This is a genomic window from Micromonospora chersina (genome assembly GCF_900091475.1).
Lineage (GTDB): Bacteria > Actinomycetota > Actinomycetes > Mycobacteriales > Micromonosporaceae > Micromonospora > Micromonospora chersina.
The window spans coordinates 5,916,564-5,971,377 of record NZ_FMIB01000002.1; the positions used below are offsets into that span (position 1 = coordinate 5,916,564).

56 protein-coding genes, 1 other RNA gene and 1 pseudogene (2 of these 58 only partly in view) are annotated in these 54,814 nt (G+C 74.2%); 37 read left to right on the top strand and 21 right to left on the bottom strand.

The features are described from left to right. Window positions 1-1,095 carry the 5' portion of a glycoside hydrolase family 15 protein gene (locus GA0070603_RS27620; RefSeq protein ID WP_091319756.1) on the bottom strand. The gene continues 756 nt to the left of window position 1, outside the view, so the window shows 1,095 of its 1,851 coding nt (coding positions 1-1,095); its start codon is at window positions 1,093-1,095; its stop codon lies beyond the left edge, outside the window. A gap of 65 nt (window positions 1,096-1,160) precedes the next feature. Further along, window positions 1,161-2,117: an NAD(P)/FAD-dependent oxidoreductase gene (locus GA0070603_RS27625; RefSeq protein ID WP_091319760.1), complete on the bottom strand. Its 957-nt coding sequence runs from the start codon at window positions 2,115-2,117 to the stop codon at window positions 1,161-1,163. 80 nt (window positions 2,118-2,197) lie between these two features. On the opposite strand from GA0070603_RS27625, the gene GA0070603_RS27630 reads away from it, so the two are divergent. The 6 genes from GA0070603_RS27630 (at window position 2,198) to GA0070603_RS27655 (ending at window position 8,136) form a co-directional block, all read left to right on the top strand. Next, window positions 2,198-2,791 (top strand): helix-turn-helix domain-containing protein, encoded by a 594-nt coding sequence (locus GA0070603_RS27630; RefSeq protein ID WP_091319763.1) that lies wholly within the window; start codon window positions 2,198-2,200, stop codon window positions 2,789-2,791. Between the two features lie 141 nt (window positions 2,792-2,932). Next, a complete protein-coding gene (locus tag GA0070603_RS27635; protein ID WP_091319766.1) occupies window positions 2,933-4,051 on the top strand; it encodes an acyltransferase family protein in 1,119 nt (372 codons plus the stop codon). A 48-nt stretch (window positions 4,052-4,099) separates the two neighbouring features. Further along, window positions 4,100-4,837: a Stf0 family sulfotransferase gene (locus tag GA0070603_RS27640; protein ID WP_167544593.1), complete on the top strand. Its 738-nt coding sequence runs from the start codon at window positions 4,100-4,102 to the stop codon at window positions 4,835-4,837. Window positions 4,838-5,080: 243 nt separating this feature from the next. Further along, complete coding sequence (locus GA0070603_RS27645) at window positions 5,081-6,565, top strand: NCS2 family permease (RefSeq protein ID WP_091319771.1); 1,485 nt, start codon at window positions 5,081-5,083, stop codon at window positions 6,563-6,565. 227 nt (window positions 6,566-6,792) lie between these two features. Beyond that, on the top strand, window positions 6,793-7,275 hold the full coding sequence (locus tag GA0070603_RS27650) for a GNAT family N-acetyltransferase (RefSeq protein ID WP_091319775.1): 483 nt from the start codon (window positions 6,793-6,795) through the stop codon (window positions 7,273-7,275). 63 nt (window positions 7,276-7,338) lie between these two features. Further along, window positions 7,339-8,136, top strand: coding sequence for an alpha/beta fold hydrolase (locus GA0070603_RS27655; RefSeq protein WP_091319779.1), 798 nt, complete (start codon window positions 7,339-7,341; stop codon window positions 8,134-8,136). Here GA0070603_RS27655 and GA0070603_RS27660 read toward each other — a convergent pair. From GA0070603_RS27660 to GA0070603_RS27670, 3 genes are read right to left on the bottom strand one after another with little or no spacing between them, the layout of a single operon-like run. Next, window positions 8,074-9,489 carry a WD40 repeat domain-containing protein gene (locus GA0070603_RS27660; RefSeq protein ID WP_091319783.1) on the bottom strand — a complete coding sequence of 472 codons (1,416 nt, stop codon included), beginning with the start codon at window positions 9,487-9,489 and terminating at the stop codon, window positions 8,074-8,076. The genes GA0070603_RS27655 and GA0070603_RS27660 overlap by 63 nt on opposite strands. Next, on the bottom strand, window positions 9,486-9,989 hold the full coding sequence (locus GA0070603_RS27665; protein WP_091319787.1) for a SigE family RNA polymerase sigma factor: 504 nt from the start codon (window positions 9,987-9,989) through the stop codon (window positions 9,486-9,488). Before GA0070603_RS27665 ends, GA0070603_RS27660 begins: the two co-directional genes overlap by 4 nt. A 54-nt stretch (window positions 9,990-10,043) precedes the next feature. Beyond that, window positions 10,044-10,418, bottom strand: a complete 375-nt coding sequence (locus GA0070603_RS27670) for a hypothetical protein (RefSeq protein WP_244282624.1) — start codon at window positions 10,416-10,418, stop codon at window positions 10,044-10,046. Here GA0070603_RS27670 and GA0070603_RS27675 point away from each other — a divergent pair. Continuing rightward, window positions 10,417-11,215, top strand: a pseudogene (locus GA0070603_RS27675) (helix-turn-helix domain-containing protein). The gene GA0070603_RS27670 and the pseudogene GA0070603_RS27675 sit on opposite strands and share 2 nt — an antisense overlap. After that, window positions 11,206-11,394 (top strand): DUF397 domain-containing protein, encoded by a 189-nt coding sequence (locus tag GA0070603_RS27680; protein WP_091319789.1) that lies wholly within the window; start codon window positions 11,206-11,208, stop codon window positions 11,392-11,394. The pseudogene GA0070603_RS27675 and the gene GA0070603_RS27680 overlap by 10 nt, the downstream one beginning before the upstream one ends. A gap of 13 nt (window positions 11,395-11,407) precedes the next feature. Here the strand turns inward: GA0070603_RS27680 and GA0070603_RS27685 are convergent, their stop codons facing one another. Continuing rightward, the gene (locus GA0070603_RS27685; protein ID WP_208862954.1) at window positions 11,408-12,343 is read right to left on the bottom strand and encodes a phosphotransferase family protein; all 936 of its coding nucleotides are present in this window, start codon (window positions 12,341-12,343) and stop codon (window positions 11,408-11,410) included. Window positions 12,344-12,384: 41 nt separating this feature from the next. Next, on the bottom strand, window positions 12,385-12,963 hold the full coding sequence (locus GA0070603_RS27690) for a dihydrofolate reductase family protein (RefSeq protein ID WP_091319792.1): 579 nt from the start codon (window positions 12,961-12,963) through the stop codon (window positions 12,385-12,387). 91 nt (window positions 12,964-13,054) lie between these two features. Between GA0070603_RS27690 and GA0070603_RS27695 the strand changes: the two genes are divergently transcribed. Next, on the top strand, window positions 13,055-13,639 hold the full coding sequence (locus GA0070603_RS27695; protein ID WP_091319796.1) for a TetR/AcrR family transcriptional regulator: 585 nt from the start codon (window positions 13,055-13,057) through the stop codon (window positions 13,637-13,639). Window positions 13,640-13,684: 45 nt separating this feature from the next. Here GA0070603_RS27695 and GA0070603_RS27700 read toward each other — a convergent pair whose 3' ends face one another. Continuing rightward, the gene (locus GA0070603_RS27700; RefSeq protein ID WP_139131942.1) at window positions 13,685-15,001 is read right to left on the bottom strand and encodes a hypothetical protein; all 1,317 of its coding nucleotides are present in this window, start codon (window positions 14,999-15,001) and stop codon (window positions 13,685-13,687) included. Between the two features lie 158 nt (window positions 15,002-15,159). Between GA0070603_RS27700 and GA0070603_RS27705 the strand changes: the two genes are divergently transcribed. Beyond that, the gene (locus tag GA0070603_RS27705; protein ID WP_091319804.1) at window positions 15,160-16,308 is read left to right on the top strand and encodes a polysaccharide pyruvyl transferase family protein; all 1,149 of its coding nucleotides are present in this window, start codon (window positions 15,160-15,162) and stop codon (window positions 16,306-16,308) included. 6 nt (window positions 16,309-16,314) lie between these two features. On the opposite strand, the gene GA0070603_RS27710 is transcribed toward GA0070603_RS27705, so the two are convergent. Continuing rightward, window positions 16,315-16,521 carry a DUF8847 domain-containing protein gene (locus GA0070603_RS27710; protein WP_091319807.1) on the bottom strand — a complete coding sequence of 69 codons (207 nt, stop codon included), beginning with the start codon at window positions 16,519-16,521 and terminating at the stop codon, window positions 16,315-16,317. Window positions 16,522-16,604: 83 nt separating this feature from the next. Between GA0070603_RS27710 and GA0070603_RS27715 the strand changes: the two genes are divergently transcribed. Continuing rightward, entirely contained in the window at window positions 16,605-17,126 is a 522-nt protein-coding gene (locus GA0070603_RS27715) for a DinB family protein (RefSeq protein WP_091319809.1), read from the top strand. Between the two features lie 6 nt (window positions 17,127-17,132). Here GA0070603_RS27715 and GA0070603_RS27720 read toward each other — a convergent pair whose 3' ends face one another. Continuing rightward, on the bottom strand, window positions 17,133-18,005 hold the full coding sequence (locus tag GA0070603_RS27720) for a carbohydrate kinase family protein (RefSeq protein WP_091319813.1): 873 nt from the start codon (window positions 18,003-18,005) through the stop codon (window positions 17,133-17,135). Window positions 18,006-18,068: 63 nt separating this feature from the next. Between GA0070603_RS27720 and GA0070603_RS27725 the strand changes: the two genes are divergently transcribed. Both GA0070603_RS27725 and GA0070603_RS27730 read left to right on the top strand, forming a co-directional pair. Then, window positions 18,069-21,458, top strand: a complete 3,390-nt coding sequence (locus tag GA0070603_RS27725; protein WP_091319816.1) for a DEAD/DEAH box helicase — start codon at window positions 18,069-18,071, stop codon at window positions 21,456-21,458. After that, window positions 21,455-22,396: an SWIM zinc finger family protein gene (locus GA0070603_RS27730; RefSeq protein WP_091319820.1), complete on the top strand. Its 942-nt coding sequence runs from the start codon at window positions 21,455-21,457 to the stop codon at window positions 22,394-22,396. Before GA0070603_RS27725 ends, GA0070603_RS27730 begins: the two co-directional genes overlap by 4 nt. An 18-nt stretch (window positions 22,397-22,414) precedes the next feature. Here the strand turns inward: GA0070603_RS27730 and GA0070603_RS27735 are convergent, their stop codons facing one another. Beyond that, window positions 22,415-22,672 carry a DUF3040 domain-containing protein gene (locus GA0070603_RS27735; protein WP_089013185.1) on the bottom strand — a complete coding sequence of 86 codons (258 nt, stop codon included), beginning with the start codon at window positions 22,670-22,672 and terminating at the stop codon, window positions 22,415-22,417. A 453-nt stretch (window positions 22,673-23,125) separates the two neighbouring features. Between GA0070603_RS27735 and GA0070603_RS27740 the strand changes: the two genes are divergently transcribed. The 5 genes from GA0070603_RS27740 to GA0070603_RS27760 are packed head-to-tail and all read left to right on the top strand — an operon-like array spanning window position 23,126 to window position 29,330. After that, complete coding sequence (locus tag GA0070603_RS27740; protein WP_091319823.1) at window positions 23,126-25,156, top strand: DUF1800 domain-containing protein; 2,031 nt, start codon at window positions 23,126-23,128, stop codon at window positions 25,154-25,156. A 14-nt stretch (window positions 25,157-25,170) separates the two neighbouring features. Continuing rightward, entirely contained in the window at window positions 25,171-26,544 is a 1,374-nt protein-coding gene (locus GA0070603_RS27745) for a DUF1501 domain-containing protein (protein WP_244282759.1), read from the top strand. Then, window positions 26,541-27,956 (top strand): ferredoxin reductase family protein, encoded by a 1,416-nt coding sequence (locus tag GA0070603_RS27750; RefSeq protein ID WP_091319828.1) that lies wholly within the window; start codon window positions 26,541-26,543, stop codon window positions 27,954-27,956. The genes GA0070603_RS27745 and GA0070603_RS27750 overlap by 4 nt, the downstream gene beginning before the upstream one ends. 13 nt (window positions 27,957-27,969) lie before the next feature. Next, window positions 27,970-28,557: an FMN-binding protein gene (locus tag GA0070603_RS27755; protein ID WP_091319831.1), complete on the top strand. Its 588-nt coding sequence runs from the start codon at window positions 27,970-27,972 to the stop codon at window positions 28,555-28,557. Window positions 28,558-28,604: 47 nt separating this feature from the next. Further along, window positions 28,605-29,330, top strand: coding sequence for an FAD:protein FMN transferase (locus GA0070603_RS27760; RefSeq protein ID WP_091322360.1), 726 nt, complete (start codon window positions 28,605-28,607; stop codon window positions 29,328-29,330). Window positions 29,331-29,593: 263 nt separating this feature from the next. Here GA0070603_RS27760 and GA0070603_RS27765 read toward each other — a convergent pair whose 3' ends face one another. Further along, complete coding sequence (locus GA0070603_RS27765; RefSeq protein WP_091319834.1) at window positions 29,594-30,265, bottom strand: bifunctional DNA primase/polymerase; 672 nt, start codon at window positions 30,263-30,265, stop codon at window positions 29,594-29,596. 243 nt (window positions 30,266-30,508) lie between these two features. On the opposite strand from GA0070603_RS27765, the gene GA0070603_RS27770 reads away from it, so the two are divergent. The 7 genes from GA0070603_RS27770 to mctP all read left to right on the top strand — a co-directional run bounded on the left by GA0070603_RS27770 (window position 30,509) and on the right by mctP (window position 37,289). Continuing rightward, window positions 30,509-31,735 carry a helix-turn-helix domain-containing protein gene (locus GA0070603_RS27770; RefSeq protein WP_091319837.1) on the top strand — a complete coding sequence of 409 codons (1,227 nt, stop codon included), beginning with the start codon at window positions 30,509-30,511 and terminating at the stop codon, window positions 31,733-31,735. 16 nt (window positions 31,736-31,751) lie between these two features. Further along, window positions 31,752-32,333, top strand: a complete 582-nt coding sequence (locus GA0070603_RS27775) for a flavoprotein (protein WP_091319840.1) — start codon at window positions 31,752-31,754, stop codon at window positions 32,331-32,333. Between the two features lie 155 nt (window positions 32,334-32,488). Next, complete coding sequence (locus GA0070603_RS27780) at window positions 32,489-33,319, top strand: Nif3-like dinuclear metal center hexameric protein (RefSeq protein WP_208863088.1); 831 nt, start codon at window positions 32,489-32,491, stop codon at window positions 33,317-33,319. Further along, entirely contained in the window at window positions 33,316-34,053 is a 738-nt protein-coding gene (locus GA0070603_RS27785; protein WP_091319847.1) for a zinc ribbon domain-containing protein, read from the top strand. The genes GA0070603_RS27780 and GA0070603_RS27785 overlap by 4 nt, the downstream gene beginning before the upstream one ends. A 5-nt stretch (window positions 34,054-34,058) precedes the next feature. Beyond that, complete coding sequence (locus GA0070603_RS27790) at window positions 34,059-35,249, top strand: bifunctional RNase H/acid phosphatase (RefSeq protein WP_091319850.1); 1,191 nt, start codon at window positions 34,059-34,061, stop codon at window positions 35,247-35,249. Between the two features lie 142 nt (window positions 35,250-35,391). Continuing rightward, on the top strand, window positions 35,392-35,634 hold the full coding sequence (locus tag GA0070603_RS27795) for a DUF3311 domain-containing protein (protein ID WP_091319852.1): 243 nt from the start codon (window positions 35,392-35,394) through the stop codon (window positions 35,632-35,634). Then, on the top strand, window positions 35,634-37,289 hold the full coding sequence (gene mctP, locus GA0070603_RS27800) for a monocarboxylate uptake permease MctP (protein ID WP_091319856.1): 1,656 nt from the start codon (window positions 35,634-35,636) through the stop codon (window positions 37,287-37,289). Before GA0070603_RS27795 ends, mctP begins: the two co-directional genes overlap by 1 nt. A gap of 52 nt (window positions 37,290-37,341) precedes the next feature. Here mctP and GA0070603_RS27805 read toward each other — a convergent pair whose 3' ends face one another. Beyond that, a complete protein-coding gene (locus tag GA0070603_RS27805; protein WP_091319857.1) occupies window positions 37,342-37,821 on the bottom strand; it encodes a MarR family winged helix-turn-helix transcriptional regulator in 480 nt (159 codons plus the stop codon). 58 nt (window positions 37,822-37,879) lie between these two features. On the opposite strand from GA0070603_RS27805, the gene GA0070603_RS27810 reads away from it, so the two are divergent. Continuing rightward, on the top strand, window positions 37,880-39,112 hold the full coding sequence (locus GA0070603_RS27810; protein WP_091319858.1) for an MFS transporter: 1,233 nt from the start codon (window positions 37,880-37,882) through the stop codon (window positions 39,110-39,112). A 42-nt stretch (window positions 39,113-39,154) separates the two neighbouring features. Here the strand turns inward: GA0070603_RS27810 and GA0070603_RS27815 are convergent, their stop codons facing one another. Next, complete coding sequence (locus GA0070603_RS27815) at window positions 39,155-39,916, bottom strand: sulfite exporter TauE/SafE family protein (protein WP_091319859.1); 762 nt, start codon at window positions 39,914-39,916, stop codon at window positions 39,155-39,157. 204 nt (window positions 39,917-40,120) lie between these two features. Between GA0070603_RS27815 and rnpB the strand changes: the two genes are divergently transcribed. Beyond that, window positions 40,121-40,531, top strand: an RNA gene (gene rnpB / locus GA0070603_RS27820) — RNase P RNA component class A. 246 nt (window positions 40,532-40,777) lie between these two features. On the opposite strand, the gene GA0070603_RS27825 is transcribed toward rnpB, so the two are convergent. Next, window positions 40,778-41,029 (bottom strand): hypothetical protein, encoded by a 252-nt coding sequence (locus GA0070603_RS27825; protein WP_091319860.1) that lies wholly within the window; start codon window positions 41,027-41,029, stop codon window positions 40,778-40,780. A gap of 35 nt (window positions 41,030-41,064) precedes the next feature. On the opposite strand from GA0070603_RS27825, the gene GA0070603_RS27830 reads away from it, so the two are divergent. Together GA0070603_RS27830 and GA0070603_RS27835 are read left to right on the top strand one after the other, a co-directional pair. Beyond that, window positions 41,065-41,640, top strand: coding sequence for a hypothetical protein (locus GA0070603_RS27830; RefSeq protein ID WP_139131943.1), 576 nt, complete (start codon window positions 41,065-41,067; stop codon window positions 41,638-41,640). A gap of 211 nt (window positions 41,641-41,851) precedes the next feature. Further along, window positions 41,852-43,066, top strand: a complete 1,215-nt coding sequence (locus GA0070603_RS27835) for a PP2C family protein-serine/threonine phosphatase (RefSeq protein ID WP_244282625.1) — start codon at window positions 41,852-41,854, stop codon at window positions 43,064-43,066. An 8-nt stretch (window positions 43,067-43,074) separates the two neighbouring features. Here GA0070603_RS27835 and GA0070603_RS27840 read toward each other — a convergent pair whose 3' ends face one another. Further along, window positions 43,075-43,641 (bottom strand): TetR/AcrR family transcriptional regulator, encoded by a 567-nt coding sequence (locus GA0070603_RS27840; RefSeq protein WP_091319862.1) that lies wholly within the window; start codon window positions 43,639-43,641, stop codon window positions 43,075-43,077. Between the two features lie 60 nt (window positions 43,642-43,701). On the opposite strand from GA0070603_RS27840, the gene GA0070603_RS27845 reads away from it, so the two are divergent. After that, window positions 43,702-44,187 (top strand): FBP domain-containing protein, encoded by a 486-nt coding sequence (locus GA0070603_RS27845; protein WP_091319863.1) that lies wholly within the window; start codon window positions 43,702-43,704, stop codon window positions 44,185-44,187. Window positions 44,188-44,202: 15 nt separating this feature from the next. Here GA0070603_RS27845 and GA0070603_RS27850 read toward each other — a convergent pair whose 3' ends face one another. Further along, window positions 44,203-45,270: a DNA glycosylase AlkZ-like family protein gene (locus GA0070603_RS27850; protein ID WP_091322364.1), complete on the bottom strand. Its 1,068-nt coding sequence runs from the start codon at window positions 45,268-45,270 to the stop codon at window positions 44,203-44,205. A gap of 67 nt (window positions 45,271-45,337) precedes the next feature. Here GA0070603_RS27850 and GA0070603_RS27855 point away from each other — a divergent pair, with 67 nt between their 5' ends. Together GA0070603_RS27855 and GA0070603_RS27860 are read left to right on the top strand one after the other, a co-directional pair. Further along, entirely contained in the window at window positions 45,338-45,670 is a 333-nt protein-coding gene (locus GA0070603_RS27855) for a PadR family transcriptional regulator (RefSeq protein WP_091319868.1), read from the top strand. After that, window positions 45,664-46,638 (top strand): hypothetical protein, encoded by a 975-nt coding sequence (locus GA0070603_RS27860; RefSeq protein WP_244282626.1) that lies wholly within the window; start codon window positions 45,664-45,666, stop codon window positions 46,636-46,638. The genes GA0070603_RS27855 and GA0070603_RS27860 overlap by 7 nt, the downstream gene beginning before the upstream one ends. A 40-nt stretch (window positions 46,639-46,678) precedes the next feature. On the opposite strand, the gene GA0070603_RS27865 is transcribed toward GA0070603_RS27860, so the two are convergent. Together GA0070603_RS27865 and GA0070603_RS27870 are read right to left on the bottom strand one after the other, a co-directional pair. Further along, window positions 46,679-47,953 carry a M48 family metallopeptidase gene (locus GA0070603_RS27865; RefSeq protein ID WP_091319871.1) on the bottom strand — a complete coding sequence of 425 codons (1,275 nt, stop codon included), beginning with the start codon at window positions 47,951-47,953 and terminating at the stop codon, window positions 46,679-46,681. A gap of 61 nt (window positions 47,954-48,014) precedes the next feature. Further along, window positions 48,015-48,446: a hypothetical protein gene (locus tag GA0070603_RS27870; RefSeq protein WP_139131944.1), complete on the bottom strand. Its 432-nt coding sequence runs from the start codon at window positions 48,444-48,446 to the stop codon at window positions 48,015-48,017. Between the two features lie 154 nt (window positions 48,447-48,600). Here GA0070603_RS27870 and GA0070603_RS27875 point away from each other — a divergent pair, with 154 nt between their 5' ends. The 5 genes from GA0070603_RS27875 (at window position 48,601) to GA0070603_RS27895 (ending at window position 52,611) form a co-directional block, all read left to right on the top strand. Beyond that, window positions 48,601-48,804: a hypothetical protein gene (locus GA0070603_RS27875; RefSeq protein WP_187399692.1), complete on the top strand. Its 204-nt coding sequence runs from the start codon at window positions 48,601-48,603 to the stop codon at window positions 48,802-48,804. A gap of 161 nt (window positions 48,805-48,965) precedes the next feature. Next, window positions 48,966-49,829, top strand: coding sequence for a histone (locus tag GA0070603_RS27880; protein ID WP_341864945.1), 864 nt, complete (start codon window positions 48,966-48,968; stop codon window positions 49,827-49,829). 111 nt (window positions 49,830-49,940) lie between these two features. Beyond that, window positions 49,941-51,377, top strand: a complete 1,437-nt coding sequence (locus tag GA0070603_RS27885; protein ID WP_091319881.1) for an RNB domain-containing ribonuclease — start codon at window positions 49,941-49,943, stop codon at window positions 51,375-51,377. 62 nt (window positions 51,378-51,439) lie between these two features. Then, a complete protein-coding gene (gene npdG, locus GA0070603_RS27890) occupies window positions 51,440-52,138 on the top strand; it encodes an NADPH-dependent F420 reductase (RefSeq protein ID WP_091319884.1) in 699 nt (232 codons plus the stop codon). A gap of 29 nt (window positions 52,139-52,167) precedes the next feature. Continuing rightward, window positions 52,168-52,611: a VOC family protein gene (locus GA0070603_RS27895; RefSeq protein ID WP_091319885.1), complete on the top strand. Its 444-nt coding sequence runs from the start codon at window positions 52,168-52,170 to the stop codon at window positions 52,609-52,611. A gap of 45 nt (window positions 52,612-52,656) precedes the next feature. Here GA0070603_RS27895 and panB read toward each other — a convergent pair whose 3' ends face one another. Continuing rightward, entirely contained in the window at window positions 52,657-53,502 is an 846-nt protein-coding gene (gene panB, locus GA0070603_RS27900; protein WP_091319887.1) for a 3-methyl-2-oxobutanoate hydroxymethyltransferase, read from the bottom strand. Between the two features lie 125 nt (window positions 53,503-53,627). Then, window positions 53,628-54,814: the 3' portion of an NAD+ synthase gene (locus tag GA0070603_RS27905; RefSeq protein WP_091319889.1), read on the bottom strand. It continues 574 nt past the right edge of the window; only the last 1,187 of its 1,761 coding nucleotides appear in the window; its start codon lies beyond the right edge, outside the window; the stop codon is at window positions 53,628-53,630.

Sequence of the window (54,814 nt, forward strand, 5' to 3'; positions counted from 1 at the left end):
GCCGTGGATGTCGAGCTGGAGCTGGTCCGCCGCGCCGTTGCCGATCCGGACGGGCCGGGAGCCGCGGTAGCCCTCCAGGTGGTCGAGGATCTCCTCGTGCAGGTCCGACGAGCCGTCGACCCGGTACATGATCTTCAGCGGGGCCTGGTGGTCGCCGGCCTCACGGATCCGCTCGTCGAGCCAGTCCATGTACCGGCCGACCTCCTCGGTGAAGCCGAGACCGAGCAGGGCGTGCACCGAGAACGACGTGTCCCGGACCCAGGTGTAGCGGTAGTCCCAGTTGCGCGTGCCGCCGACCAGTTCGGGCAGCGCGGCCGTCGGCGCGGCGATCATGGCGCCGGTGGGCGCGTACGTCATCAGCTTCAGCGTGATGGCCGACCGTTCGACCATCTCCCGCCACCGGCCGGTGTAGCGGGAGCGTTCGACCCACCGCCGCCAGTAGTCGCGGGTCCACTCGAACATCCCCTGCACCTCTTCGAGGGGGACGGCCCGGGGTTCCATGTCCGAGTTCGTCTCCAGCACCACCCCGCCGGTGTCGCCCTCGTTGAGGGTGCCGAACCCGATGAGGTCGCCGTCCTCCAGGTGCATGTCCTCCTCGGCGATCAGGCGGCGGACCGGCTGGACCGGGTTGAAGGTGAGCGACGCGGACGAGCCGCGGAAGACGTACCCGTTGCGGTGCCGTTCCAGGCGGGGCCGCTCCCGCGCGTAGTCGAACCGGGGCCGGCACTCCAGCCGGAACCGCATGCTGCCCCGGACCATGGTGACGATCCGCACCAGGCGGTGCACCTCGGTCGCCTTCTCGCCGGTGACCGGCATGAAGTCCTGGACCTCGGCGACCCCGTCGGCGCTGATGAACCGCGTGATGAGGATCGGGGTGCCCGGCAGGTAGAGCTGCTTGGTCACGTAGGTGGTCTCGTCGGGGCAGATGCGGAAGAAGCCGCCGCGCTCCCGGTCCAGCAGGCTGGCGAAGATGCTGGGGGAGTCGAAACGGGGCGCGCAGAACCAGTCGATCGTCCCGTCGCAGGTCACCAGGGCGGCGGTCTGGAGATCACCGATCAGCCCGTGGTCCTCGATCGCCGGATACCCGTCGTCCACGTCGCCCCCCGTCTCGACTGCATCCCTCCGCAGTAACCTAAACGGGAATAATGTCCGTGTAAGTCTTATTCGTGAATGCCACCCGGTCGCGCCGCCTCGACCGCCCGGCGGGTCTCCTCGGCCACCAGGTCGCCGTTGATCGCGGCGGCCGCCAGGGCGCCCGCCGCCGCGGCCGCGCCGACCTGGGCGGCCGGGTCGGTGACGTTGCCCGCCACCCACACCCCGGGCACCGCGGTACGCCCCGTCGGGTCGGCCGGGACGTGTTCGCCGGCCCCGGACGGGTGCGCCACCGCCGGCAACCCGAGCGCCGCCAGGAACCCGGCCCGCGCCACCATCCGGGGAGCGGCGACGAGCACCTCGCGGGCGACCGGCCGGCCGTCGCTGAGGCGTACCCCGACCAGCCGGTCCGCGACGACCTCCAGCGACGCGACCTCGCCCTCGACGACGCGGACGCCGCGGGCCGCCAGTTGCTCCGCCTGCTCGTCGGTGAGCGGCGGCGCGGTGTGGCGCAGGAAGAGGACGTCGTCGCTCCACTGCCGGAACAGCAGCGCCTGGTGCACCGACAGCGGCCCCGTGGCCAGCACCCCGACGGGCCGGTCGCGCACCTCCCACCCGTGGCAGTACGGGCAGTGCACCACGTCCCGGCCCCACCGCTCGCGCAGGCCGGGCAGTTCCGGCAGCTCGTCGACGAGGCCGGTGGCCACCAGCAGCCGGGCGGCCCGGACCGGTCGGCCGTCGGCCGGCACCACCACGAAGTCCTCGCCGTCGCGGGTCACCGTCTCGACCTGGCCGTCCCGCAGGTGCCCGCCGTACCGGCGGACCTCGTCCCGGCCGCGTGCCAGCAGCTCCGCCGGGGGCATGCCGTCGCGGGCCAGCAGCCCGTGCACCCCCTCGGCCGGGGCGTTGCGCGGGCTGCCCCCGTCGATCACGAGGACCGACCGGCGCGCCCGGGCCAGCATCAGCGCCCCGCTCAACCCGGCGGCGCCGCCGCCGATCACCACCACCTCGTAACGTTCGGTCATTCTGACCACCTCCCGCGGCAACCATGCGACAGTGGTGGCCGCACCCGCAAACTTTGTTGCTGATCTGGCAAACTGGTGGAATGGACGACGACCTCGACCGCGCGCTCGACGCGGTGGGCCCCCGGCTGCGCGCGCTGCGCCGCGAACGGGAGACCACCCTGGCGGACCTGGCGGCCGCCACCGGCATCTCGGTGAGCACCCTGTCCCGCCTGGAGTCCGGCAGCCGCCGCCCCACCCTCGAACTGCTGCTGCCGCTGGCCCGGGCGCACGGCGTGACGCTCGACGAGCTGGTCGGCGCCCCGCCCACCGGCGACCCGCGCATCCACCTGCGGCCGGTCACCCGGCACGGCATGACCATGCTGCCGCTCACCCGCCGGCCCGGCGGCATCCAGGCGTACAAGCTGGTCATCCCGGCCGGCGGGCGGCCCGCCGAGCCCACCCCGCAGACCCACGAGGGGTACGAGTGGGTCTACGTGCTGAACGGCCGGCTGCGGCTGGTCCTCGGCGAGCACGACCTGGTGCTCACCCCCGGCGAGGCGGCCGAGTTCGACACCCGGGTGCCGCACTGGTTCGGCCCCGCCGACGCCGAGGCGGTCGAGTTCCTCAGCCTCTTCGGCGCCCAGGGCGAACGCGCCCACCTCCGCGCCCGCCCCCGGGACCCCGCCCGGAGCTGACCGCCCCGCCGCCTGGGCCGGAGCCGGTCACGCACCGTGACGGTCCGGGGTCGAGATCGTTGATCAGTCGGCGGCCGGCGGTCACCGGACTGACCCGGGCGCCCACCGTCCCGCCCTCAGTCCGGCACCGGGAGCACCCACATGACCCTGACCGCCCGGCCCAGCGCCCCGCCCCGCACCGCACGGCGGCAGAACTGCTTCGACGCACTCCGGCTGGCGGCCGCCGGCTGCGTCCTGGTCCAGCACGCCAGCACCCACCTGGGCGCCGGCTTCCTGTGGTACCGCCACGGGGGCGCCCTGTGGTTCTTCGACGGCGTCGTCGCGTTCTTCATCCTCAGCGGCGGCATGGTGTACGCCTCGGCGGAACGCTGCCGCCGGGAGGGCCGGCCGGCCCGGGAGTACCTGCGCAACCGGTTCCTCCGGATCGTCCCGGCGCTCTACCTGTACTTCGCCGTGATGTCCGCCGCGCTCGTCGCGCTGGGGATCGTGTCCCTCGGCGCGCTCCGCGGCACGCCGTTCCTGGCCTGGGCGGCCAGCAACCTGGCGCTGGTCCCCGTCTACCACCCGGCGCTGTTCCACGGATTCGGCGTGGGCGTGGTGAACGGCAGCCTCTGGACCATCCCGGTCGAGGTCAGCTTCTACCTGCTCCTGCCTCTCCTCGTGTGGCTCGCGCACCGGGCCGGTTTCCGCGCCATGGTCGCGGTCGCGTTCACCGCCGGGCTCACCGGCACCGTCCTGCACGCGGCGCTCGGCGGGCCGACCACCGAGGTGCTCGGCGGGAAGCTGCTCGGCGTGACGTTCTGGCCCTGGCTGGCCTTCTTCGTCATCGGCATCGCCATCGGCCGGGCCTGGCCGAGGCTCCCGCAGCACGGGGCGCTGGCCGCCGGCGCCGCGCTGCTGTACGCGGCCGGCACCGCGCTCCGCCTCCGGGCCGACGCGGACTGGTCCGTGGTGGCGGCCGTCGCCACGGCGTTGCCCCTGGCGTACCTGCTGTTCTGGGTCGGCCACCACGGCCCGGCGGTGCTGCGCCGGTCGACCGAGCGGCTCGGTGACCTCAGCTTCGGCGTCTACATCTGGCACATGCCGGTGATCAACGTGCTGCTGTGGTCGGGCCTGGCGGGACGGCTGCGCGACACCGTGCTGGTCACCGTGGTCATCGTGGTCACCGGCCTGCTCGCGTACGCCTCGTGGCACCTCGTGGAGAAGCCCGCGCTGCGGCTCAAGCGCTACACCTCCCGGCCCGGCGCGCTCGCCGGCTGAACCCGATACCCGGTTGCCGGGGCCGGGCCGCTCCGGTTGGCTCGGGGAGTGACCGGCGTCGACGCGTACTTCATCTGTGCGGTGCCGCGGACGGGCAGTTCGCTGCTCTGCGGGCTGCTGGCCTCCACCGGGGTGGCCGGCCGGCCGGAGGCGTACTTCCGGGTGCCGGACGAGCCGCTCTGGGCCGCCCGCTGGGGCCTGCCGGCCGGGGAGTGGCACTACCGCGACTACGTCCGGGCGGCCCTGGCGGCCGGCCGGACCGGCAACGGCGTGTTCGGGGCGAAGCTGATGTGGGGGACGCTGGACCGGGTGGTCGAAGGGCTGGCCGCCGGGAATCCGGAGCTGGCCGGCGCGGATGATGCGCTGCTGCGCCGGGCCTTCGGCCGGACCGCCTTCGTGCACCTGCGCCGTGACGACGTGCTCGCGCAGGCGGTCTCCTGGCTGCGCGCCGAGCAGACCGGCCGGTGGACCGACACCGCCCCGGACGCCGTCGACGCCGCCGGCCCGGCCACCGGCAAGCCCCGCTACGACCCGGACGGCATCGACGAGTTGCTGCGCACGATCGCCGAGCATCAGGCGGCCTGGGACACCTGGTTCGCCCGGTACGGGATCACCCCGCACCGGGTGCGCTACGAGGACCTGGCGGCCGACCCGCCCGGGGTGACCCGGGGCCTCCTCGACGCGCTCGGACTGCCGTCGGCAGGGGTGCCGGTCCGGCCCCGGCACGCCCGTCAGGCCGACGCGCTCAACGCCGAATGGATCGCCCGGCACCGCGCCGGGACGTGACCTTGGCCACCCGCGCGCCGGCTCCCCGCGTAGGGGCAGGTCATCCGCCGTTACCCGGCGGTTAAGGTGGGCGTCGCGAAGTCGCTTCCCGGAACCCGGGGCGCGGCTTCGTAGTGCTTCACGGGACCCGTGGAGCCCAGCCGTCCCGCCGTTCTCCGGGCCAACCGAAACGGGACTGCTGCACCCCCACCGCCCGACCGGCGCGACCGGCTGGGCCAACCCGGAACGGAGTAAGGCCACGCCATGAGCGTGTCTACGCAGGATCCTGCTGTCCCGGTGGAGCCGGCGGAACCCGCCGCGCAGAGCCGCCTCGACCGCTTCTTCGAGATCACCCGCCGGGGCTCGACGGTCAGGCGCGAGGTGCTCGCCGGGATCACCACCTTCGCGACGATGGCCTACATCGTCGTGCTCAACCCGCTGATCATCGGCACCGCGCCGGACAAGGACGGCAACCTCCTCGGGATCGCGCCGGTCGCCGGGGTCACGGCCCTGGTCGCCGCGGTCATGACGATCATGATGGGCATCGTCGGCCGGGTGCCGTTCGCCGTGGCCACCGGCCTCGGGCTGAACGCCTTCGTGGCGTACGCGGTCGCGTCCCAGATGAGCTGGGCCGAGGCCATGGGCCTGGTCGTCATCGAGGGTCTGATCATCACGGTGCTGGTGCTCACCGGCTTCCGGAAGGCCGTCTTCCGGGCCATCCCGGCCGAGCTGAAGGCGGCCATCGCGGCCGGCATCGGCCTGTTCATCGCGCTGATCGGCTTCGTCGACGGCGGTCTGGTCCGGGCCGGCACCGGCGTGCCGCTCCAGCTCGGCTCGGGCAGCAACGGCACCCTGCACGGCTGGCCCACTGTCGTCTTCCTGGTCGGCCTGCTGGTCACCGGCATCCTGGTCGCCCGCAAGGTGAAGGCCGGCGTCCTGATCGGCATCGTGGCCACCACTGTCGTCGCGGTGGCCGTCAACGCGTTCGCCAAGCCCGGCGGGGCGTTCACCGCCGACGGCAAGCCCAACCCGGACGGGTGGCGGCTCAACGTGCCGACCCTGCCGGACCCGCTCTTCCAGACCCCCGACCTGCACCTGGTCGGCAACGTGTCGTTCGGCGCGTTCGCCCACGTCGGCCTGGTCACCGCGCTGCTGCTGGTCTTCACCCTGGTGCTGGCCGACTTCTTCGACGTCATGGGCACCACTGTCGGCCTCGCCAAGCAGGCCAACCTGACCACCGAGGACGGCACCGACATGCCGCGCCTGGGCAAGGTGCTCTTCGTCGACGGCGTCGCCGCGGTCGCGGGCGGCGCGGGCAGCGCCTCCTCCGCCACCACGTACGTCGAGTCCTCCTCCGGCATCGCGGACGGCGGGCGGACCGGCCTGACCAGCGTGGTCACCGGCGTGCTCTTCCTGGGCGCGCTGCTGCTCACCCCGCTGGTGTCGCTGGTGCCGAGCGAGGCCGCCGGCCCGGCGCTCGTGGTGGTCGGCGCGCTCATGATCCGCCAGGTCAAGGACATCGACTTCACCGACGTGGGCGTCGCGGTCCCGGCCTTCCTGACGATGACCCTCATGCCGTTCACCTACTCGATCACCAACGGCATCGGCGCCGGTTTCGTCAGCTGGGTGGCGATCCGGGTGGCCCAGGGCAAGGCCCGGCAGATCCACCCGCTGATGTGGGCGGTGGCCGTCGCGTTCGTGATCTACTTCGGCATCAACCTGGTCAAGGCCGTTACCGGCGTCAGCTGACCGACCCCCGCCCGCGCCCCCGTTACCCGTTGGCCCGAGGTAACGGGGGCGCGGCGTATCCGGATCATGGGTTAGAGTGCCATCGCGCGGACACGCGACCGTCGTGGGCGCAGGGGGATGAGGCCATGGATCGCCATGAGCTTCCCCTGCCATGCCTTTTTCCGGGTCGCGCCTTCTGACTGAGACTCACCGCGACCCGGGTCACTCCACGACCTTGGAGAATCGCGTTGTCCAACCCTGACCTGACCACCGACCGTCTCGTACTCCGCCCCTGGCCGGCCGACGAGGTCGCCGCCGTCGTCGCCGGCGAGCGGCGCCCGCACTGGGCGCCGGACTTCCCGGCCGACGGCGAGCGGGTGATCGCCGGGATCATCGCCGGCAACCCGGACCGGCCGCACGGCCACCGGCTCGTCATCGAGCGGGAGACCGGCCTCACCGTGGGCGGCATCGGGCTGAAGTTGCCGCCCACCGACGGCGCGGTCGAGTTCGGCTACGGCCTCGTCCCGTCCCGGCGCTGCCGCGGCTACACCACCGAGGCGGTCCGGGCCCTGGTGGCCCACGCCCGCACCCTGCCCGGGGTGACGCTCGTGTACGCCACGGTCGACCCGGCAAACGTGCCGTCCGTGCGGGTGCTGGAGAAGGCCGGCCTGCGCCGGGACGGCGTGGTCGAGACCGACGAAGGCCGACTGCACCGGTACGTCGCCGGGTAACGCCGGACGGACCGGCCCGGCGGTGGGGCGACCCGCCGCCGGGCCGACCGTCGTTGAAGGGGTGTGACCTACGCGGACGTCAACGGGGTGCGGCTCTGGTACGAGGTCCACGGCGCCGGCCGCCCGCTCGTCCTGCTGCACGGCGGCTACGGCTCGACGGAAACGTTCGCGCCCGTCCTGCCCCACCTCGTCACGCGCCGGCAGGTCGTCGCCGTCGACCTCCAGGGCCACGGCCGCACCGCCGACGTGGACCGGCCGCTGCGTCACGAGTCGATGGCCGAGGACGTCGCCGCGCTCCTGCGGCACCTCGACCTGCCGGCCGCCGACGTGCTCGGCTACTCACTCGGCGGCGGGGTGGCGCTGCGCGCCGCGATCCAACACCCCGACCTGGTCCGCCGCCTCGTGCTGGTCTCCACCCCGTACCGCCGGCAGGGCTGGTACCCGGAGGTGTTGGCCGCGATGGCCGCCCAGGACGAACGGGTCGCCGAGCGGATGCGCGGCACCCCGCCGCACGAGCGCTACGAACGGGTCGCGCCCCGCCCGCAGGACTGGCCGGCGCTCTGGGCGAAGACCGGCGAGCTGCTGCGCCGCGAGTACGACTGGTCCGCCGCTGTGGCCGCCCTGCCCATGCCGGTGCTGCTGGTGTTCGCCGACGCCGACTCGATCCCCGTCCACCACGTGGCCGAGTTCTTCGGACTGCTGGGCGGCGGTCACCGGGACGCCGGCGGGGACGGCACCGGCCGGCCCGCGTCCCGGCTGGCTGTGCTGCCCGGGCTGACCCACTACGACATCGTCGGCTCACCCGCCCTGCCGGCCGCGGTGCTGCCCTTCCTCACCCACGAGGTGCGCGCTCCGGAGTGACCGGTGCGCCCGTCGTCGCCGGAGCACGCGCGCGGCCACCAGGCCGCCGAGCACCAGCGCCGCCGCCAAGGCCGCCCACCAGACGCGGCCGCCCGGTCCGGACGGCGGATCCGCCGCGCGGACCCGGCCGGCGCGCACCACCGCGTCCGCCACGTCGATGGCGAGCACCTGGTCCGGGGCGGTCAGCAGCGTGTCCGGCGCGGCGGCCCCCGGGGCCAGGCCCAGCACCCGGACGGCCCGCACGTTCCCGTACGCGGTGCGCTGGTCCATCTCCAGGGAACCGGCGAAGGAGGCCGGGGAGTTCGGCTCGGGCCGGTAGCCGACCACCAGCGCGGAGCCGTCCGGCCACCAGCCCAGCAGCCGGATGGTGGTGACGCCGTCGACCGCGGGCAGCGCCAGCACGCCGAGGTCCCGGCCCGTGGCCGGGTCGACCCGGCGCAGCCGCCACCGGGTGGTGTCCGGGTCGCGGCTCACCAGGGCCAGCGTCCCGTCCGGCAGCCAGGCCCCCTTGCCGGCCAGCCCGCTCTCCGGCGGCAGCGAAAACGAGGTGATCTGCCGCCCGTCGGTGCCGGTCACGAGCACCTTGTCGCCTACCTGGAAGGCCAGCCGGGACCCGTCGGCGCTGAACGCGACAGGGGTCCCGAAGATCGGCAGTTGGTTGGTTTCGAGCAGGCGTACCGCCTGGCCGGTGTCGAGCCGCACCAGGCTGAGCGTGTTGACGTAGGCGCTGCCCTCCGGGTTGGCCGGCGTGGCGTCCCGGACCACCAGCGCGGTCCCGTCCGGCGCCCAGCCGACCGGCTCGGTCAGGGTGCTGCCCGACACCGTGCTCGCCAGGTGCCCGACCGTCCCGTCGACCAGGTCCACCAGATCGACCCGGGGGTGCTCGCCGGAACCGGCCGGAACGGAGACCCGCCGCCCGTCGGGGGAGAGCAGCACCTTCTCCCCGACCGGCGCCTCGAAGCCGACCCTCCAGGTCCGGTAGCGGTCGGCGTCCGCCCCGACGATGCCGATGGTGCCGTCCTCGTCGAGCAGGCCGGTGAGCCCTCGCGCCTGCCCGCTGAAGATCAGCGCGGCCGGGCCGAGCCGGGGCCGGTCGGTCGCGCGCAGCGAGCCGAACGCCGGCAGGCCGATCCGGTCGGGCAGCGCTGGGCCACCCGCGCCGGCCGGCGCGATCGAGGGCCGGTCGTCGCCGCGTACCGCCACCGGCACCAGCGCCACCAGCACCAGCACGGCCGCGACCGCCGCCGCCCGCCGCCGCGTGCGCCGTGCGGTCCGCACCGCCCGCTCGTGCACCGGGTACGCGGGCACCTCGGCCGCCGCCTCCCGCAGGGCCTCCCGCAGCCGTACGCTCATCGCCCGCTCCTCTCCGGCGTCCGCTCCCACAGGTCGGGGACGAGGTCCCGGAGCCGGCGCACGGCGTCGTGCCCGTGCCGCTTCACCGTGCCCACCGAGCAGCCGAGCACCTCGGCCACCTGCGCCTCGGTCAGGTCCTCGTAGTAGCGGAGCACCACCACGGCCCGCTGCCGGGCGGTGAGCCGGCGCAGCGCGGCCACGACGCTGAGCCGCAGCGCGGTGTTCTCGGTGTGGTCGCCGCCGCCCCGCTCGACCGGCGTCGCGTCCAGCCGTTCCGCCACCCGCCGCCGGCGCCACCACGAGACCTGCTGGTGGTACATGACCCGGCGCACATACGCCTCCGGGTCCCCGTCGCGGATCCGCCGCCAGTGCCGGTACGTCCGCGCCAGCGCGCTCTGCAACAGGTCCTCGGCGTGCTGGTGGTCCCCGGTCAGCAGGTACGCGGTCCGCGACAGCGCGGGCGACCGCTGCACCACGAACTCGTGGAACGTCTCCGACATGCCCACCCCCTCGCCCTCTGAGAACGCGGTCCGGCCGCCGGATGGTTGAGGCGGTCATTCGACCACGCCCCGGCGGTACGGCCCCCATGCCACGAACCGCTCGAACAGGTCGCGCGGCGTGGGCCCGTCGTGCGGGTTGAGCCGGAACAGGTCGTGGGTGGCCTCGTGGTAGAGCCCGGACAGGTAGACGGCCAGGTCGATCGGGTGGTCGGCGTACTCGGCCTTGAGCAGCAGCCGGGCCTGGGCGCACGGCCACGGCGTGCCGCAGGCCCGGCACAGCCACATCGGCCGGATCGGCAGGTGCGGCGGCCGGTCCGGCGGGTAGGAAGGCTTTCCGTCGCTCTGGATGGCTGCTGAGCAGAGCCGGAGCGGGGCGCGGGAAACCGTGGGAAGCGGTGTGCGGATCTGGGCGGAGGCAGGGGAGAGCATGGGCGGGTCGTGGTGGGATTTCATCGCCGGTGAGCTGCGACAGGCGCGCCTCCGAGCCGGCCTCAGCCAGGAGGACCTGGCTCGCAGAATCAACTACTCGGCGTCCCATGTCTCCGGTGTGGAGACTGGCCAGCGTGCGCCGAAGGCGGACTACCTGGTCGCAATGGACCAGGCGCTGGACACGGGCGGGGTGTTCGGCCGACTGCTACGCCACGCCTCGCTGGTCCAGGGAGCCCCGCCATGGATGCGAGCATGGATCGACGACGAACGTGCGGCCACCCTGATGCGTTGGTACGAGCCGGCCTATGTCCCCGGCATCCTCCAGACCGAGGCGTATGCGCGCATGACGCTGGCCGAAAGCCTGCTCAGTGCCGACAGGATCGAGCAGCGGGTAGCTTCCCGGCTCGGGCGGCAGTCCATCCTCACGCGCGAGGAGGACCCAGCTCGTCGCGGTGCTCGACGTGATGGTGCTGCGTCGTCCCTTGCAGGGTCATGCCGCGTTGATGGGTGAGCAGCTCGCCCATCTGGTCAAGATGGCCGCGCTGCCGCACGTGCAGATCCTGGTGGTGCCCGAGGAGGCCGGGCTCTACCCTGCACTGCAAGGCGGTTTCATCCTGGCCAGCTTGAGCGACGCCTCGGTGGTCGCATATATCGACCAGCAGGTCCGCGCGCAGGTGATGCAGGAGGCCGAGGACATCGCCGCTCTGCAACGGCATTGGGAGGCGGTCCGTGGGGAAGCCCTGTCCCGCCGACAGTCTCTCGACCTGATCAACGAGGCGGCGCGATCATGGATCTGACCGGTGCTCGGTGGCGCAAGTCGACCCGCTCGGGCTCGAACGGCGGCGCCTGTGTCGAGGTGGCCGGCAACCTGCCGGGCGTGGTCGGCGTTCGGGACAGCAAGGACCCGGCCGGCCCCACCCTCACGTTCACTCCCGAAGCCTGGCGCGCCTTCGTCACCTTCGCGAAGCGGGCCTGACCCCGCCGGCCCGTCAGCCCAGGCGGCGGGCGAGCCAGGGCAGCAGCGCGTCGCCCTGCAGGCGCTGGAACGCGCGGACCGTCGGGATGCCGGGCGGGGGCGGCTGGCGGGCGCCGTCCAGGAAGAACCCGGTGAACCCGGCCAGCACCCCGGTCAGGTCGGCCGGGTCCACAGCGGCGGCGAGCGGCAGGGCGGCCAGCAGCGCCTCCGGGTCGTGGCCGCCGTGCACCTGCACGTTGACCAGGGCCAGCAGGCTGTCCAGCCAGGCCGGCCCGCGGCAGGCCCACGGCCAGTCGACGACGGTGACCGCGCCGTCCGGGCCGATGAGCAGGTTGTCGGCCCGGATGTCGACGTGGCAGAGGGTGTCGCCGGCCAGCGCGGCCAGCCCCCGGTCGGCGGCCGCGCACAGCTCGGTGAGCCGGGACCGCGCCCAACCGTCCAGGTCGGCCGGTGGGTCGGCGGCGATCCGCCGCCAGCCGCCGAAGTCGTGCCCGAGATGCTCGGTCGCGGTGGTGGCCACCGCGGCGGGCGCGGGGGTGAGGATCGCGGCCATTGCCTCCAGTGTGGACAGCACGGCGGCCAGCTCGCCGGCCTCCCAGGGGGTGACCGGGTGCCGGCCCTCGACGTCGGTGAAGACCAGCGCGATCCAGTCCCCGTCGTCGTGGCTGCCGATCAGCCGGGGCGCCGGCGTGGCGGGCGGCAGGGCCGCGGCGACGCGTGCCTCGGCGCGGTGCAGCGTGGGGCTGCGGTCGTTCTGCGCCGGGCTGACCGCCTTGACGAATGCCCGCCCGCCACCGGCGGTGCGGACCCGGTCGGCGGTGCCGGGGGAGAAGCCGCCGTGCTGTGACTCGGCCGCCACCACCCGGTCGCCGAGGATCTCCTCGACCGCGGCGCGGACGGGGGCGGGCAGGTCGGCCCAGCGGATCCGGCTCTTCGTCAGGCTGGTCACCGTCCCACCGTGCGCGACCCCGCCCGGCCGCGGCAAGCCGATTACCGCGCCCCGGCGGTGTAGCGGAGCACCACCAGACCGCTGTCGAACGGCAGGGTGTCGACAAGGGTGAACCGGGTGGGCGTGAAGCCCCGGTCGGCAAGCGGGATGCCGCTGCCGGCCACGATGGGGTGCAGCTTGACCACCAGCTCGTCGACCTCGTCGAGGAGCTGGCCGGCGAGTTGCCCGCCGCCGCAGAGCCAGATGTCGCCGCCCGGCTGCTGCTTCAGGTCGCGGACGAAGGCCACCGGGTCGGCGTCGACGATCTCCACCTGCGGGTCGTCGGACGGGGGCAGGGAGCGGGAGAAGACGTACTGCGTGAGGTGCGCGTAGGGGCTGGTCACGCCGATCTTCAGCGCCGGGTCGTAGGTGGCGCGGCCCATGAGCAGGGCGTCGAAGCGGCCGGCCGGCGGCGAGGCGATGCCGAACTGGGCGTGGGTGAACGTGGGGAAGGTCTGGGGCCACTCGGCGGACAGGTGGGCCGCCACGTCCGGCTCCAGCGGGAGGAAGTCGTAGGACCCGTCGGGGGCGGCGATGAAGCCGTCGAGGGTGCTGGCGACATAGTAGACGAGCTTGCGCAAACCGACTCCGATGTTCGGGATCAACCACGACGGCTGTCGTGGTGCGAGGAGAATGTACAACACCTGTCGTAGTTCTTGCTAGGGTGTTCGCGTGGCCAGAAATCCGGAACGCCGTACCCTGCTCGCCGACGCCGGGCTGCGGGTGCTCGCCGCCGCCGGCGCGCGCGGCCTGACCCACCGGGCGGTGGACGCCGAGGCCGGCGTGCCCACCGGCACCGCCTCCAACTACTTCCCGTCCCGGGCGGCGCTCCTCGCCGGGCTGGCCGAACGGATCTTCGACCGGATGGCGCCCGACCCGGCCGTGCTGGCCGAACTCGGCGGGCGGGAACCCTCCCTCACGCTGGTCACCGACTACCTGCGCTACATCGTCGAGCGCACCACCCGCGAGCCCGACCTCACCCGCGCCCTGTTCGAGCTGCGGCTGGAGGCCTCCCGGCGCCCCGAACTGCGGGCCGCGCTCGGCGACGTGCTGCGCCGGGGGTACGCCGACGACGTCGCCTTCCACGTCGCCGCCGGGCTGCCCGGCGGCGCCTTCGAGATCGCCCTGCTGCACTACGCGGTCGACGGCCTCCTGCTCGACCTGCTCACCACCTCGATCGACGCCGGGTTCGACGCCGACCAGGTGGTGTCCGCCCTGGTCGCCCGTCTGGTCGGCGAGGCCGGGCGCATGACCTGACCCGCGTCCGGCGGACCGGGCCGGTCCAGGAGCGACGCGTCGGAGCTACCCGGCGTCGTGGACGGATTCGACGGCCTGCGACCCGGACGGTCCACGCAGGTGCCGGTCCAGCACGGGGTCCCGGCGGAGCGCCGCACCGAGGGCCCGCACTCCCATGTAGAGCGGCATGGAAGCAGCCGCCGCAATGTCCTCGGGCAGGCAGTCCAGCGAGTCCGGGTCACGGCGGAGCTGTTCCAGGTCCAGCCGGCAGTCGACGGTCAGGCGCTGCACGTACGGCGTCTCCACCAGCCGCACGTCCGTGTCGTGGAGATCGTCCGAGGAGACGGTGAGCATGGTCAGGCCCAGGTACTCCGGCTTGGCGCCCCGGTTGAGCCACCGGAAGTAACCCAGCATCCACGTCCGCCCGAGCTGGTGCGGGGCGAGGTGGCTCTCCTCCATCAGCTCCCGGCGCATGGCGGCGGTCAGGAAGTCGACGAAGGATTCCCCCGGCGGTCGGTCGCGCAGATCGGTCAGATCCACGGAGCCCGAGCCTGCCGGAGCGGCGAGTCCTCCGCCGCTCACCGCGGCCTTCGGCTGCTGCCAGCACAGCACGAGCTTCCGGTCAGTGGTCATCGCGAGCGTGGAGACGCCGATCGCGTTCGCCAGCCTGCTGTCGGAGAGCGTCAACAGGCGCCCGTCCTCGGCGTAGGGCAGGCGGCTGCCGTCCAGGTGGACCGCACCGGTCCGGCGATCCACCACCCGCCACCCGAAGAGGTAGTTGGAGCAGATCAGGGAGTAGTAGTCGGTGTCGCTCAACCGGATCTCCCCGGCACGGAGCAGTTCCGGCGTCAACTCGTCGTCCTGCCGCACCAACCGCCCGTTGAACATCGTGCCGCGGCGGACCCGAGCGGCCAGGATCGCTGCGGCGTGGGCCGTTACGCGCTTCGGCAGCACGTGGCGGTCGGCCGACCACAGATAGCCCGCGTCCGCGTCGCGCAGGGCCTCGTCCACGTCGGGCCGGCACCACGCCACCTCGCTCGGGTCGGTGGGAAGCCGGACCAGGCCGGCCGGGGCGACCACCGGCGGTGTGGTCGCTGCCCGGTTCCGCACGAGCGCCACGCGACCCCGGCGCAGGGCCACCCACTCCGGTGCCAGCAGGATCACGGACAGCAGCACCCCGACCACCCCGGCCAGGAACGCCGGCACCGATCCGAGCGGAGTCGACGCCAGCCCCAGCAGGCCCAGGAGGAAACTGACCACGGCCGCGTACCAGGTCCACCGGTGCCGGGCCAGCGCGAGCCGCAGCTGCCATCGACTGCGGACCCCCACCACCAGCAACCAGAGGCGCGCCTGGCGCAGCCTCGGGGCTGAGAGCCTCGCCATCTCGCACTCCTGTTCCCGCCGCGAACCCTCCGCCGCGCGGGCACACACGCTAGCGGAGAGCTTCCCGCCCGGCTGTCCGTTTTCGGCAGGGGCCGTCTCAGGCATGTACCCCGGCCCGTGGGGAACGCCGACCGGGACGCACCTGGGGAGGAGCGACGATGACGGATGGCGCCGGACTGACCATCGGTGTGCTCGGCTCGTACGGCGGTCGGAACCTCGGCGACGAGGCGATCCTCACCGGCCTCCTGGCCGACCTGCGCCACCAGGAGCCGAACGCCCGGATCATCGTCTTCTCCCGGAACCCGGCGCACACCGCGCTGGCCCACCCGGACGTGGAGGCGGTGCCCTGGGAGGGGGTCAGCCGGGTCGACTCGTCGGCGGTCCTGGCCCAGCTCGACCTGCTCGTCCTGGGCGGCGGCGGGATCCTCTACGACAAGGAGGCCCGGCGCTACCTGCGGGTCGTCCGGGTCGCGCAGGAGCGCGGGCTGCCGCTGCTCACGTACGCGGTCGGGGTCGGCCCGCTCAGCGAAGGGGTGGACACCGGGATGGTGCGGGAGACCCTGGGCCAGGCCACCGAGGTGACCGTGCGCGACCAGGAGTCGCGGATGGTGCTGGAGGAGGCCGGGCTGATGAACCCGATCACCGTCACCGCGGACCCGGCGTTCCTGCTCACCCCCGAGGACTTCCCGGAGAGCTGGCTGCGCGAGGAGGGCGTGCCGGCCGGCAAGCAGCTGGTCGGGCTGAGCGTCCGCGAACCGGGCCGGGCCGCCGAGCGCCTCGACGTCGACGGCTACCACCGGCTGCTCGCCCAGATCAGCGACTTCCTCGTGCACCGGATCGACGCGTACGTGCTCTTCGTGCCCATGGAGCGCGACGACATCCGGCACTCCCACGGCGTGATGTCGCACATGATCGCCGCCGAACGCGGGCGGATCCTGCACAACGACTACTCGCCCCGGCAGGTGCTCGGCCTCATGAAGCACTTCGACCTCGCGGTCGGCATGCGCCTGCACTTCCTCATCTTCGCGGCCATGATGGGCACCCCGTTCCTGCCCCTGCCGTACGCCGGAAAGGTCTTCGACCTGGCCCAGCGGCTCGGGGTGCCGGCGCTGCGCGGCGTGGAGCGTGAGGTCGAGGGCCCGCTGCTGGCCGAGGTGGACCGGTTGTGGGACGAGCGCGACCAGCGCGCCGACGAGACCGCCCGCCGCGTGGCCGCCGTGTGCGAGCAGGCCCGCGGCACCTCCCAGGTCACCCGCGGGGTGCTGGAGAGCATCCGGTCGCGGACGCTGACCGCTGCCACCGCCTGAGCGGCGTCAGGCCGCCGGACCCCGGAACGTGTACACCCACTCGCGCGCGTGCTCGTCGTCGGACTGCAGCTCGTAGATCTGCGCGTGCGCCAGCCCCTCCGGCCCGATGTGGTGGTGGGTGAGCGGCGGGCGGCCGTTGCTGTCCAGCTCGACGGTGACGGTCTCGCCGTCGGCCGTGCCGCCGATCAGAGGGATCTGCATCGTGGATGCCATGCGCCCATCCTGCCGCGCCGATCGTCGGCCCGCAGCGGGATGAGGGGCAGCGGGCCGGCGGGCCGGGCGACTAGGGTCCGGGGATGGCGGAACCGGCGATCGACCCCACGCTCGGCCCGGTCCTCGCCCGCACGGGCGACGAACGGGCCATCCTCGAATCGTTCCTCGACTTCCACCGGGCCACCGTGCTGCGCAAGGCGAGCCGCCTCTCCGACGCCGAGGCGACCCGCCGCCTGGTGCCCTCCCGCACCACCCTCGCCGGGCTGCTCAAACACCTGGCCCTGGTCGAGCGGAACTGGCTGCCCTGCCTGTTCGCCCCCGGGCCGGGCGACGTCTACCTCACCAGCGAGGCCGACGCCGAGGCCAGCTTCACCCTCGACCCGGGCGAGACCCTCGACGGGCTGGCCGCGGCCTACCGGGCCGCGTGCGACCGCTCCCGGGCCGTCGCGGCCCGGTTCGACCTCGACCACGTGGTGCCGCACCCGCAGCTCGGCGAGGTGTCGCTGCGCTGGGTGCTGGTGCACCTCGTCGAGGAGACCGCCCGGCACGCCGGGCACGCCGACATCCTGCGCGAGCTGACCGACGGCGAGACCGGGGCGATCTGACCGGCCTCAGTCCCGGGGCAGCAGGCCGGCCGGATACTCCATGCCGTCGTGCGTGCAGGCGGCCGCGGCCACCCGGGCGGCGTACCGGGCCGCGTCGAGCGGGGTGGCGCCGCGCAGCCGGCCGGCGATCAGGCCGGCGGCGAACGCGTCGCCCGCGCCGTTGGTGTCGACCACGGCCGACGGCGGGGTGGTCGCCGGCACGTGCACGGGCGGGGTGTCCGGGCCGTGCAGGGTGGCGCCGGCCGCCCCGCCGGTCACCAGCACCGTCCGCGGTGCCAGCCCGGCCGCCAGCTTCCCGGCCCGGTCGCCCAGCCGGACGTCGCTCACGAAGACCAGGTCGGCCGCGTCGGCGAAGGGCCGGTGGTAGTCGTTGTCGCCGTCCCAGTCGTGCAGGTCCGTGGAGAGGGACACCCCGTCGCCGAGCGCGGCCCGCAGCGCCGGCAGCGCGTCGCGGGCCCAATCCATGATCGAGACGTGTACGTGCCGTGCCTCGCGTACCAGCCCGGCCAGCTCGGCCTCGGCGAACGGCGCCGGGCCGGACCAGGGACGCGGGTCGTAGAGCGACATGCGCCGGCCGGCCGGGTCGACCATGTTCACCGAGCGGCGGGTGCCGGCCGGCGCGTCGGCCAGCACGGCGCGTACCGAGGTGCGGGCCAGCGCCGCCCGGACCACGTCGCCGGCCGGGTCGGCGCCGAGCACGTCGACAAGCACCACCCGCAGGCCGAGCGCGTGCGCGGCGAGGGCCACCCCGGCCCCGGTGTTGCCGATCCGCAACTCGATCGGGGGCACGGCCAGCGAGTCGGCGGCCGGCAGGGGCAGGGCGGGCACCTGGGCGCGGATGTCCACGCCCAACCCGCCGATCACGAGCAGATCGACCATGGCGCCGACACTAGACCGCGCCGGCCGCCTATCCTGGCCCCGGGCGTCGTCGAGGGGGAGTGCGTGCTGGTCATCCACGGGTTGTGGCTGCCCGGCCGTGGCCTCGCCCTCTGGGCCGAGGACAGCAGGCTCCCGGCCCGCGCGCCCCGCCGGCCCGGCCGCGCCCCCCGCGAGCGCCCGCACCCCTTCGCCGCCGACCACGCCGCCCTGGCCGCCGCGCTCGGCGGCCCGCCGGGCACGCCCGCCTCCGTGCTGCTCGACCTGCCCACCCGGGCCGGCTCACCGATCGACTCACCCGAGCTGGTCCGCACCGCCGTCGGGGACCCGGTCCGCGGCCCGGTCACCCGCGCCGGCTGGCGGGTCCCCGCCCTGGTGTACGCCCCGGACGCCGCGTTCGCCCTGCTCCGGCCGCTGGAGCCGGCGGAGTCGGTGGCCGGGGCGAGCCTGCGTCACCTGGCCGAGCTGGCCGACTTCGCCGCCGACCTGGTCACCCGCGGCCGCGTCCTGCCCGGTGTCTCCGATCCCGAGACGGCCCTGCTCTCCGCCGGATCCGGACCGGCCGCGGAAGCTGGCCCGGGCGAAGCCGTCCGGCTCAGCGCGGATCCGGACATCCCTCCGGACGAGGGCCGACGGCGTCTGCGGGCGGTCGACGACTCGGACGTGGTGACCGCGGCGGCCGTGTGGCGTCCCCTGCTCACCGGCACGGACGCGGCGTGGACCCGCTCGCTGGCGCTCGCCCTGCCCCCGGCGGCCCGCGCCGCCCGCGAGTGGCACCCCGTCAGCCCGGATTCGGGTGCATCTGTTGTCGCCCGGGCGACAACAGATGCACCCACAGCGGCGGACCGCCTGCCCTCATTGGCGCCGGGCGCCTCATCCGCGTCCGCGCCGGACGGGCCGCCCGTGCCCAGGCCAGGAGGCGCGGCAGTCGTGGGGTCGGGGCCTGTCGAGTCGGGGCTCCAGTGGGCGACGGGGTCGGCGTTCCGGCCCGGTGCCGTCGCGGACGGCGTCGGAGCGGGGGAGCTGGTGGCAGAGGCGTTGGACGCGCTTGTCGACGCCGCCGCGCGGGCCGCTCTCGGCGACAGCCGGCTGCCCCGGGGCATGCGCCCGGGTGGCCCGGTGCCCGGCTGGCTGGCCGCGCTCACCGGCCCGGAGCGGGTCTTCGCCGCCGAGCCGGCCGCCCTGGACCTGCTCCGGGCCGAGCTGGACGCCTGGCAGCGTGACGCCGCGGGCGGCCCGGTGCGGGCCGCGTTCCGGCTTGTCGAGCCGGCCGCCGATCCGGTGGCCGAGCTGGTCGAGGGTGGCGCCTGGCGGGTCGAGTTCGGCCTGCACCCGACCGACGAGCCGGGGCTGGTGGTCGACGCGGCGCACATCTGGCAGCGGCCCGCGCCGGCGCTCGCCGCGCGTGGTGTCGACCCGCAGGAGACCCTGCTGGCCGAGCTGGGCCGGGCCAGCCGGCTCTGGCCCGAGCTGGACGCCGCGCTGCGCACCGCCGCACCGGAGGGGATGGACCTGGACGCCGACGGCGCGCACCGGTTCCTCCGCGAGGGGGCGCCGGTGCTGCACGCGGCGGGCTTCGGGGTGCTGCTGCCCTCCTGGTGGCGGCGCTCCTCCTCCCGGCTCGGCGCGCGGCTGCGGGCGCGCAGCCGGACCGCGCCCGGCACGGTGGCCGTCGCGGCCGGCGGGCTCGGGCTGGACGCCCTTGTCGACTACCGGTGGGAGGTGGCCCTCGGCGACCAGCCGCTGACCGCTGAGGAGCTGGCCTCGCTGGCCGACCTGAAGTCGCCGCTGGTCCGGCTGCGCGGCCGGTGGGTCGAGCTGGACCCGCAGCGGCTGGAAGCGGGGCTGCGGCTGCTCCGCTCCTCGGGCGAGCTGACCGTGGCGGACCTGCTGCGGATGGGGCTGGCCGGTGCCGACCGGGCCGGTGAGCTGCCCGTGCTGGAGGTGGCCGCCGACGGCGCGCTGGGCGAGCTGCTGGCCGGGGAGGCGGAGCGGCGGCTCACCCCGGCCGACCCGCCGTCGGGGTTCGCCGGCACGCTGCGGCCGTACCAGCGGCGCGGGCTGGCCTGGCTGGCGTTCCTCCAGTCCCTCGGGCTGGGCGGGATCCTCGCCGACGACATGGGGCTCGGCAAGACGGTGCAACTGCTCGCGCTGCTCGCCGGTGACCCGCCGGCGGCCGGGCCGACGCTGCTGGTCTGTCCGATGTCGCTGGTCGGCAACTGGCAGCGGGAGGCGGCGAAGTTCGCTCCCCAGCTACGGGTCCACGTGCACCACGGCGCCGAACGGGCCCGGGGCGAGGCGTTCGGCGCCGCCGTGCACGCCGCGGACCTGGTGCTGACCACCTACTCGGTGGCGGCGCGGGACGCGTACGAGCTGGCCGGGGTCGACTGGCACCGGGTGGTGGTGGACGAGGCGCAGGCGATCAAGAACGCCTCCACCCGGCAGGCCGAGGCCGTGCGGTCCCTGCCCGCGCGGCACCGGGTCGCGGTCACCGGCACCCCGGTGGAGAACCGGCTCGCCGACCTCTGGTCCATCATGCAGTTCGCGAATCCGGGCCTGCTCGGGCCGGCCGCCACGTTCAGGAAGAAGTTCGCCGAGCCGATCGAGCGGCACGGCGACGCGGAGGTGGCCGAGCGGCTGCGCCGGATCACCGGCCCGTTCGTGCTGCGCCGGCTCAAGACCGACCCGTCGATCATCACCGACCTGCCGGAGAAGCTGGAGATGGAGGTGCTCTGCAACCTCACGGCCGAGCAGGCGGCCCTCTACCGGGCGGTGGTGGACGACATGATGGCGAAGATCGAGTCCAGCGACGGCATCGAGCGCCGCGGGCTGGTGCTGGCCACCATGACCCGGCTCAAGCAGGTCTGCAACCACCCGGCCCAACTGCTGCACGACGGCTCCGCCCTGCCCGGCCGCTCCGGCAAGCTGGAACGCCTGGAGGAGATCGTCGAAGAGGTGCTCGCGGCGGGGGAGAAGGCGCTGCTCTTCACCCAGTACGCCGAGTTCGGCGGGATGCTGCGCGGCCACCTGTCGGCGCGTACCGGCCGGGAGGTGCTGCTCCTGCACGGCGGGGTGGGCAAGGCCGAACGGGACGCCATGGTGACCCGCTTCCAGTCCCCGGAGGGCCCGCCGCTGTTCGTGCTCTCGCTCAAGGCCGGTGGCACCGGGCTCACCCTGACCGCGGCGAACCACGTGGTGCACGTGGACCGCTGGTGGAACCCGGCCGTCGAGGACCAGGCCACCGACCGGGCGTTCCGCATCGGCCAGCGCCGCCGCGTGCAGGTACGCAAGTTCGTCTGCGCCGGCACGGTCGAGGAGAAGGTGGCCGCGATGATCGCCGACAAGCGCAGCCTCGCCCAGCGGGTGGTGGGCAGCGGCGAGCAGTGGGTCACCGAACTCTCCACCGACACCCTGCGCGAGCTGTTCGCCCTGGAGGCCGGGGCGGTGGTGGAGTGACCACACCGGACGGAGGGTCGCGGTTCGCCGAGTTCGGGCCGCCCCGGCGGGTCGAGGGCGGGCTGAAGGCGCGCAGCACCCGGGGCGCCATCGGCAGTTCCTGGTGGTCGCGGCGGTTCCTGGAGGTGCTGGAGTCCTTCGCGCTCGGCACCCGGCTCACCCGGGGCCGGGCGTACGCGCGCCGCGGCCAGGTGCTCCGGCTCGACGTCGCGCCCGGGCTGGTCACCGCCAGCGTGCAGGGCTCCCGGCCGGACCCGTACCCGGTGCGGATCGGGCTGGCCGCCCACCCGGACGAGGTGTGGGAGCGGATCGAGGCGGAGCTGGCCGGGCAGGCGTTCTTCAGCGCCCGGCTGCTCGCCGGCGACCTGCCGGCCGAGCTGGAGGAGTTGTTCGCCGCGGCCGGGGCGCCGCTGTTCCCGGGCGCGGTCGGCGAGCTGGCCCAGCACTGCGGCTGCCCCGATTTCGCGGTGCCGTGCAAGCACCTGGCGGCCACCTTCTACCTGCTCGCCGAGGCGTTCGACGCGGACCCGTTCCAGCTCCTGCACTGGCGCGGGCGCGCCCGGGGCGAGCTGCTCGACCGGCTGCGTACGCTGCGCGGCGCCGCCTCACCGGGCGGCCCGGCGGCGGCCCCGGACGGACCGGCCGTCCCTGCGGACGCGGGCGGCGCGCCCGGCCCGAACGCGCGGCCCGTGGCCGGTGCGGGTCGGGTCCTGGGTGGCCTGCCGGCGGTCCCACCGGACGACGAGGTCGACCGGTTCTGGCTGTCCCCGGTGGCGCTGCCGGACCGGCCGCCCACCCTGGCCACCGGGTCGGAACTGCTGCTGCGCCAGCTCGGCCCACCCGGTGCCGCGATCGGCGGCCCGGGCCTCGTCGAGCGGCTCCGCCGGGCGTACCGGCAGTTCGGTCGCGAAGCGACGGACGCGGACGACGCGCGCTGACCGGCGCCGCCGGCACGGTCATAGCCAGCGGCGGCGGAACCGCCACATGAGGCCGGCGTTGGCGAGCAGCACCACGGCGCAGATCGCGCCGGCCAGCCGCCCGGCCAGCACGGTCATCGCCGGCAGCGAGGCCCACAGCACGATCGTCAGCAGCATCAGGTACCGGCCTCGGCGGGCCCGGGCCCGGTGGTCGAGCCGGGCGAAGAACTGCGGGTCGCTCTCCCGCAGCTGGCGGGTGATCTGTTCGAACCTGCGCTGATCCTCTTTGCTGAGCATGGCGGTGCCTTCCCCTCACGGCTTCAGCGGTTCGGCGGCATACCCGCAACGGGGGCGGGTCACGCGCCGCTCCTGCTGCTGGTTTCGGCCGAGCCGGACGGGGCTGGACGCACCGGTCGGAGACCTCAGCACGGGCTTATCCGTGCCTTAAGTTTCCCTGAGCGGTTGAACGCCGCGAACAGCGCCGTGACGGCGAAAAACGTTACGTCCGGGCGGTCACCGCCCGGGTTGCCCCTGCTCCGGGCACCGCCGGTCCGGGCCGGTCCCACCGGCCGCCGCGGAGCCGGCCTGAGCACCGTCTTAAGTGCCCTCCGGGGCGCCGTCGGCGTGCCTTGAGCGCCCGGGAACGCGTGGCTACTTTCCCGTAGCAACTCCTCCGGCAACCGTCGCCGCCCCTCCGCCCACCCCCTGGGCGGCAGGCGAGCCGGCGCTCGAAGAAAACGGGACAGCTACATGGCCGACCTGAACGTGCCACCGCGTCGACCCCGGGACGACCGCGGCTGGGACGGATTCCCGCACCCCCATCCGGACGGGTACCGCGACAACGCCATGCCGTACGCCGGACCCGGCGGCCACGCCACCCCGGCGGCCCCGGCGTCCGGTCCCCAGTGGGTCGGACCCCACGGGTTCGCCGGCGGCGGCCACCCCCAGCCGTCCGGCGGGTACGCCCCGCCGCCCGGCCCCGGACTGCCCAACCTGGACGACGACGAGGAGCCGCGCCGCGGCCGGCGCCGGGCCCTCGTCGCGCTCGGCGGCGCCGCCGTGGTCGCCGGCGGCGCCGCCCTCGGCCTCTCCCCGCAGGTCCGTGGCCTGTTCTCCGACGACCCGGTCGCCGGCGACGCCACCGGCACGGTGGTCACGGACGGCACCTCGGCCCGCCCGAGCGGCCAGCAGCCCAGTACGGTGCGCACCTACACCGAGCAGAACGAGAGCTACATGGGCTCACGGGCCGGCGCGGCGCTCAAGCGCAACGCCCCGTCCGGTGGCCGGATCTTCGCCAGCCCGGCGGCCGCCGCGGCGGCCACCCAGGTGACCGTCAAGACGGTGCTCGCGAAGGACCCGATCCGCCACCTGGCCAGCCGGGCCACCTTCGGCCCGACGCCCAAGGTGCTCGCCGACATCAAGCGGCTCGGCATCGACGACTGGCTGCGCCAGCAACTCGAACCGGAGAAGATCGCCCCGACGAAGGCGGAGCTGAAGCTGGCCGAGCTGCCCTCGCTGAAGCTGAGCCCGACGCAGCTGCGCGACCAGCGGGACCAGCTCAACGAGCGGGGCGTCGACCCGGCGCGGGAGACCGTCGACGCCACCATCGCCCGGCAGATCTGGTCGGACCGCCAGCTCTTCGAGGTGATGGTCGACTTCTGGAACGACTTCCTGCACGTCGCCGCCGACTTCGACGGCGGCGAGATCTACCGCAACTCGTTCGACCGGGACGTCGTCCGCAAGCACGCGCTGGGCAGCTACCCGGAGATGCTGGTGGCCGCCAACAAGCACCCGGCGCTGCTGATCTACCTGAACCAGACCGAGTCCCGCAAGGACGCGGTCAACGAGAACCTGGCCCGGGAGAACCTGGAGCTCTACTCGGTCGGCGTGGACGGCGGCTACACCGAGAAGGACGTCCGCCAGGCCGCCCTGCTCCAGACCGGCCGGGGCGTGGCCGACGGGAAGTACGTCTTCCACGCCGACCGGCACTACCTCGGCAAGGTGAAGATCCTCGGGTTCAGCCACGCCAACAACTCGGCCGACCCGAAGGCCGCCGACAAGGTGATCGACGACTACATCCGGTACATCGCGCTGCACGCGTCGACGGCCGGCTACGTGGCCCGGAACCTGGCCACCCGGTTCGTCTCCGACACCCCGCCGAAGTCCCTCGTGGACCGGTTGGCCAAGGCGTACACCACGAACCGGGGGCAGATCCGGCCGGTGCTGGCCACCCTGTTCAGCTCCTCGGAGTTCTGGGCCGCGGTGGGCCAGAAGGTCCGCCGGCCGATGGAGTACCTGGTCGCCACGTACCGGTCGCTGGGCGTGGGGCCGGAGGCGTCCCCGGGCTTCGACGGCGACAAGCGGCGCACCCCGTTCGCCCAGGGGCTGCGGCAGGTGCAGGACAAGATGCGCGAGCTGGGCCAGTTCCCGATGGGCAAGCCCACCCCGGACGGCTACGCCGACGTCTACGTGGCCTGGACCTCCGCCGGCACCATGGTCGACGGCTGGAACGAGGCCGGCGACCTCATCGGCGGCTGGCGCAAGCAGTTCACCTACGTCAAGCCGGAGAAGCTGGTGGCGAAGCCGCCGGCGACCGCCGGGGCGTACGTGGACGCGCTGGCCCAGCGGCTGGTGCACCAGAAGCTGAGCGCCAAGGAGAAGGCCCTCGTGCTCGGCGTGGCCGGGGTGCCGGCCGGCGCCAAGGTCGACGCCACCTTCAACGGGGCCATCGCCGCCGTCGCGCGGACGATCCTCGCGTCCCCCCAGCACCACCTCCGGTGAGGCATTCGATGGAGATGACCGTGAACCCGTACCCCCTGCACCCCGAATGCCCCGACCTGCGGCGGCTGGCCGACAACCCGACCGAGGCGCTGCTGCGCGCGGAGGCGGACATCGTCGCGGCGGAGAACGCCGCCGAGGCGGACCGCTACCGCCGGCTGGAGGAGCTGGAGGAGGCCCAGCAGGACGGCCGGGGCGTCACCCGGCGTACGTTCGTCGCCGGCGCCGCGGCCACCGCGACCGCCCTGGCCACCGCCCAGTTCGTCACCACCTCGGCGTCGTTCGCGGCGACGAAGACCGGCACCCTGATTCACGTCTTCCTCTACGGCGGGCTGGACGGGCTGAGCCTGGTCGCCCCGGCCGACGACCCGGTGCTCAGCAGGACGCGCCCCGACCTGCTGCTCGGCAACGACTCGCTGGCCCTCGGCCGCGGCTTCAAGCTGACCAGCGCGTTCGCCCCGCTGGAGCAGTGGCTCAAGGCCGGCCAGCTCGGCTTCGTGCCGGCGGTCTCCGACCCGCGGCTGTCCCGCAGCCACTTCCAGGCCGCCGACGCCTGCAACCTGGGTGGCCTGCCCGGCGAGACCGGCGGCCGGGGCTGGCTGGACAGCCTGGTGGACACCCTCGGCAAGGGCACCGCGTTCCGCAGCGTCGGCATCGGCAGCACGCTGCCCCGCTCGCTGGTCGGCGTGAACGGCGCCATCTCCCTCAACAACGTCGGTGAGCTGCGGCTCAACGGCGACGACCGGTACCGCGCCGCGACCGAGAAGGCGATCCGCGGCCTCTTCACCGGGATCAACCACCCGGTGGAGGAGGCGGTGATCGAGGGGATGGGCGCGCTGGCCACCGCGCAGAAGCTCGCCGCGAAGCCGTACGCGGCCGCCGCCGGGGTGAAGTACGAGGGCGTCGGCTACGCCTTCCAGCAGCTCGCCCAGCTCATCAAGGGCGGCGCGAACGTCCGGGTGGCGACCGTCGGCATGGGCGGCTACGACACCCACGAGAACCAGGGCACCCGCGAGGGCGGCCAGCTCTGGCGGCGGCTCAACGAGCTGGCCAACGCGATGGCGGCGTTCTTCACCGACCTCGGCGACCGGGCCGCCGACGTGACGGTCATGGTGTCCAGCGAGTTCGGCCGGCGGGTCGCCTCGAACCAGGGCGGCACCGACCACGGGCACGGCGGGGTGGTCACCATCCTGTCCGGCCGCAAGCTCGCCGGCTCGCTCCTCGGCACGTGGAACGGGTTGAACGATCTGGACAGCGGAGACGTACCCGAGTACAACAACATGTTCAACGTCTACGGGTCGGTCGCGCAGGGTCGGTTCGGACTGACGACCGCGCAGGTGGACAAGGTCTTCCCCCGGCAGAAATACGCCCCCATGAAGCTGTACGCGTGACATATCAGGACACCTACGCCGCCGGCCGCCGTACCGGGCCTTCCGCCCCGTACGGCGGCCGTCCGGCTGCCCCCGTACCCCCGGGCCGGCCGCGCCGGGGGCCCGGCGGGCGGCGGGCGCTGAACGGGGCCTTCTGGCTCGGCCTGGTCGCCGCTGTGCTGCCCTGGTGGCTGGCCACCCCGCCCGGCTCGCTGGCCGACACCACGGACGTGCTCACCGCGGCCGGCCGGATCACCGGCCTGGTCGCCGGCTACCTGCTGCTCGTCCAGGTGCTCATGATGAGCCGGCTCGGCGTGCTGGAACGCTGGCTGGGCGGCGAGCGGATCTCCCGGGCGCACCGGGACGTCGGCGCCACCCTGCTGGTGGCGGTCCTCGCCCACCTGGCGCTGCTGGTGGTCGGCTACGCCCGGATGGAGAAGAACTCGATCCTCGGCCAGGTCGGCTCCCTGCTGACCCACTACGAGGACATGGTCTCCGCCTTCGTGGCCGCCGGCATCATGGTGGCGGTCGGCGTCACCGCGGTCCGGGGCGTCCGCCGCCGGCTGCCCTACGAGCTCTGGCACCACCTGCACCTGACCAGCTACCTCGCCCTGCTGCTCGGCTACGGGCACCAGTTCAGCAACGGCGCCCAGCTCTACGAGCCCGGCCCGGTGCGCACCGGCTGGATCGCCGCGTACCTGCTGGTGGTGGCCGCGCTGGTGTGGGGCCGGCTCATCGCCCCGCTGCGCTTCAACCTGCGGCACCGGCTGCGCGTCGCCGACGTGGTCGCGGAGAGCCCGGACACCATCTCGATCTACCTGACCGGGCACCGGCTCAACCAGATCGACCTGCTCGGCGGCCAGTACTTCCGCTGGCGCTTCCTCAACCCCGGCTGCTGGTGGCAGTCGCACCCGTTCTCGCTCTCCGCGGCGGGCAACGGTCGCTGGCTGCGGCTCACCGTGAAGGTCGTCGGCGGGCACACCGCCGAGCTGCGTGATCTCCACCCGGGCACCCGGGTCTGGGCGGAGGGGCCCTCCGGGACCTTCACGGCGGCGCACCGGACCCGCGAGCGGGCCCTGCTGATCGCCGGCGGCAGCGGCATCGCCCCGCTGCGGGCCATGCTGGAGGAGTTGCCGCCCGGCGCGGCCCTGATCTACCGCGCCCGCACCCCCGCCGACGTGCTGCTGCACAACGAGCTGGACTGGCTGGCCCAGGCCCGGCGCACCTCGGTCTGGTACGTGATCGGCTCCCGCGACGACCCCGGCCCGCGGCAGGTGATGAGCCCGGAGGGGCTGCGCCGGCTGGTGCCCGACCTGACCCGCCGCGACGTCTACCTGTGCGGCCCGGGCGGCCTGGTCGACGAGGCGGTCCGGGTGCTGCGCCGGGCCGGGGTGCCGCGCCGGCAGATCCACCTCGCGACCTTCGAGCTGTAGAGAGGCCCCGTCCATGCGTCGCGCGCTCCTCGCGATCACCGGCCTGGCCGCCAGCACCACCGCGCTGGTGGTGCTCAAGGGCACCCCCGGCACGAGCCAGGCCGCCCAGGACCGGCCGGTCGCCGAGGCCCCCGCCGTCCCGGGCGGCTCGGCGGCCCCCGAGTCGACGCCCGGCGGCGTCACCCCCTCCGCCCGGCCCGGCGCGACGGTGAAGCCGAGCGTCAGGGCCGGCGCCAGCCGCACCCCCGGCGCCCGGACCAGCAGCGCCACCACCAGGGCCACCACCGCCGCGCCGCGGACCACCACGAGCGCGCCGAAGGTCACCACCCGGACGGTCACCGGGCCGGTGGTCACCTACAAGTACGGCTCGCTCCAGGTGCGGATCACGCTGAGCGGGAGCCGGATCGTCGACGCCACCGGCCTCGGCATGCCGCTGGACGGGCAGTCCGGGCTGCGCAGCGACGACGTGCAGGCCCGTTACAGCGGCAGCTCGGGCGAGGTGGTCGCCAAGCAGAGCGCCAACCTGAGCGCCGTCTCCGGTGCCACCTACACCAGCACGGCCTACAAGCAGTCGCTCCAGGCCGCGATCGACAAGGCATGAAGCCGGCGGCCGCTCGCCGTCCCGGCCTGCGCCGGGTCGAGCAGATCATGGGTACGGCCATCAGCCTCGACCTGGCCGACGACCTGCCCGCCGCCACCCTGCACGAGCTGGCCGAGCGGACCTTCGCCTGGCTGCGCGAGGTGGACGCCCGGTTCAGCACCTACCGGGCGGACAGCGAGGTGTGCCGCCTGGACCGGGGCGAGCTGCGGCTCGCCGAGGCGTCGGCCGACGTGCGGGCGGTGCTGGAGCGCTGCGCCGACCTGTGGACCGGGACCGACGGATTCTTCGACGCGTACGCCACCGGGCGGCTGGACCCGTCCGGCTACGTCAAGGGCTGGGCGGCGCAGGTCGCCTCGGACCGGCTCGTCGCGGCCGGCGCCCCGAACCACTGCGTGAACGCCGGCGGCGACGTCCGGGTACGCGGTCACACGGCCACCGGCGACCCGTGGCGGATCGGCGTCCGGCACCCCTGGGACCCGGCCGCCACCTGCCTGGTGCTGACCGGCACCGACCTGGCGGTCGCCACCTCCGGGGTGTACGAGCGCGGCCACCACGTCGTCGACCCGCGCCGGGGCGCCCCGGCCGTCGGCCTGCGCTCGGTCACCGTGGTGGGCCCCGACCTCGGGGTCGCCGACGCGTACGCCACGGCCGCCGTCGCCATGGGCGAGCCCGGCATCGCCTGGCTGGACGGCCTCCCCGCGCCCTGGCGCCACGCGGTCGTGACGGAGGACGCCCGCCTCCTGCGCTCCCGGGCCCTGCCGGTGACGACCTGAGCCGGGGCGACGGGGGTCAGCGGAGCGGACGGTGGGTGGTGGCGGGGCGGGAGCCCCGGGGGCGCGAGCCGCGGGGCCGGGTGCCCCACGGGCGGGTGAACACCCAGCGGTACGGGCGGCGCCGGTGCCGCGGTGGCTCGGTACCGCCGCTGTGGCGGGCCGCGTCGTCCTCGGACATCGTCAACCCCCGCTCTGGCGCGCGTGCGCCCTCACCAGGCACAACGAGTGCGACGCCGGTCAGGTCGCTGTCCGGGAGCCGTCGGTCAGCAGCCGCGCCGGGGGAGGGGGAGCTGGCCGGGGAGCAGATCGGCGGCGAGCGTGATCCCGGCCGCCCGTAACGCCGCGATCAGCGCGTTCTGCACCAGGTACGAGTCGGGCAGCCGCCAGCGCGCCTGCTCGGGGGCGACCGCCCAGCGCACCGTCCCCTCGGGCAGCCGGGTCGGCGGGGCCGGGATCCACGAGCCGGGACCGTGCCGGACCACGTGGAAGCAGTGCTCCAGCTCCGGCCGCAGCGGGTCGCCGGGGCGGACCAGGAACATCCAGCGGCCGGTGGGGGTGACCAGCACCGGACCGCGTACGCCGGCGCCGGCCGGATGGGTGGCGACCGTGTCCAGCACGTGCCGGCCCAGGTCCGCCGCGACCTCCAGCACGTCGAACGCGCGCCCGGTGGGCAGCAGCACCCCGTGCGGGCGGCTGCGCCACCAGGTGGCCACCCGGGCCGGGTCGGCGCTCGCCGCGTGCTCCCAGTTCTCCAGGGCGGGATGGCAGCCGACAGTGGGGCAGCCGGCCCGGCCGCAGACGAAGCGGCTGTTGGCCAGGCACGCGCCGGGGGTCACCTCCCAGCCGTGCGCGGCGTACCGGACGGCGACCCGGCGCAGCCGGACCCGTTCCAGCGGCGACAGGTGAGCCACGCGCGGTCCGACATTCCCCCACATGTGTGCCACCCCTTCTCGCCCCACCCGGACTGTCCACACGCCACATCTCGAAGGCCGTCACTGCCGTAACCCACACTCGTTGAGCTGACGAACGGCTGATGCAACTTGCACGAAAACTACGAGAACTGGCCGTACGGCCGACGTACAGAGTGTGCGACCAGCGAAAACCTGAAAACCGAAGGACCGTCGCGATTGGTCGACCGGGGGGATCAGCCGGACGCGGGCAGGGGGAGGGATGGCGAGATGGACGAGCTACCCATAGGCCGGCGGGTGGCGTACTGGCGGAGCCGGCGCAAGATGTCCCAACAGGTCTTCGCCGACCGGCTCGGCAAGTCCAAGAGCTGGGTGGACAAGGTGGAGCGTGGTGTCCGGCGGCTGGACAAATTCTCCGTCGTCTACGAGATCGCCGACATCCTCCAGGTCGACGTGCAACTGCTCCTCGGCAAGGACCCGGAGCGGCGTACCGACGCCCTCAACTGCATCGACCAGGTCGAGGTCGAGGAGATCCGGGCGGCGCTGGAGCGCTACGACTCGATGAGCGCGTACTTCGACGCGGCGCCCTACCCCCCGCCGCTGACCGACATGCGCAAGGCGGTCAACCACGCCTGGCTCACCTACCAGTACGGCCGCTACGGCATGCTCACCCGCGCCCTGCCCAAGCTGCTGCGCGACGCCCAGGCCGCCGACGCCGGCTACGGCGGCGACCAGGCCCGGGAGGCCGCCCACCTGCTCGGGCAGGTCTACCAGATCGCCTCCTCGGTGCTGCGCAAGCTCGGCGAGTGCGACCTGGCCTGGCTGGCCGCCGACCGCTCGATGGCGGTCGCCCAGCGGGCCGACGACCCCCTGCTCGCCGGCATCGCCACCACCCGGGTCTGCAACGCCCTCGTCGCGATGGGCCGCCCCCGCCCCGCGCTCGAACTCAACGTGCGGATCGCCAACCGGCTCGCCCCCGGCGGCGAGAACGACGTCCGGCCGGAACGCCTCTCCGTCTACGGCATGCTGCTGCTCCAGGGCGCGATGGCCGCCGCCCGGATCGGCGACTCGGCGACCGTGGACGACCTGCTGACCGGGGCCGCCGAGGCGGCCACCCTGCTCGGCGGGGACCACAACCACTACTGGACCTCGTTCGGCCCGACCAACCTGGAGCTGCACCGGGCCGCCGCGGCCGTCGAACTGGGCGACGGCGGCCGGGCCGTGGAGACCCACCACCGCCTCGCCGAGCCGGCGTTCAACGCGCTGCTGCCCGAGCGGCGCGCGCACCACCTGCTGGACATCGCCCGTGGCTTCGCCCAGATCGGCGACGTCGCGAACGCCGGGGACATGCTGCTCCGCGGCGACCGGCTCGCGCCCTCCGAGATCCGTTGCCGGCCCATCGCCCACGAGGTGATGTCGGACGTGCTCCGTCGCACACGGGGTGCGCCGCCTTCGCCGATCGCGGAGTTGGCTGAGCACATGGGAGTCGGAGTATGAGCGCGCGGCCGATCGGATGAGCGGTCCGCACACCAGCAACGGGCACCGTCGGGTGCTCTACGTCATCGCCTGCGGTTCGCCGCTGGCCCGTCACGTCGGCCGGCTGGTCGACCTCGCCCAGCAGGAGGGCTGGCAGGTCTGCGTGGTCACCACGCCGGACGGCGCGAAGTTCGTCGACCGGACGGCCCTGGCCCGGCAGACCGGTCACCCGGTCCGCACCCACTACAAGAACCCGGGCGACCCGGACGTGCTGCCGCCGGCGGACGCCATGCTGGTCTGCCCGGCGACGGTCAACACCGTCAACAAGTGGGCGGTCGGCATCGCCGACACCCTCGCCCTCGGCCTGCTCGTCGAGGGACAGGGGCTGGGCGTGCCGATCGCCGCCGTGCCGTACACCAACGTGGCGATGGCCGCGCACCCGGCGTTCCGGGCCAGCCTGGCCCGGCTGCGCGAGTGGGGGGTCCGGGTGGTCTTCGGCGACCACGTCGTGCCGCTGCACCCGCCCGGCACCGGCGAGCGGCACCTGGACGCCTTCCCGTGGGGAGCCGGCCTGGCCGCCCTGCGCGGCGTGCCGCGGCCGGTCGCCCCGGTCGGCTGACCGCCTCCGGACCGGCCCGGCGGGAACCGCCCCCGCCGGCCCGGTCCGGTCCCGCCAGCCCGGCCCGGTCCGGGCCAGCCGGCCCGAGCGGCGCCCCGACGCCGGTAAGCTGGCCGGCCGTGAGCACAACCGGATCGCCGCCCACCGTCGCCGACGTGGTGGCCGCGCTGGACCGCCGCTACCCGCCGGCCTGGGCCGAGGAGTGGGACCGGGTCGGCCTGGTGCTCGGTGAGCCCGCGAACCCGGTCCGGCGGGTCGCCTGCGCGGTCGACGTGGTCCCGGAGACGGTCGAGGAGGCGCTCGCCGCCGGGGCCGACATGATCGTCGCCCACCACCCGCTGCTGCTGCGCGGGGTCTCGTCGGTGGCCGCCACCACGTACAAGGGCCGGATCGTGCACCGGTTGATCAAGGCGGACGTGGCCCTGTACGTGGCGCACACCAACGCCGACGTGGCCGACCCCGGGGTGTCCGACGCCCTGGCCGCCCGGTTCGGGCTGACCGGGCTGCGCCCGCTGCACCCGCCCCGCCCCGGCTCGCCCGCCGACGGCCCCGGCCGGGGCATCGGCCGGATCGGCGAGCTGCCCGCCCCGCTGACGCTTGCCGAGCTGACCCGGCACGCCGCCGCCGTGCTCCCCGTCACCGCCTGGGGAGTTCGCGCCGCCGGGGATCCCGGGCGTATGGTTCGTACCCTCGCCGTCAGCGGTGGCTCGGGGGACAGCTTCCTCGCCGAGGCGACCGCGGCCGGGGTGGACGCGTTCCTCACCGCCGACCTGCGCCACCACCCCGCCGGCGAGCACCTCGCCGCCGGCGGGCCGGCCCTGCTGGACGCCGCCCACTGGGCGACCGAGCGACCCTGGCTGGACGACCTGGCCGCCCGGCTGCGGGACGAGCTGGGCGTCGAGACCGTGGTGTCCGACCTGGACACCGACCCGTGGACCGTGCACGCCGCCGCGCCCCGACCGGACGACAAGGAGCCCCGACCGTGAAGGCTGACCCGAAGGTGCAGCGCCGCCTGCTCGACCTGCAGGCGATCGACACCGCGCTCGCCCAGCTCGCCCACCGCCGCCGGACGCTGCCGGAGCTGGCCGAGCTGGAGGCCCTGGCGCGTGAGCTCTCCGCCCTTGAGGACGAGCGGGTCCGCGCCCAGGTGGCCGTGGACGACCTGGACCGGGACATCGCCCGGATGGAGAAGGACGTCGAGCAGGTCCGGGCCCGCAAGAGCAAGGACGAGGCCCGGCTGGCCGCGGGCAGCGGCCCGGCCCGCGAGCTGGAGGCGCTCCAGCACGAGCTGGCCTCGCTGAACCGCCGGCAGAGCGACCTGGAGGACGCCGAGCTGGAGCTCATGGAGCAGCGGGAGACCGCACAGGGCGTGCTCGACGGCGTCGAGCGGCGGATCGCCGAGGCCCGGGACCGGCGCGCCGCGGCCGAGCAGCGCCGCGACGACAGCCTCGCCGAGATCGCCAAGGAGGAGGAGTTCAAGCGCGGCTCCCGCCAGCCGCTCGCCGGCGACCTCCCGGCCGACCTGGTCGCCCTCTACGAGAAGATCCGGACGGACACCGGGCTCGGCGCGGCGCTGCTCACCGGCGGCCGGTGCGGTGGCTGCCGGCTGGAGCTCTCCGGCGCCGATCTGGCACGCATCCGCAAGGCCGATCCGGACGACGTGGTCCGCTGCGAGGAGTGCCGGCGGATCATGGTCCGGACCAACGAGTCGGGGCTGTAGCCGCCGTGGCGGTTCGCGCGGTCGTGGTGGAGGCCGACGGCGGGTCCCGGGGCAACCCGGGGCCGGCCGGCTACGGCGCGGTGGTCCGGGACCCGGCGACCGGTGAGGTGCTGGCCGAGCGCGCCGAGTCGATCGGCACGGCCACCAACAACGTGGCCGAGTACCGGGGCCTGATCGCCGGGCTGGAGGCCGCCGCCAAACTGGGCGCGGCCGAGGTCGAGGCGCGGATGGACTCCAAGCTGGTGGTCGAGCAGATGTGCGGCCGCTGGCAGATCAAGAACCCGGGGCTGCGGCCGCTCGCCGCGCAGGCCGCCGGGCTGGTCGGCCGGTTCGCCAGCGTACGGTTCAGCTGGGTGCCCCGGGAGCGCAACAAGCACGCCGACGCGCTGGCCAACGCGGCGATGGACGCCGCGGCGGGCCTGGCGCCGACCGGGCCCGTGGTGCAGCCGCCGCGCGAGGTCGCGGTCCCCGAGCCGGCCGTGCGAGAGGTGGCCGCGCGCGCCGCCACCGGCCGGGCCACCGGCACCGACCCGGCCACCACGCCGGCCTCCTGGGAGCCGCGCGCGACCGAGGAGGCCACCCGGCTCATCCTGGTCCGGCACGGCGAGACCGAGCGGACCGTGCAGAAGCGCTACTCCGGCCGCGGTGACGTGCCGCTGACCGACCGGGGCCGGGCGCAGGCCCGGGCCACCGCCGCCCGGGTGGCCGCCCTCGCGCCGTCGGTCGCGGCCGTGGTCACCTCCCCGCTGTCCCGGTGCGCGGCCACCGCCGAGGCGATCGCCGCGCTTGTCGGCAACCCGCCGGTACGCCCCGACGACGACCTCATCGAGTGCGACTTCGGGGTCTGGGAGGGGCGCACCTTCGCCGAGGTGCGCGACGGCTGGGCCGGCGAACTGGACGCCTGGCTGGCCTCCACGAGCGTCGCCCCGCCGGAGGGCGAGTCGTTCGCCGCCGTCGCCGAGCGGACCGGCCGGGCGGTCGACCGCCTGCGGAAGGCGTACCCGGGGGAGACCGTCGTGGTGGTCTCCCACGTGTCGCCGATCAAGCTGGTGCTGCGCGACGCCCTCGCGGCCGGCGACGCCTTCCTGCACCGGCTCTACCTGGACACCGCGGGCGTCTCGGTGCTCGACCTGTACCCGGACGGCGGCGTCGCGGTCCGCTCGGTCAACGACACCGCCCACCTGTCCGACCTCTGACCGACCGGCCGCCACCGGCCGTTCGGCGCACGCGGGCGGCCGCTCGGCGCATCGCCGTCCTCCGGGAGAACGTGACCGCGTTCACAGGGTCGTAGCCTCCGGCCGTCACATGGCAGGTTACGACTTCCCGGAGGTGTGTCACATGGCCTCACCAGAACCGGAGGCGCCGACACCGGCGCGATCCAGGGCGAAGGACCACAGTCCCTGGAACTGGTTGCTCTTCATACCGATCGTGGTGCCGCTGATCCCGGCCTTCTTCAACGCCGACTCGCCCCGGCTGTTCGGGTTCCCGCGTTTCTACTGGCTGCAACTGGCCTGGATCCTGCTCGGCGTGGGGACCACCACGCTGGTCTACCAGATGACGAAGAAGCGGGGTGACCGCTGATGTGGCGCGACCACCTCACCGAGATCATCGTCTTCAGCCTCCTCTTCCTGCTGGTCAGCGCCATGGGCTTCGTGGCGGCCCGGTGGCGGGCGCCACGCGACATGGCGCACCTGGACGAGTGGGGGCTGGGCGGGCGCAGCTTCGGCGGCTGGATCACCTGGTTCCTGGTCGGCGGTGACCTCTACACCGCGTACACCTTCGTGGCGGTGCCGGCGCTGATCTTCGGGGCCGGGGCGGCGGGCTTCTTCGCCGTGCCGTACACGATCGTCATCTACCCGCTGGTCTTCCTGGTGCTGTGCCGGCTCTGGTCGGTGTCCCACCGGCACGGCTTCGTCACGCCGGCGGACTTCGTCCGCAACCGGTTCGACTCGCCGATCCTGGCGCTGCTGGTGGCGGTCACCGGCATCGTGGCGACCATGCCGTACATCGCCCTCCAGCTGGTCGGCATCGAGGCGGTGCTCAAGACGATGGGTGTGACCGGGGACAGCGCGCTGGCCCGGCACCTGCCGATCATCATCGCCTTCGCCATCCTGGCGGCCTACACCTACCAGTCCGGGCTGCGCGCGCCGGCGCTGATCGCCTTCGTCAAGGACTCGCTGATCTACATCGTGATCCTGGTGGCGGTCATCTACCTGCCGTACAAGCTGGGCGGCTGGGGCGACATCTTCGACGCGGCCGACGCGAAGTTCAAGGCGTCACCCGCTCCCGGCGACGGCATCCTGCTCAACGCCAACAACCAGCTCCAGTACGTCACCCTGGCGTTCGGCTCGGCGCTGGCGCTCTTCCTCTACCCGCACAGCATCACCGGCGTGCTGGCCAGCCGGAACCGGGACGTGATCAAGCGGAACATGTCCGCGCTGCCGGCGTACAGCCTGCTGCTCGGGCTGATCGCGCTGCTCGGCTACATGGCCATCGCGGCCAACGTGAAGCCGCTGCCCGGCGCCAAGGCCGGCAGCGTGGACGGCAACACGGTGGTGCCGCTGCTCTTCGACAGCCAGTTCCCGGACTGGTTCGCGGGTGTGGCGTACGCGGCCATCGGCATCGGCGCGCTGGTGCCCGCGGCGATCATGTCGATCGCGGCGGCGAACCTGTTCACCCGCAACATCTACAAGGAGTACCTGAAGCGGGACGCCAGCCCGGCGCAGGAGGCGAACGTCTCGAAGATCACCTCGCTGGTGGTGAAGGTCGGGGCGGTGGCCTGCATCGTCTTCCTCGACCCGCAGTTCTCCATCGACCTCCAGCTCATCGGCGGCGTGATCATCCTCCAGACGCTGCCGGCGGTGGCGCTGGGCCTCTACACCCGCTGGTTCCACCGCGGCGCCCTGATCGCCGGCTGGGTGGCCGGCATGGGGCTCGGCATGTGGATGCTCTACCAGGTCGGGAACCCGACGACCGGCAAGAAGCACTTCGCCGGCTCGGCCTTCCCGCTCTCCGAGTTCGGCTTCGACACCAAGAAGACGATCTACGTGGGCATCGTGGCGGTGCTTGTCAACCTGGCGGTGGCCGCGCTGCTCACAGTGGTGCTGCGGGCCGCGAAGGTGGCCGACGGGGTGGACGGCACCACTCCGGACGACTACTTCGCCGACGAGGGCGACCCGCGGGTCACCCCCGGCCCGGACCGCGACGCCGAATCTGCTCGCGAGCCGGTCGCCTGACCTGAGGAGCGGGGCCCCGGCCGACGCCTGGCGTCGACCGGGGCCCCTGCCGTCACCTGCGCCGGTTGCGCGCGTCCAGGGCCTCGTTGAGGCGGTGCAGCAGGTTCGCGAGGGTGTCCCGGTCGTCGCCGGTCCAGTCGGCCAGGATGTCGCCGTAGAGCCGGGTGCGCGCGGCCCGTACCGCGGCCATCCGCTGGAGGCCGGCCGGGGTCGGTGAGATCACCGTGCCGCGCCCGTCGGCCGGGTCGGGGGTACGCGCGATCAGCCCGTCCCGCTGCATCGCGGAGACCTGCCGGGTGACCGTGGAGCCGTCCAGGTTCAGCCGGGCGGCCAGCGCCGAGACGTTCTGCGGGCCGGCCTTGTCCAGGTGCCGCAGGATCACGTACGCCGCTCGGTCCAGCACCCGGTGCTCGGCGGTGCCCGTGGCCCGGCGGGTCGCCTCGCCGAGGCGCATGAGCAGCGCGATCTCGGTCTCGATCCGGCCGAGCGTGGCGGCGTCCGGGTCGGTTCCCGTCGTGTGGTCGTCCCTCATAGCTGTATGATACAACAGAATTACCTGTAAGATACAGCTATCTGTCTGGAGGCGCGGAGTGGATCGGCGATCCGAACCCAACCGCAGTGCCATCTACGCCACCACCCTGGTGGCCTTCCTCGCCATCGCCGGCATCGCCGTGGTGGACCCGATCCTGCCCGCCATCGGCGAGGCCATCGGGGTCACCGCCTGGCAGGTCGAGCTGCTGTTCACCGCGTACATCGCGGTGATGGCGGTCGGCATGATCCCGGCGACCCTGGCCAGCGGGAGGTTCGGCTTCAAGCCGGTGCTCGTCACCGGCGTCTCGGTGGTCGGCGTGGCGGCCATCCTCGCGTCGTTCAGCAACGACATCGTGCAGCTCTCCGTGCTGCGCGGCGTCTGGGGTCTGGGCAACGCGATGTTCTTCGCCACCGCCATGGTGGTGCTGGTCAACCTCGCCAACGACCGGGAGTGGGTGGTCGGCCTCTTCGAGACCGCGCTCGGTCTCGGCTTCGCCGTCGGCCCGCTGATCGGCGGCCTGCTCGGCGAGGTGAGCTGGCGGCTGCCCTTCTTCGTCTGCGGCGTGTTCATGGTGCTGGCGCTGGCCGTCGCGTCGCGCAAGCTCCGCGAACCGGCCCACAAGCAGCCCCCGGTACGCCTCGGCGCGATCTTCGCCACCTACCGCAAGCCGGCGTTCGTCACCCTCTGCGTGGTCACCGCCGCCTACAACTTCGTGTTCTTCGTGGTGCTCGGCTACACGCCGCTCTACCTGCACCTCGACGTCATCCCGCTGGGCCTGGCCTTCACCGGCTGGGGCCTCGGCCTGGCCGCCGGCATCCTGCTGGTCGGCCACCGGCTGGCGCACCGGATCGGCGCCGTGCAGACCGTCGGCGTCGCCATCGCCGGCCTGCTGGTCTGCATGGTGCTCTTCGCGACCTCCACCGGGACCGCCATGTCGCTGGTGGTGCTGGTGCTCGCCGGCCTGTTCATGGGCCTGGCCAACGCCAACCTCACCGACCTGGCCCTGGGCCTCGGCTCCCACGACCGCCGGGTCGCCACGGGCGCGTTCAACCTGGTCCGCTGGGGCGCCGCCGCGCCGGCCCCGATCATCTCCGGCAAGCTCGCCGAGCACGGCCTGGCCCTGCCGTTCTGGGTCGGCTTCGGGGTGCTCGCCGTCGGCGTGCTGGTCTACCTCGCCTTCGCGCACGTGATGGCCGCCGGCTACGGCGAGCGGGTGCTCTGGTCCCGCTGGAACTCCGCCGCCCGCCGCAACGAGCACGCGCCGGAGGAGCCGGTCGGCGAGGCGTACTGATCCCGCGGAGGGGCCCCTCGCCGGGGCCCCTCCCACGGTCGGTCAGCCCAGGGCGCGGTAGAGCAGGTAGAGACCGATCACGGTGCCGAAGACCACGATGAGGGTCTTCAGCACCACCGGCGGGAGCCGGCGGACCAGCCGGGCGCCCACGTACCCGCCGACCAGGGTGGCCGGCGCCACCACCGCGACCGCGGCCCAGTCGACCGGGCCGAACAGCGCGAACACCACGAGCGTGGTCAGCCCCACCACGGCCGAGAGCAGGTTCTTGATCGCCGACACCCGGGCCAGCGTGGTGTCCAGCACCAGGGCCAGGCCGGCCACCAGCATCACCCCGAGGGCCGCGCCGAAGTAACCGCCGTACACCGTGCCCAGCGCCACCATGGCCTGCACGGTGACGGTACGGCGGCGCGGGGCGAGGTCGGCCGGATGGCCGACCAGCCGGCGCAGCGGGTCCTGGAAGGCCAGCACCGCGGTCGCGCCCAGCACCAGGAACGGCACCACCAGTTCGAACGCGCGTGCCGGGGTCGCCAGCAGCAGCACGCAACCGACGACCGTGCCGGCCACCGCGGTGGGCAGCAGCGGCCAGAGCGCCCGCCCACGGGGCAGGTCCATCCGGCTGCCCGCCACGCTTGCCACGTAACCGGGGAATACCGACACCGAGTTGCTGACGTTGGCGGGCACCGGGGGCAGGCCGATCGCGATCAGGGCCGGGAAGGTGATCAGCGAGCCGCCCCCGGCCACCGCGTTCACCGTGCCCGCGGCGAGACCGGCGGCAATCAGCAGCGCGACGTCGGAGAGCTCCATGATCCCGCAGGCTAGCCCGCCCACCCGGCCCCCGCAGAACCCCCGCCCCCGGCCCCCGCGCGCCTTCGCCTGGTTGATCAAGAAGTTTGCGTCGGGATCCGGCCTCCCCGCGACGCGAACCTCTTGATCAACGCCGGAAGGACGCGGGTCGCGGGGTGGAAATGGGGGCGGGTCGCTCGTCGTTAGGATGGAGAGCGCGACGGACGAGTCGACCGGGCGGTCGCGTCGACGGGCTGTGGCCCGTCGCCGAGGAACGTCCGGACTCCACAGGGCAGGGTGGTTGCTAACGGCAACCCGGGGTGACCCGCGGGACAGTGCCACAGAAAACAGACCGCCGCTCCCTAAACGGGACGGTAAGGGTGAAACGGTGGGGTAAGAGCCCACCAGCATCCCGGGTGACCGGGATGGCTCGGTAAACCCCACCCGGAGCAAGGCCAAGAAAGAGCCGTCACCGCAAGATGACGGTTCGCGCAGACGCTTGAGGGCGGCCCGCCCGATGTCTGCGGGTAGGCCGCTGGAGCCTGCCGGCGACGGTAGGCCGAGATGGATGGCCGCCGCCGGCCGCCCTTCGGGGCGTGCCGGTGACAGAATCCGGCGTACAGGTCGACTCGTCCGTCGCCCACCAGGTCAGCCGCCGTCACATGGTGGCTGACCTGCTTTTTTGAACCGCCTCGCCGGCAGCCGGCTGTCGTGCTCCGCTTGATGCGTTACACGGTGGCGTCACTTGATGGGTGACACACAGCCCTTAGCGTTGGCTACCTGTTGTGACGGTGGAGCGACGACGGAGCTTGCCCGGAGCTGGTTCGACCGTGCCAACCGGGCCGCTCGTGAACCTGGCGCGGACTGTAGGCAGCCCGTCAGCTAGATGTGCGAGACGACCTGCCTGAGTGGGTGACCCAGGATGGCCTCGACCGCGCCGATCTCGTCGGGGGTGAACTCGTACTCCGCGCGAGCCGGGTTGGCGACTGCAATCTCGAAGCGAGCAAAGCCGCTGGGCCAGTCGAACTTCAGGGTGTCCAGCGCGACTGCCGTCTCGCAGCACGGAACCGTCACGATCAAGCTGTCGAACTCGCCCTCGGTCTCCTCGATAAGGTCCTCGTACCAACCCCCCACGGTGGCTCGCGTGAACTGGACAGAGAGGCTCGCCCATGCGTCGATGGCCGGTGCTGGTGTCGGCGCTGCTGCTCGTCGCGGCGGCGGGCGTCTTCGTCGTGTGGTCGATGTCCGGGCGTGACGGGCGGAAGCTGCCGCCTGGACCGTTGCGCGACCGGCTCGCCACGCGGGTCGTCGAGGTGCTCGAACGCGACCCAACCTTCCGGACTGAGGTCACCCGCGAACCGGGGCCGCGCCCTGTTTGCGTGGCGTCGGTGTTTGGGGTGGCGCCGGATGGGGCCGACACGGTGGACGAGGTCCGCACCATCTACACGTGGGTGAACTGCCTGTGGCTGAGGCCCGCAGATATCGCCAGGGGGCCGGCCGGTCTCGACCTCAGGGACCTTTCCGGGCTGGGGATGCCGATCGCCTTGCACCTGGGGCCACCCGTCACGTACGAGGCACCGGAGGACGGTGAAGGAAACCCGGACAGCGTCCGGCGGATCTTTCCCAGATCGCTGGAAGCGGCCGCCTTCTCCCATCCCTGGCCCTCGGCACAGGAGGAGCTCCGGCAACGGGTTCTACAGGTAGTGGCCTCATCGGCGCCCTCGCCGTCTCCATCGCACTCCTAACGCCACTTGATCGTCACGGGGCGGGACCAGACGCGAGTCGGTGACCTACCGGGTGCGCTACTTCGCCCGGGGCATGGACCCTGGCAAGACCTACCTCGGTGAGCCGAGGGTCACCGCGCGGTCCGGTTGTCCGGTTCCGCCCACCTCCTGGGACGCCTGTTCCGCAGGCTGGCAGGAGCGGAATTTGCGGGGGCGCAACTAGGATCGTGGCGTGGTCCGGGCGGAGGTCATGCGGGACGAGCAGCGGTTGCGCCGTATCGAGGCGGTGACCGATGCCACGCTGTCCCGACTCGATGTCGCCGACCTCTTCGACGAGCTGCTCGACCGGGTGCGGGACCTGCTCCAGGTCGACACGGCAGCGATCCTCCTGCTCGACGTCCGTGCCCAGCAGCTGGTGGCCACCGCCGCCCGGGGGCTGGAGGAGGAGGTCCGGCAGGGTTTCCGGGTCTCCGTCGGGCGCGGGTTCGCCGGTCAGGTCGCGCTCACCCGGCAGCCGGTGATCCTCCAGACCGTCACCTCCGACAACGTGGTCAACCCGATCCTGCTGGAGACCGGCGTGCAGTCCCTGCTGGGCGTGCCGATCCTGGCCCGGGGCGAGCTCGTCGGGGTCCTGCACGTGGGCACCCTGACGCCCCGGCGGTTCGACCTCGACGACGTCCGCCTGCTCGAACTGGTCGCCGACCGGGTCAGTCTGGCCAGCCGCGCCCGCGAGAACACGCTGGACCAGGCCGCCGCCCTGGCGCTGCAGCGCAGCCTCATCCCCACCGAGCTGCCCCACCTGCCCGGCCTGGAGCTGGCCGGCCGGTACGTCCCGGGCCACGCCTCCGGTGTCGGCGGCGACTGGTACGACGTCTTCACCCTGCCCTCCGGCTGGGTGGGTGTCGTCGTCGGCGACGTCTCCGGGCACGGGCTCCAGTCCGCCGTCGTGATGGGCCGGGTACGCAGCGCGCTGCGCGCCTACGCGCTGGTCTGCGACGACCCGGCGGAGGCGCTCACCCTGCTCGACCGGAAGGTGGTCCACTTCGAGGCCGGCAGCCTGACCACGGCCCTGTACGCGATGATCTCGCCCGACCGGGGAACGCTGTGCGTCTCGGTGGCGGGCCACCCGCGTCCCGTCCTGGCCGGGCCCGGCTGCCCGAACACGGTGGTGGCGGCGCACATCGATCCGCCGCTCGGCGCCGGCCGCCAGCAGCAGCGGCGGCACAGCACGACGTTCGACTTCCCACCCGGCTCGGTCCTGGTCGCGTACACCGACGGCCTCGTCGAGCGGCGCGGGGAGCTGTTCGACACCGGTGTGGCCCGGCTGACCGAGGCCGTTCCGCTGGCCCCGGTCGACACCGTGACGGCGACCGTCATGGCGACCCTGGACACCGAGCACCCGGCCGACGACATCGCGCTGCTGGCCGTCCGCCGGCCGCTCGGGTAGCCCTCAGGTCACCGCGGCCAGTTCCGCAGCAGGGCGTCGAGGGCGTCCAGGGTGCGGGACCAGGTGGCGTCGGTCGTCCGCGGGGTGTGGCGGAAGCCGCCCGCCCGCTCCAGCGACACGTAGCCGTGGAAGGTGCTGTGCAGCAGGCGTACCGCGTCCGTCTGGTCGGGCTCGGCCAGCTCGTAGCCGCGCAGGATCGCCCGGGTCATCTCCGCGTGCCGCCGCGCCGCGCTCGCCTCCGCCGTCTCCCGGTCGAGTTGCAGCTGGGCCGCGGCGTACCGGCCGGGGTGCGCGATGGCGTAGCCGCGGTAGGCGTTGGCGAAGGCCACCAGCGCGTCCTTGCCCGCCCGGCCGGCGAGGGCGTCGGCGGCCCGGTCGGCCATCTCCGCCAGGGCCAGCACGGCCACCCGGGCCCGCAGCTCCTGGGCGCTCCTGAGGTGGAAGTACAGGCTGGCGTCCTTCACCCCGAACCGGCGGGCGAGCGCCGAGACGGTCACGTTCTCGAAGCCGACCTCGTCGGCCATCTCCGCCGCCGCCAGGGTCAGGCGTTCGACAGTCAACCCGGTACGGGCCATGTGTCCCACTCCACATCTAGGTGCTCTAGTTCTCTATCTAGAGGGTCTAGACTAGCGCCTATGACACCCCTGGCCGAGCCCGACATCCGGGCCTCCTTCGTCAATTGCACCAAGGGCGAGGCGAAACGCCTGGCCCTGCCCCGGGATCTCGCCGAGCGGCCGTGGGCGGACCTCGACTTCCTCGGCTGGCGCGACCCCGCGTCGGCCGAGCGCGCGTACCTGGTCGCCGGGTCCGGCACCGGGCTGCTCGGGGTGGTCCTGCGGGTGGCGCCCCAGGCCGGGCACGTCCGGCGGAGCATGTGCTCGCTCTGCCTGACCACCCACACCGGGGACGGCGTCTCGCTGATGACCGCCCGCAAGGCGGGGCGGGAGGGCCGGGCCGGCAACTCGGTCGGCAGCTACCTCTGCACCGACCTCGCCTGCTCGCTCTACCTGCGGGGGAAGAAGAACGCCGGACGACGCCTCGAAGAGTCCATCACGCTCGCCGAGAAGATCGACCGGACCACGACCAACCTGGCCGCCTTCCTCCAGCAGGTCGTCGGCTAGGCCCGCGCCGACCCCTCACTGTCGACGGACGCCGCCGGCCAGGCCCAGCCAGGCGGCCAGCGCGGACAGTTCCGCGTCCACGGCGGCGGCCAACTCGGCGGTGAACGGCACGTCCTGGTGGACCGCGTCGACCCGCAGCACCGACGCCTTCCGGTCGGCGGTCGCGTCCACCTTGCCCACCAGCCGGTCGTGGTGCAGCACCGGCAGCGCGAAGTAGCCCCAGCGCCGCTGGGCCCGCGGCACGTACATCTCCAGCCGGTAGTCGAAGTCGAACAGCTCCAGAGCGCGCCTCCGGTCGTGCGCCAGCCGGTCGAAGGGGGAGAGCAGCGCGGTGCGCCCGGCGAAGGGCGCGCCGTCGAGCGCCGCCGGATCGACCCGCCAGGCGCCGGCCGTACCCTCGATCTCCGCCGGCTCGCCGGCCTCGCCGACCACCAGCGGGCGGGCGACGCCGAGCGAGCGGAGCAGCTGCTCGTCGCGGAGCCGGCGGGCCTCCTCGGCGGGAACCGCCGGCGTGCCGGGCGGGTAGACCCGCTCGGCGAGGTCCCAGGTGCGTTGCCGGCCGACCCGGCCGGCGACGGCGATCTCGCCGCGTGCGGCGAGGAACTCCAGCATCTGGGTGACGTTGCGGTTGTTCGTCCAGCCCGTCGAAGGCCACGGGACCGCGCTCCGGTCCTCGACGTCGCGGCTGAGCAGCGGACCGGCGTCGCGCAGCAGGTCCAGCACGTAGCGGCGGAAGGCGTCGTTCGCGGCCAGCCAGTCGCGGTGCCGACCCGGCTCGGGCCAGGCGGCCATCTCGGCGAGGTGCAGCCGCAGGTCGGTCATCGGCCGCACCATGGCCCGGTGCTCGAACAGGCTGCGGTCCCGCTCCAGCGCCCGGGTCAGGTCGCTGGGCCGGTAGCCGGCGCCCAGCCGGGTCCAGGCGACCAGGTCGGCGTTGGGGGCGATCGCGGCGGTGGGGTCGATCTGGAGGAACGTCAACCGGTCCACCAGCGCCAGCAGGTCGGTGGGGCGGCGCGCGTCGAGCAGTTGGGCGCGGACGGCGACCCGGCGGGCGGTGGCGCGGTCGAGCCGGTGCGGAACCATGCCGGCGAGACTAGCCGGGCGGCCGGCGGGCCGGCGCACCTATGTAGAGTTCCGATACAGTGCCTCCATGCGGATGACGATCCCGGTGGCGAGGGTGCTCTCCGCGCTCCTCGCCGACCCCGAGGCGCCGCGTTACGGGCTCGACCTCATGCGGCTCACGGACCTGCCCAGCGGCACGCTCTACCCGGTGCTGCACCGGCTGCGGGCCGCCGGCTGGCTCGCCGCCGAGTGGGAGGACATCGACCCGGTCGCCGCCGGCCGGCCCGCCCGCCGCTACTACCGGCTCACCGGCGACGGGGTGCGCGCCGCCCGGCTGGCGCTCGCCGAGCTGCGCGCCCTCGCCCCCGAGGGCAGGCCGTCGCGGGGCGGGGCCGAGCCGACCGGAGCCCCGGCGTGGTGACCCGCCGGCTGGCCGCGGTGCTGCTGCGCGCGGCGGCGAGGCGCTGGCCGGCGGAACTGCGCGACGAACTGGTCCGGGAGTGGGACGCCGAACTGCGCGTCCTGGCCGGGCGCGGACAGCGGTGGCGGATGCTGGGCTTCGCCGCGAGCCTGGCCGCCAGCCGGGTCGGCGCCCCGGTCGTCGACCGGGCCGTGCCGGAGCGGCGGCTGCGGCGTACCGCCCGGGTGCTGCTGCTCGCCCCGCCGGCGTGCGTCGCGGCCGTCGCGGTCGCCGCCGTGGTGATGAGCCTGGCGTACGCCGTGCTCGGCGCCGGCGTCACCTGGGCGACCGCGGCGCAGTTGCCGCTCTGGTCCGGCCTGACCGCCGGGGCGGGCGTGCTGCTCGCACTCCTCGTCACCCGGGCCGCGCGGCGGACCGTACGCACCGGACCGCTGGCCACCGCGCTCGGCGTCGTGCTGCCGATCGGGCTGACCGTGACGGTGGTCCTCGCCGCGCTCGCGGGCCGGAACGACCGGGGCGTGCCGGGCGCCGTGCCCGGTCTGCTGCTCTGGCTCGCCCTGCTGGTGCCGGCCCTCTGGGTCGCGGGGATCCTCGCCCGCCGGGGACGGACCCGTCTGGCCTGGGCCGTCGGGGTCCTCGGCGCGCTTGTCGCGGCCGACGCCGCGGTCGTCCTGGCGGTGGTCTCGGCCATCCCGGCGACCCCCGCCGGGCCGGTCGCGGGCGGCCTGCCCGCGGACACGGTGGACCGGGTCTCGGCCCCACTCTGGCTGTTCACCTGCTGGACCGACTCGTCGCTCGGGCTGCCCCGGCCCACCGCCTGGGAACGGTTCCTCATCACCGACCGGGTGCTCGTCGAGCCCGTCTTCTACCTGGCCTGCACCCCCTACGCGGTGGCGTACGCCGTCGCCGCGGCCCGGCCGGCGCCGGCCACCGCACCCGTGCCGGAGCCCGTCCCGTCACCGGCCTGAGCCCGCCGGCCGATCCGTGACGGCGCGGCACCGGGCGGGGTCAGCCCTCCCAGGCCACGATCCGACCGGCCCGCTCGTAGTGCCGGGTCAGCTCCGCGTCGATCCGCTCGGTCCGGGCCTCGGTGAGCACCACGGCGGGGTCCTGCCAGGACCGCGCGGTGAGCATCCGGTGGCGCAGGCCCGCCGGGGGATGGGTGGCGAACAGAGACGTCTCCTCCCGGACGGAGAGCTGCCGCAGCAGCGGTAGCCGGTCGGCCGCGGCGGCCAGCGACCGGGCCGTCCCGGCACGCCAGGCCTCCGGCCCGTGTCCGCCCCGGGCCCCCTGGCGCACCGCCAGCGCCACCGAGTCGGTCCTGAGCATGACGTCGAGCAGGCGGGTCGCGCCCGTCGTGCCGGCGGCCCGGGCGGACATCTCGTCGGCCAGGTACTCGGCCCGCTGGCTGCCGCGCAGCGCGGTCGCGGCCAGCGTCAGGTGACCGACGAAGAGGACCCGGGACAGCGTCCAGGACACCATCCGGCCCAGCCACTCGCCGATCAGCACCACCAGGCCCGCCCCGTGCGTGCCGGGCACCGGGCGGAACAGGTCGGCCGCGGAGCCGAGCATGGTCAGCGCGGGCTGGGTCAGCGGCCCCCGTCGCACGTCGCCGTTGACGAAATGGCCGAGCTCGTGACCGAGCAGCGCGACCCGGGCCGGCCCGTCCAGCGCGCCCCACAGCGGCAGGCCGAGGCAGAGCAGTCGTCGCCGGCGCAGCCCCACCGCGGTCGCGTACGCGTTGACGTCGGCGTTCACCCCCAGCACATGCGGCACCGGCGCGCCGATCCGGCTCGCCACCTCCTCGACCAGCGCGTGCAGTTCGGGCGCCTCCGCGCGGGTGAGCACCTCCACGTCCGCCGGGACGCGGCCGAAGCGGGGTCGCAGCGCCGCCGCCAGCCCGATCAGCGCCAGGCCGACCATGACCGCGAAGTTCGGGAACGGGTACGCGAACAGCAGCCACACCCCGGTCACCGCCAGGGCCAGCACCCCGACCAGGAGCAGCAGCGAGACGCCGACGGTCAGCGCGTCAGCGACACCCCACCCGGTCGACGCCAACGGCCGGCCGACCAGCGTGGCGTACTGCTGGCGGGTCAACCGGGCGGCCAGCCGGTAGGTCCGCCGGTCGATCCAGGACCAGCCCAGCTCCGGCTGCTGGCGCGCCCGGTCGTAGCCGTCGAGGTTCCATTCGCAACCGGCGCACCAGGGCAGCGCCTCGCGGATCGACACCGTCGCCGCGCCGCACTCCGGACACGCCCCCGTGCCGGCCATCGTGGTGATCATGAGCGGTGATCCTGGCGGGAAGCGGACCTTACGGGTACCGGCCGTTCGGGGGAGGCCCCGGTCAGTGGGGGCAGGGCAGCCGCTCCAGCGGGGCGGGGCTGTTCCCCCGGCGCACCACCTGCGCGAAGCAGCCGTCGGCGTCGGCCCGCTGCCAGCCGAACACCGACGCGGCGGTCTTCGCCACGCGCACCCGGAAGACCAGCCGGACCTCGGCGACGCCCGCCGCCACCGTGAGGACCTCGACGCCGTCGACGGTGCCGGCGGCGCGCCGCAGGTCCGCCTCCCGGGCCGACGGCTCGGCCAGCAGGACGGCCCGGGTGCGTTGGGCGGTGGCCGTCACCTCGCGGTCGGCCCGCCGTTCCAGCCGATGCTGGGACCGGTCCCGCAGCAGCGGCACCCCCACCGCGAGCCCGACCGCCACGAGAGCCGCCAGCGCCGTCCCCACCGCCAGCCGGCGGCGCAGGCGGGCCGACCGTCCTCCCCCGAAGCGCACCCGGGGATTGTCCGACACCGACCCGGCAGCCGGCTGCCCCGTCTTTCGCCGTTCCCGCACGGCACCGCCCTGACCAGGTCTAATGTGGAGGACATCGGCGACTATTTACGGCGTTCCGGTGGCGGCCGGGCGGTTCACGGTGCACAGTGATCGCATGAGCGACGACGGACGTGGTGGGCGCTACTACTGGTGCACGCGACACCACCGGGTCGAGACCGATGCCGACGTGTGCCCCGCGAAGCACGTTCTCGGACCGTACGCCTCAGCCGCCGACGCGGAGAACGCCCTGCAACAGGTGCGGGAGCGCAACGAAGCGTGGGAAGCCGAGGACGCCCGTTGGGCCGGGGAGGACAGGTAGACGGCGCGGGACGGCCCGCGTCGAGGTGATCCGTGCTCCGCGAGGGCGCGAGCACGTCCCCAGGAAAGGGAACCGAGATGGCCGAAGCACAGCAGGCCACCCCCCGCCCGACCGCGAAACGGACGACCGCGAAGAGGACCACCGCGGGCAGGACGACGACGGTGACCAAGGCGTCCCCGAACGCCTCCGGCGCCGGTGCCGGCCGGGTGCCGGCGAAGACCGGGGCCGCCCGGAAGACCGCCGCCAAGAAGGTCGTGTCGGCCGCCCGGAAGGCGCCGGCGAAGAAGGCCCCGGCCACGAAGACCACGGCCAAGAAGGCGCCCGCCACGAAGGCCACCACCAAGAAGACCACCGCGGCCGCGAAGAAGACCGCGCCCGCCAAGAAGACCGCGCCCGCCAGGAAGACCACGGCCGCCAGGAAGACCACGGCGGCGAAGAAGGCCCCGGCCCGGAAGACCACGGTCGCCGCGAAGAAGGCTCCGGCCGCGAGGAAGACCGCCGCCGCGAAGAAGGCGCCGGCGCGGAAGACCACCACGGCGGCGGCGAAGACCACCGCGGCGAAGAAGGCCCCGCCGAAGAAGACGGCGGCGAAGAAGACGACGGCGGCGAAGAAGGCCCCGGCGAAGAAGACCACCGCCGCCCGCAAGGTCACCTCCACCGGGCAGAAGGCCACCGCCGCGGTGAAGAAGACCGCCGCGAAGAAGGCGCCCGCGAAGAAGGCCCCGGCGAAGAAGACCACCGCCGCCAAGGCCGCCGTGAGCCGCCCGAGCGGTGGCGCCCGCAAGGCGGCGGCGAAGAAGGCGCCGGCCAGGAAGGCCACCGGCACCTCGTCCGCCACGGCCCGCAAATCGGCGGGCCGCAAGGCCACCTCCGCGGCCTCGTCGGTCGGCCCCGTCGAAGCCCGGACGAGCACCTCGACGGGAACCCACAAGCGGCTCACCGCCGCCCGGAAGCCGGCCGGCACGCGGGTCGTGGCCGGCCGGTCCACGGCCAAGCCGGGAGGCACCGCGCGGACCGCGCGCTGACCTGCGCCCACCGCCGGCGGCGACTCCGGCGCGGGGCATCCGACGCCGCGCACCGACCGGGAGCCACCGGCCGGTGAGCGGATCACGCGGGGCGCTGTCAGGATTGACCCCGTGGTGATCCGACGCGTACTGGCGCCCCGCATCGACTTCGGCGCGCTGCGCCGCGAGCTGGGACTTCCCGAAGACTTCCCGGCCGCGGCGCAGCGCGAGGCCGACGCGGCCGCCGCCGCGCCGCTGCCGGCCGTCGCCGACCGGACCGACATCCCGTTCGTCACCGTCGACCCGGCGACCTCGCGTGACCTCGACCAGGCCATGCACCTCGCCCGCCGGCCCGGTGGCGGTTTCCGCGTCCGGTACGCGATCGCCGACGTCTTCACCCACGTCCGCCCCGGCGGCGAGTTGGAGGCGGAGACCTGGCGCCGGGGGCAGACCGTCTACCTGCCCGACGGGAACGTGCCGCTGCACCCGCACACGCTCAGCGAGGGAGCGGCCAGCCTGCTGCCCGACGCCGACCGGGCGGCGGTGCTCTGGACCATCGACCTCGACGCCGACGGCGCCACGGTCGCCGTCACGCTGGAGCGGGCCCGGGTGCGCAGCCGGGCCAAGCTCGACTACTCCGGGGTGCAGCGCGACGCCGACGCCGGCCGGCTGCCCGAGCCGATCGCCCTGCTGCCCGAGATCGGCGCCCTGCTCACCGCCCGCGGGCTGCGCCGGGGCGCGATCAACCTGCCGCTGCCCGAGCAGGACGTCGAACCGGACGGCGACGGCTGGCGGCTGGTGCTGCGCGGGCCCGGCCCGATGGAGGAGCACAACGCGCAGATCTCCCTGCTCACCGGGATGGCCGCCGCCGACCTCATGCTGGCCGGGCGGATCGGGCTGCTGCGCACCATGCCGCCACCCCGGCCGGAGGCGGTCGACCGGTTGCGGCTGGCCGCCGGGCCGCTCGGCGTGTCCTGGCCGGCCGGCACGCCGGTCGGCGCGGTGCTCGCCGGGCTGGACGCCTCGCAGCCCCGCGCGGCGGCCTTCGTCGACCAGGCCGCCGAGCTGATGCGCGGGGCCGCGTACACGGCGTTCGACGGGCAGGTGCCCGAGCAGCCCGAGCACGGCGGGGTGGCCGCCGCGTACGCCCACGTGACGGCGCCGCTGCGCCGGCTCGCCGACCGGTACGCGACCGAGGTGTGCCTGGCCCTGCACGACGGCCGGGAGGTGCCCGAGCACGTGCGGGCCGCGCTGCCGAAGCTGCCCGAGGTGATGGCGACGACCGACCGGACCGCGTCCGCGGCCACCCGGGGCGCCGTGGAGCTGGCCGAGGCGGTGCTGCTGGCGCACCGGGTGGGGGAGACCTTCGAGGCGGCGGTGCTCGACGTGGACGAGCCGCGGCCGACGGGCAACGGCCGGGCGGGCCGCCCGCCCGGCGGCACCGTCGCCCTGGACGAGCCGCCGGTGCGCGGCCGCTGCACGGGTGATCTGCCGCTCGGCGAGCGCGTCCGGGTCCGCCTGACCGCCGCCGACCCGGCCCAGCGCAAGGTGGCCTTCGAGCGGGCGTGAGGCGGGGATTGTCACAGCGCCCGGCCGCGCTGCCGGGCGGTGACCTTTGCGAGGATGAGCGCATGGCTTACGACGCGACCACGCTGCCCGACGTCTCCGGGCTGACCGTCGGCATCATCGGTGGCACCGGCGACCAGGGGCGGGGTCTCGCCTACCGGTTCGCCCGCGCCGGGCAGACCGTGCTGATCGGCTCCCGCGCCGCCGACCGGGCCGCCCAGGCCGCCGCCGAGATCGCCGCCCTGCCCGGCGTGCCGGCCGGTGCCACGGTCTCCGGCGCGGACAACGACGAGGTCGCCCGCCGCAGCGACGTGGTGATCATCGCGGTGCCGTGGGACGGGCACGCCGCCATCGTGGCGGCGCTGGCCGCCCCGCTCGCCGGCAAGATCGTCATCGACTGCGTCAACCCGCTCGGCTTCGACAAGCAGGGCCCGTACGCGTTGACCGTGGCCGAGGGCAGCGCCGTGCAGCAGGCCGCCGGGCTGCTGCCGGACTCCCGGGTCTGCGCCGCGTTCAACCACGTGAGCGCGCCGCTGCTGGCCGACCCGGAGGTCGACCGGATCGACCTGGACGTGCTGATCTGCACCGAGGACCGGGACCTGGTGGGTGTGGTCGCCGCGCTCGCCGCCCGGATCCCGGGGATGCGGGGCATCTACGCCGGCCGGCTGCGCAACGCCCACCAGATCGAGGCGTTCACCGCCAACCTCATCGCGATCAACAAGCGCTACAAGGCGCACGCCGGCATCCGCGTCACCGACCTCTGACCGTCGTACCCGTGCGGCACCATCGCCGCATGGAATGGCAACTGGTGATCGACTGTCGGGAGCCGTCGCGGCTCGTCGCGTTCTGGGCGGAGGCGCTGCGCTACCGGCCGCAGCCACCGCCGGACGGGCACCCGACCTGGCGGGACTGGTACCTCTCGGTGGGCATCCCGGCGGAGGAACTCGGCGACGGCGACTGCGCCGACCGGCTGGAGGACCCGACGGGCGGCGGCCCGCGGATCTGGTTCCAGCCGGTCCCGGAGTCCAAGGCGGTCAAGAACCGGCTGCACATCGACCTGAAGGTGGGTGGCGGCCGCGGGGTGCCGCTGGCCGACCGGCGGTCCCGCGTGGACGCCGAGGTGGCCCGCCTGACCGCGCTCGGCGCCCGGGTGCTCGGCGGGATGGACGCGCCGGACGACGACTACTACTCGGTCCAGCTGGCCGACCCGGAGGGCAACGAGTTCTGCGTGGTCTGACCGGTGCGGGCGGCGCGGCCGACAGCCGCGCCGCCCGGCGTACGGTCAGAAGGTGTGTTCGGCGGCGGGGAACTCGCCGCCGCGCACCTCCTCGGCGAACCGGCGGGTGGCGTCGGTCAGCGCGCCGGCCAGGTCGGCGTAGCGCTTGACGAAGCGCGGCGCCTTGCCGGTGCGCAGCCCGGCCATGTCCTGCCAGACCAGCACCTGCCCGTCGGTGTCCGGGCCGGCGCCGATGCCCACGGTGGGGATGCGCAGCTCGGCGGTGATCCGCTTGGCCACCTCACCGGGCACCATCTCCAGCACCACGGCGAAGGCGCCCGCCTCGGCCACGGCCCGGGCGTCGGCGATCACCTCCTCGGCGGTGTCGCCGCGGCCCTGCACCCGGTAGCCGCCCAGGGTGTGCTCGCTCTGCGGGGTGAAGCCGATGTGCGCCATCACCGGGATGCCCGCCCCGACGATCGCCTCGATCTGGGCGGCGCAGCGCCGGCCGCCCTCCAGCTTCACCGCGTGGCAGCCGCCCTCCTTCATGAACCGCACCGCGGTCCGCAGCGCCTGCGTCGGCCCCTCCTCGTAGGAGCCGAAGGGCAGGTCACCGACGATCAGCGCCTGCCGGGTCGCCCGAACCACCGCGCGGACCAGGGGCAGCAGCTCCTCGGCGGTCACCGGCAGGGTGGTCTCGTAGCCGAACACGTTGTTCGCCGCCGAGTCGCCGACCAGCAGCACCGGAATCCCCGCCTGGTCGAAGATCGAGGCGGTGTACTGGTCGTACGAGGTGAGCATCGCCCAGCGCTCGCCGCGCTCCTTGGCAGCGATCAGGTCGCGGGTGCGGACCCGCCGGGTGGCCGGCCCGCCGTAGAGGGCGGTCACCTCGGTCGGGGTGGACTCCACCATGACTCTCTCCTTCCTCGAGGCCGCGTTCGCGGTCCCCGGGTTCCGCCGCGATCGTCGCACCGGGGCACCGGCCGGGGGCAGGGCGGAGTGGAGGATTTCACTCCCGGCGGGCCGCCGGGACCGGGTCAGCCGTCCTCGCGCCAGCGGTTGGTGATGGGCAGCCGCCGGTCGCGGCCGAACGCCTTGATGGAGATCTTGGTGCCGGGGGCGGACTGCCGGCGCTTGTACTCGGCGGTATCCACCATCCGCAGCACCCGGTCCACGATCGCCGGGTCGTGGCCGGACGCCACCAGGCCCTCCCGCCCCAGGTCGCCGTCGACGTAGCCGATCAGGATGGGGTCGAGCACGTCGTACTCCGGGAGGCTGTCGCTGTCGAGCTGGCCGGGGCTCAGCTCGGCCGACGGCGGCTTGCCGATCGAGCTCTCCGGGATGGGCGGCGTCTCGCCGCGCCGCTCCGCGTCGGCGTTGCGCCACTTGGCCAGCCGCCAGATCAGCGTCTTCCAGACGTCCTTGACCGGGTTGTAGCCGCCCACCGAGTCGCCGTACAGGGTGGAGTAGCCGACCGCCAGCTCGCTCTTGTTGCCGGTGGTGAGGACCAGGTGGCCCTCCTGGTTCGACAGCGCCATGAGGATCACGCCACGCACCCGCGCCTGGAGGTTCTCCACGGTCACCCCGGAGAGCGACATGTTGGCCAGGAAGGTGTCCACCATGGGCTGGATCGGCTCGATCCGGAAGTCGAGGCCGGTCCGCTTGGCCAGCTCCTCGGCGTCGGCGCGGGAGTGCTCGGAGGAGTGCTGGCTGGGCAGCGACACCCCGACCACCCGGTCGGGGCCGAGCGCGTCGACGGCCAGCGCCGCCACCACCGCCGAGTCGATGCCGCCGGAGAGGCCGAGTACCACCGACGGGAAGCGGTTCTTGTTGACGTAGTCGCGCAGGCCGACCACCAGCGCCTGCCAGACCTCCGCCTCGTCGGCGACCGGCGCGATGATCCCGCCGACCGCGACCTCGCCCACGGGCGCCGGGGGGAGGATGTCGCTGACCTTGGCCCGGACGATCCGCATGCCGCCGGCGGCCTGCTCGCCGTCGACCGGCTCCTTGGCCGGCGGCAGGTCGACGTCGTGCACCAGCAGGTGCTCGACGAACTGGGGCGCCCGGGCCAGCAGCGTGCCGGTCGCGTCGACGATCATCGAGTCGCCGTCGTAGACCAGCTCGTCCTGGCCGCCGACCATGTTCACGTACGCGATGGCGGCGCCCGCCTCGGCCGCCCGGCGCCGGACCAGCGGCAGCCGGATGTCGTCCTTGTTCAGCTCGT

What these genes read in the sequence shown, in the direction of transcription:
- GA0070603_RS27805 (WP_091319857.1), bottom strand. Translation starts at nt 37,821, where the DNA reads ATGAGGGACGACCACACGACGGGAACCGACCCGGACGCCGCCACGCTC.
- GA0070603_RS27645 (WP_091319771.1), top strand. Translation starts at nt 5,081, where the DNA reads ATGAGCGTGTCTACGCAGGATCCTGCTGTCCCGGTGGAGCCGGCGGAA.
- GA0070603_RS27895 (WP_091319885.1), top strand. Translation starts at nt 52,168, where the DNA reads ATGGAATGGCAACTGGTGATCGACTGTCGGGAGCCGTCGCGGCTCGTC.
- GA0070603_RS27755 (WP_091319831.1), top strand. Translation starts at nt 27,970, where the DNA reads ATGCGTCGCGCGCTCCTCGCGATCACCGGCCTGGCCGCCAGCACCACC.
- GA0070603_RS27735 (WP_089013185.1), bottom strand. Translation starts at nt 22,672, where the DNA reads ATGCTCAGCAAAGAGGATCAGCGCAGGTTCGAACAGATCACCCGCCAG.
- GA0070603_RS27660 (WP_091319783.1), bottom strand. Translation starts at nt 9,489, where the DNA reads ATGAGCGTACGGCTGCGGGAGGCCCTGCGGGAGGCGGCGGCCGAGGTG.
- GA0070603_RS27855 (WP_091319868.1), top strand. Translation starts at nt 45,338, where the DNA reads ATGCGGATGACGATCCCGGTGGCGAGGGTGCTCTCCGCGCTCCTCGCC.
- GA0070603_RS27850 (WP_091322364.1), bottom strand. Translation starts at nt 45,270, where the DNA reads ATGGTTCCGCACCGGCTCGACCGCGCCACCGCCCGCCGGGTCGCCGTC.
- GA0070603_RS27840 (WP_091319862.1), bottom strand. Translation starts at nt 43,641, where the DNA reads ATGGCCCGTACCGGGTTGACTGTCGAACGCCTGACCCTGGCGGCGGCG.
- GA0070603_RS27710 (WP_091319807.1), bottom strand. Translation starts at nt 16,521, where the DNA reads ATGGCATCCACGATGCAGATCCCTCTGATCGGCGGCACGGCCGACGGC.
- GA0070603_RS27740 (WP_091319823.1), top strand. Translation starts at nt 23,126, where the DNA reads ATGGCCGACCTGAACGTGCCACCGCGTCGACCCCGGGACGACCGCGGC.
- GA0070603_RS27775 (WP_091319840.1), top strand. Translation starts at nt 31,752, where the DNA reads ATGAGCGGTCCGCACACCAGCAACGGGCACCGTCGGGTGCTCTACGTC.
- GA0070603_RS27670 (WP_244282624.1), bottom strand. Translation starts at nt 10,418, where the DNA reads ATGCTCTCCCCTGCCTCCGCCCAGATCCGCACACCGCTTCCCACGGTT.
- GA0070603_RS27720 (WP_091319813.1), bottom strand. Translation starts at nt 18,005, where the DNA reads ATGGTCGATCTGCTCGTGATCGGCGGGTTGGGCGTGGACATCCGCGCC.
- GA0070603_RS27770 (WP_091319837.1), top strand. Translation starts at nt 30,509, where the DNA reads ATGGACGAGCTACCCATAGGCCGGCGGGTGGCGTACTGGCGGAGCCGG.
- GA0070603_RS27795 (WP_091319852.1), top strand. Translation starts at nt 35,392, where the DNA reads ATGGCCTCACCAGAACCGGAGGCGCCGACACCGGCGCGATCCAGGGCG.
- GA0070603_RS27705 (WP_091319804.1), top strand. Translation starts at nt 15,160, where the DNA reads ATGACGGATGGCGCCGGACTGACCATCGGTGTGCTCGGCTCGTACGGC.
- GA0070603_RS27765 (WP_091319834.1), bottom strand. Translation starts at nt 30,265, where the DNA reads ATGTGGGGGAATGTCGGACCGCGCGTGGCTCACCTGTCGCCGCTGGAA.
- npdG (WP_091319884.1), top strand. Translation starts at nt 51,440, where the DNA reads ATGGCTTACGACGCGACCACGCTGCCCGACGTCTCCGGGCTGACCGTC.
- GA0070603_RS27845 (WP_091319863.1), top strand. Translation starts at nt 43,702, where the DNA reads ATGACACCCCTGGCCGAGCCCGACATCCGGGCCTCCTTCGTCAATTGC.
- GA0070603_RS27815 (WP_091319859.1), bottom strand. Translation starts at nt 39,916, where the DNA reads ATGGAGCTCTCCGACGTCGCGCTGCTGATTGCCGCCGGTCTCGCCGCG.
- GA0070603_RS27625 (WP_091319760.1), bottom strand. Translation starts at nt 2,117, where the DNA reads ATGACCGAACGTTACGAGGTGGTGGTGATCGGCGGCGGCGCCGCCGGG.
- panB (WP_091319887.1), bottom strand. Translation starts at nt 53,502, where the DNA reads ATGGTGGAGTCCACCCCGACCGAGGTGACCGCCCTCTACGGCGGGCCG.
- GA0070603_RS27875 (WP_187399692.1), top strand. Translation starts at nt 48,601, where the DNA reads ATGAGCGACGACGGACGTGGTGGGCGCTACTACTGGTGCACGCGACAC.
- mctP (WP_091319856.1), top strand. Translation starts at nt 35,634, where the DNA reads ATGTGGCGCGACCACCTCACCGAGATCATCGTCTTCAGCCTCCTCTTC.
- GA0070603_RS27680 (WP_091319789.1), top strand. Translation starts at nt 11,206, where the DNA reads ATGGATCTGACCGGTGCTCGGTGGCGCAAGTCGACCCGCTCGGGCTCG.
- GA0070603_RS27830 (WP_139131943.1), top strand. Translation starts at nt 41,065, where the DNA reads ATGCGTCGATGGCCGGTGCTGGTGTCGGCGCTGCTGCTCGTCGCGGCG.
- GA0070603_RS27745 (WP_244282759.1), top strand. Translation starts at nt 25,171, where the DNA reads ATGACCGTGAACCCGTACCCCCTGCACCCCGAATGCCCCGACCTGCGG.
- GA0070603_RS27760 (WP_091322360.1), top strand. Translation starts at nt 28,605, where the DNA reads ATGGGTACGGCCATCAGCCTCGACCTGGCCGACGACCTGCCCGCCGCC.
- GA0070603_RS27635 (WP_091319766.1), top strand. Translation starts at nt 2,933, where the DNA reads ATGACCCTGACCGCCCGGCCCAGCGCCCCGCCCCGCACCGCACGGCGG.
- GA0070603_RS27715 (WP_091319809.1), top strand. Translation starts at nt 16,605, where the DNA reads ATGGCGGAACCGGCGATCGACCCCACGCTCGGCCCGGTCCTCGCCCGC.
- GA0070603_RS27630 (WP_091319763.1), top strand. Translation starts at nt 2,198, where the DNA reads ATGGACGACGACCTCGACCGCGCGCTCGACGCGGTGGGCCCCCGGCTG.
- GA0070603_RS27665 (WP_091319787.1), bottom strand. Translation starts at nt 9,989, where the DNA reads ATGTCGGAGACGTTCCACGAGTTCGTGGTGCAGCGGTCGCCCGCGCTG.
- GA0070603_RS27865 (WP_091319871.1), bottom strand. Translation starts at nt 47,953, where the DNA reads ATGATCACCACGATGGCCGGCACGGGGGCGTGTCCGGAGTGCGGCGCG.
- GA0070603_RS27700 (WP_139131942.1), bottom strand. Translation starts at nt 15,001, where the DNA reads ATGGCGAGGCTCTCAGCCCCGAGGCTGCGCCAGGCGCGCCTCTGGTTG.